Below are 57,671 nucleotides of genomic sequence, written 5' to 3' on the forward strand. Positions count from 1 at the left end.
CCAACTGGTTGATGGCGTGCTGAAAGCGCAGGTTGAAGAGTTCGGCCTTCAGGTCCTTGAGCTGCTTGTTCAGCTCGACATCGGTCATTTCGCGCAGTTCAGTGGCTTTCATTCAGCGTCACCCTCCTTTACAGTGTCAAGCTCTTCGCGCTTGACGAATTTGCAGCGAATCGGCAGCTTGTGGCTGGCCAGACGCAGAGCCTCGCGAGCGGTCTCCTCGTTGACATCAGCCAGCTCGAAGAGCACGCGGCCCGGCTTAACGACGGCTACCCAGTACTCCGGGCTGCCTTTACCGGAACCCATTCGGGTGCCGGCCGGCTTCTCGGTAACGGGCTTGTCGGGGAAGATCTTGATCCAGACCTTGCCGCCACGCTTGATATAACGGGTCATGGCAACACGAGCTGCCTCGATCTGGTTGGAGGTGATCCAAGCCGGCTCGAGAGCGACCAGGCCGTAATCGCCCTGGTTGACCTTGTTGCCGCGCATGGCCTTACCGGTCATGCGGCCGCGCTGGACGCGGCGGTACTTAACACGCTTCGGCAGTAACATTACTGTTTGCCTCCTTCCTTCTTGGCGGGGGCTTTGGCGCCCTTCAGGATCTCGCCCTTGTAGATCCAAACCTTGACGCCGACCTTACCGTAGGTGGTGTTGGCCTCAGCGAAGCCGTAGTCGATGTCAGCGCGCAGAGTCTGCAGGGGGATGGTACCCTCATGGTAGCTCTCAACGCGGGCGATGTCAGCGCCAGCCAGACGGCCGGAGCAGGTGACCTTGATACCCTTGGCAGGCGTGGCGCTGCGGTCACGGGGCTGCATGGCATTGCGGATGGCCTGCTTCATGGCGCGGCGGAAAGCGATGCGGCGCTCCAGCTGGGAAGCGACGTCCTCAGCAACCAGCTGAGCATTGGTGGTGGTGCCTTTGACCTCGATGATGTTGAGGTTGACAGCCTTGCCGGTCAGGGCAGCGAGCTGCTTCTCGATCTTGGCGCTCTCAGCACCGCCCTTACCGATAACGATGCCCGGCTTTGCGCAGAAGACATTGACCTTCACGCGGGGGGCACCGGTCTGGGAGTCGACGGTACGCTCGATCTCGATCTTGGGAACGCCGGCAGCGTACAGCTGCTTCTTCAGGGTCGTGCGGATCTTGTGATCCTCGACCAGGGTGTCGCCGAATGCCTGCTTAGAGGTGAACCAACGGCTGTCCCAATCTTTGATAACACCCACGCGCATGCCGTGGGGATTGACTTTCTGGCCCATTTGTTTACCTCCTTACTCTTTCTCTTTCAGCACAACAGTCATGTGGCTGGTGCGCTTCAGGATGCGGTATGCACGGCCCTGTGCGCGAGGCATGATGCGCTTGAGCGTGGGGCCGGGGCAGACGTAGCATTCTGCGACGTAGAGATTGTTGCGATCCATGTTGAAGTTGTTTTCCGCATTTGCGGCAGCAGAGTTCACCAGCTTGAGAAGGGGCTCGCAGGCGGCCTTCGGGGTGTACTGCAGGATAGCCAGCGCTTCGTCCAGGGGTTTGTTACGGATGAGGTCCATCACGATCGAAACCTTGCGGGGACTAATGCGGGCGTAACGGAGAATTGCCCGTGCTTCCATTCGATGTTCCTCCTCTCTTATTTGCCAGCGGTCTTAGCGCCGACGTGGCCGGTGAACTTGCGGGTAGGTGCAAACTCGCCCAGCTTGTGGCCAACCATGTCCTCGGTAACGTAGACAGGCACATGCTTACGGCCGTCATGAACGGCGAAGGTGTGACCGACGAACTCGGGGAAGATGGTGGAGGAACGGCTCCAGGTCTTCACGACGCTCTTCTTACCAGCCTCGTTCATAGCCTCGACCTTTTTGTACAGGGAAGGCAGAACGTAAGGGCCCTTCTTAGTGCTTCTAGACATTGTTCAAAAACCTCCCTTAGCCGTTGGCGCGCTTGACAATGAACTTGTCGCTGCGGGCCTTGTGTTTGCGGGTCTTCAGGCCCAGAGCGGGCTTGCCCCACGGAGTACGCGGGCTGGAATGACCGACGGGTGCGCGGCCCTCGCCACCACCGTGAGGATGGTCGCAGGGGTTCATGACGGAACCACGGCTGCCGGGGCGGACGCCCATGTGGCGCTTGCGGCCGGCCTTGCCCAGGTTGACGTTCTCGTGGTCGAGGTTGGAAACAACGCCGACGGTGGCGATGCAGTTCAGACGAACGTTGCGCATCTCACCGGAGGGCAGACGGACCAGAGCGTAACCATTCTCCTTAGCCATCAGCTGAGCCATAACGCCAGCGGAGCGGACCAGCTGGCCGCCCTTGCCGGGGTAGAGCTCGATGTTGTGGATCATGGTACCGACGGGGATGTTCTCGAAGGGCAGGGCGTTGCCGGGCTTGATGTCCGCGTTGGGACCAGCCATGATAACGTCACCGACCTTCAGGCCGTCAGGAGCCAGGATGTAGCTCTTGACGCCGTCCTCGTACTCGACGAGGGCGATGAAAGCGGAGCGGTTCGGATCGTACTCCAGCGTCTTGACGGTGGCGGGGACATCAAACTTGTTGCGCTTGAAGTCGATGACACGATACTTGACGCGGTTGCCGCCGCCGTGATGGCGGACGGTGATCTTGCCGGTGTTGTTGCGGCCGGCGTGCTTCTTCTTGGACTCGAGCAGGCTGCGCTCCGGATCAACCTTGGACAGGACGCTGTAATCAGTAACAGTCATGCCACGGCGACCGGGGGTAGTCGGCTTGTACTTCTTGATAGCCATGTTGATCTCCTTGTTGTTATCTTATGAATTATTCTCGGGGTCATATCCCCATAACCGGGCCCCTCGGCGGGGTCCTGAGTGACGGCCTTGCGGCCATCAGGTCATCAAACCATGGAGTTGAAGAACTCGATCTCCTTGGAGTCAGCAGTCAGGGTGACAATGGCCTTCTTGCTCTTGGCAGTGTAGCCGGCGTGCATACCCTGGCGGCGATAGCGACCACGGACGGAGATGGTGTTGACCTTGGCGACCTTCACGCCGAACAGCTCTTCAACAGCGTTGGCAATGTCGATCTTGGTGGCGTCGGTAGCGACCTTGAAGGTGTACTTCTTGTCAGCGATGCCAGCCATGGAGTTCTCGGTGATGACGGGGGCGAGAACGATGTCCTGTGCGAATTTCATCACGCATATACCTCCTCAAGTTTCTTGGCAGCGTCAACGCTCAGGATCAGCTTGTCAGCGTTGACAACATCGTAGGTGTTGATGCCGGTAGAGGCAGTCTGGACACCGGGGATGTTGGCGGCGCTCTTGACGAACTTAGCGTCCAGAGTGTCATTGACGATCAGGTTCTTCTTGCCTGCGCCGACAGCGGCCAGGAAAGCAACGACGGTCTTGGTCTTGTACTCGTCGGCGGCGATCTTGTCGACGACGATCAGGTTGCCGTTGGCAGCCTTGTCAGACAGGGCGCTGAGCAGAGCCAGGCGCTTGACCTTCTTGTTGATGGTGTAGTAGTAGCTGCGGGGCTTGGGGCCGAGAGCAACACCACCGTGGGTCCACTGCGGAGCGCGGATAGAGCCCTGACGAGCGTGGCCGGTGCCCTTCTGGCGCCAAGGCTTCTTGCCGCCGCCGCGGACTTCCTTGCGGATCTTGGTGTTCTGGGTGCCCTGGCGCTGGTTGGCCAGGAAGTTGACGACTGCCTCGTGGACAGCCTTCTCGTTCGGGGTGATCCCGAACACGGCGTCGGAAAGCTCAACGGTGGAAACCTTCTTGCCGTTCATATCGACGACATCAAACTGTGCCATTGTGTTTTCCTCCTTTACGCTTTCACGCTGTCGTGGATGGTCACGACCGAGCCCTTCGGGCCGGGGATCGCACCCTTGATCGCGATCAGATTGTTCTCAGCATCGACTTTAACGATGCTCAGGTTCTGAACGGTCACGCGGACCGCACCCATGTGGCCGGGCAGACGCTTGCCCTTGAACACGCGGGACGGGCTGGAAGTGGAACCGTTAGAACCGGCATGACGTGCAACAGGGCCGGTGCCGTGGCTCTCACGCAGGCGGTGCTGGCCAAAGCGCTTGATAACGCCCTGATAGCCCTTGCCCTTGCTGGTGCCGACAACGTCAACCTTGTCGCCCTCTGCGAAGACATCAGCCTTGAGGATGTCGCCGACGTTGACGGCAGCGATGTCATCAAAGCGGAACTCGCGCAGGGTGCGCTTGGGAGCGACGTCAGCCTTGTCGAAGTGACCCTTGGCGGCCTTGTTGACCTTCTTGGCGCTCACTTCGCCGTAGCCCATCTGAACAGCCTGGTAGCCGTCAGACTCAACGGTCTTCTTCTGCACGACAGTGCAGGGGCCGGCCTCAATGATGGTGACCGGGACGACCTTGCCGTTGGCGTCGAACAGCTGGGTCATGCCCAGCTTCTTGCCGATGATACCTTTTTGCATTGTGTTTGTCCTCCTGTAAAGGTTATTGGTTGGTGGTTTCCCATCAACATGACCTCTCCGCTGTTTGCATTGCAGCGAGATGGTGCTTTACCGTGTTTTCATTACACGCCGACCGTTCACGGATCACGGCCGCGCGTATCGGCCATTATAATGTAGAAACTCGATTACAGCTTGATCTCGATGTCAACGCCGGCGGGGAGCTGCAGGCTCATGAGAGCCTCGACCGTCTTGTTGGACGGCTTCAGAATGTCGATCAGACGCTTGTGCGTGCGGGTCTCGAACTGCTCACGGCTGTCCTTGTACTTGTGGACAGCGCGCAGGATCGTGACGACCTCCTTGTCGGTGGGCAGAGGGATCGGGCCGGAAACGCGAGCGCCAGTGCGCTTAGCGGTCTCCACGATCTTCTGTGCCGCAGCATCGATCAGGGATGCATCGTAGCTCTTCAGACGGATTCTGATTTTTTCTTTGACTGCCATTGCATTCGCCTCCTATAAAATTTTGCGCCTTAGGCGAGCCGATAAATTACACACGTTTCCGGGTGTTCAACCTTTTCGCATGACAAAATCCGGTGAACCGTTTTACACAGTTCTCCCGGAAAGAATCATTACAAAGTAAGGTGAACATTGGTCCGCACCGCAGAATGCAGTGGCGTACATATCCCTTTGTTTCCGTAATTCTTTCGCCCGGTTCTAAGATCGGACATACTCCGCGGAAAAACCCGCCAACCTCTCGGCTATATGGCGGCAACCTCCCGCATCAACGCATATCGCGGCTTGCGCAGCTTGCTTTATCTGCACAAGCCTTCCGCAGCCAAGAAAGATTATAGCACACGTTTCCCGGCGTTGCAAGTGTTTTTTGGCATTTTTATAAAATTTTTTTGAGAAATTTTTACGTTATGCCGAAAGTAGCGTTTGTTGAGAGGGTTTTCAACAGAGTGCATGGTTTTTGGGGAAAGAAGTCCTGTTTTTCAGGCAAATTGCAGCGTGAAAAGTTATTGCTCTGTAGGGGCCGCACATGTGCGGCCCGCAGCTGTAAGGTAAACGGTCATTTGCGGGAAGGCCGCGGGCCGGGCATGCCCGGCCCCTACAACTCAGTTGGGCAGCTCCAGCGCGTCCACCCGCCAGCCATTCTCCGTCGGCACCAGGCGCACCGTCGTTACAGTGGCGGTATCGGGCACAATCGTCTCCTCCCCCGCCCAGCCCGCGAAGTCCTCGCTCTCACAAGTCAGCACGACTTGATAAAACGTAAGGCTTCCGTCAGGCTGTAATTCCGGCTCGGTAAAGACATGCCCGCAGTAAGCAATATTACTGCCGCGGTCACCATCGATCGTCAGGATTGTGTCACTCTCCCCTTCCGCAAAAGGCGCGGGATCCATGTTCAGCATATCATCGATCCAAGCATCGGAATAGACTGTGTGCAGAAAGCTGCTGAACTCCGAGAACTTTGTGTAGAACGCACCGTCCGTCGCATAGCCCTGAAGCCATCCCGGCAAACCCTCCACAGACTCGAAGGGCATAAAGCCCGCATGCATCCCAAACCAATGGTACTGGAAGTAATACGCCGAGGCCAGCGCAGCCCGGGCCTGCTTATCCAGCGAAGCAGGAACATCGCTGACTTCTGTGCGGTCGTAGTGGCCTTCTACCCACGGCGCATTGACTGTGACGGTGACGACATTGTTCTCAGGCACTGTGTAGGGCTCAGCTTGCACTTTCAAGTCCCAGTAGCGTCCGCCGTTGCGGCTATAGTTATCCTGCCAATCCGGGTTCAGTTCTTTTATGTTTTCCACCGTTGTGTGGAAAATCTCCGCCACTTCTTCCAGCGAATCCGCCGAGTAACGGAGCGTCACGCCCTCGGTGGGCCAGACAACTTTTTCGCCCTGCTGCAGCAGTGGTTTATGCGGCGCACTGAATGTGTAGTCCGGCATCCGGCAGCCCGCATCGCCCCGCCAGTCATCGAAAGAGACTTCCTCGTACACCGCCATCGTCGGGGACGGAGTGGCTGTCGGCGCCTCGGTAGGCGCCGGGGTTATGACAGGTGTTGCGGTCGGGTCAGGCGTTGGGGTGATGCTGCCCGCCGGGGCAGAAGCGCACGCAGTAAGAAAAATAAGAGATGCAAGAATTACAGCGCATTTTTTCATAACGTACCTCATCGAAAGATGCCCTGTAGGGGCCGCACATGTGCGGCCCGCAGCTGTATGGCAGACGACTGCTTACGGGAAAGCCGAAGGCCGGGCCTGCCCGGCCCCTACCGTGCGCTGATGGAATATTCACTTCCGTTTCAGCTGCTCCTCCAGCCCGGCACGCGGGGTGATGTAGACGGTGGTGTAGACCTCGTACAGGACCATGCCGGGCTTGGCGCCGTTGGCTTTCCAGATGTTCTTGACCTCGGTGGTATCCACTGCCACCTTCGCGCCGCCATTCTGGCTGGAATGGAGCACCGCCAACTCGGCGGCCTCCTGCCTGGTCGTGTCGGGGATATCCTCTCCCCTGCTCATGACAACGCAGTGGCTGCCGGGGGCTTTCTGCACATGGAACCACAAATCTTTGCCGCGGGCGGTGTGCAGGGTCAGCTTGTCGTTCTGCAAATTGTTCCGGCCCACAAGGATCTCAAACCCATCGCTGGACGTGTAGCGCAGAAAATCCGCGGGCTTCTGCTTGCGGTCGCGCTGCTTGTAGTATTTCAGGTAGCCCTGGCTCTTGAGCTCGGCCCGGATCTCATTCAGTGCCATCTCGCCCGGGGCGCTCTCTACCTCGTACAGGACCGTGCGCAGGTACTCGATCTCGGCCTCGCCCTCCACCAGCAGCTTTTGCAGCATGGCGTGGGCAGTCTGCTTCTTTTTGTAATCGCGGAAATACTTCTGCGCGTTCTCGTTGCCGCCCAGGCGCGGGTCAAGTTTGATGGTCACATCCTCGCCGGTGTAGTAGTTCTGCACCGTGACCTGGCGGTCGCCTTTGTGGATGGCCCAGAGGTTGGCCTGCAAAAGCTCACCATACAGCCGCAGCGTGTCGGCCTTAGCGGATTGGCTCAGTTCCTCTTTGCGGGCCGCCTGTTTGCGGACGGAACGATCGTACATATTATGGACGGCCTTGTACAGCTCGCGGCTCTTCTGGCGCAGGCGCTCGGCGCGGTCCTTGGTGGCGTAGTAATCCTCGAGCATTTCGCTGTAACTCGGGTACTGGGTCAGAATCGCCTCGCTGCCGTACTGCTGCGGGACAAAGAAGCTGAACTCCACCGGCTTGGGCGCACCGTCCGCCTGGGGCAGCCGCACCGCCGTCGGCGTGCCGCCGTGGGCGTGCTCGTCCTTCAGTGCATCGATGGCCGCCGCCAGGTGGGCTTTCTCGTCGGCAGTTAGGTCGCAGGCCAGCGCCGGTGTTTCGCCCAGTGCGCGGCAGACAGCCTCCCGCACGACGACCGGGCCAACGCCCGCCACCGTTTTGCCCAACGCCTGGGCCACCGGCAGATCCTTCTCGCAGGCGGCCGCCACAATAGACGCAGCGCTTGTCTCGAGGAAGTCCGGTCGCGCGGGCTTGGGCGGCAGCGTGTAGGCCAGGCCGGGCAGCAGCTGGCGGACCTCGCTGTCGTCAAAGTCCACACGTTTCAGCGCGTCGATGATACGGCCATCCTGTACGAGCACGAGGTTGGAGTAACGGCCCATCAGCTCCACGGCCAGCGTGTTGGTGACCAGGTCGCCCATCTCGTTGGTGCAGCGGAAGTCAAAATACACGATGCGGTCGCCCGGCTCGCGGCGCAGCTCGATGAGCCGCCCGCCGGTCAGGTGCTTGCGCAGCAGCATACAGAAACCCGGCGGCGTGAGTGGATTTTCGAAGCTTTCCTTCGTCAGGCAAACGCGGGCCGAACCGCTGCGGGCCGACAGCAGCAGGCGGTGAGTCTCGGTGCGGGTGCGCAGCGTCATCAGCACCTCGTCGCGGGTCGGCTCAAAAATTTTGTCGATCTTCGCGTCGAGCAGGGTCGTTTTCAGTTCACCGGCGACCAGCGCCAGCGTTGCGGCATCTAGTGACATAGGGAGAATCCTCCGAGATACTATAAGGTAAGCGAGAAGAGTGAAAAGAGAAGAGATCCTGACGCGATGGAAAAGCTGTATGCCGGGCTTTTGCCTCGTCCCGTCTTCCTCCCTCTTCTTTCTTCTCTTTTTTCTACTATAATAAGTAAGAATACGGGTCTTTGTCGGCCTCGGCGTGGGCGACGGCCAGCTGGGGGAACTGCTTGGCAATGTGGGCGGCCAGCACGTCGGCGACGGCGTGCTCGGTGCCCCAGTGGCCCGCCACGACCAGGCCGACGCCCTTTTCCTTTGCCAGCAGGGCGATATGGTGCGCAGCCTCGCCGGTGACAAGGCAGTCCGCACCCAGGTCGATGGCCTCCTGCAAGTAGCTGCCGCCCCCGCCGCTGACCTCAGCCAGGCAGGTAACGGGCTTCTGGCCGTTCACATACTTGACGCCGCTGTGCAGCGTGTCGGCGCAGAACTTTGCCAGCGCTTCCACAGTGGTTGGCATCGTGGTCCCGATGCGGCCGCAGCCCTCGGCAAAGCTTTCACGCCCTTCGGCGGCAATGCCGAGGATATCACAAAGGGTATCGTTGACGCCGCCCGGTGCGGCATCCAGATTCGTGTGCATACAGATGGCAGAGATGCCATTTTTCATCAGCAGCGCGGGTACATCGTCGGCGTGCAGACTTTTGATGGGGTGGAAGATGACCGGGTGATGGCTGACGATGAGCTGGCAGTCGTTTTCCACAGCCTCCCGCACGACGGCGGGGGTAATGTCCAGCGTGGTCAGCACCCCGTCCACCGGCGTGCCTGCATCGACGAGCAGTCCGACGTTATCCCAATCCAGCGCCAGTGCGGGCGGCGCGACCGCCTGCAGCAGGCCCAAAATCTGCTGTACCGTTACTGACATGATAATTCCTCCAAAAAGTTTGTATGCGGGGCAACACCCTGCGGGCGCATATGGAATGCGCCCCTACAAGTGGAGCCCGTAGGGGCGGATTCCATATCCGCCCGTGAATGTTCACCCTGCCGCCAGCCTGTCCAATTCCGCGATAAGCGCCCCCACCGCGTCCTTTTCTGCGCCGTCCGGCAGGCCGAGGCGGTACTTTTTCAGCTTCGCGTTCTGCACGGCGTAATAGTCCGCGCAGCCGGGCTGCCCCTGTGTCAGACCGGTCAGGCAGTACAGCCCATCCGGTTCGCGGGCATCGCCCGTGTACTGCGCGTTCATCACGGCGTACCACCGCCCCGCCGCCTGACAGAGCGTTTCGCCCCGCAGGGCAAAACCGCGCCGGGCCAGCCACCGCCGCAAGATGCTGTGCTTGGTGGCTGGCACCAGCACCAGATTGTACCGTGCATCAAACACCCAGGGAGCGGCCTCCAATATTTCTATGATCGTCTCCGCGCCCATGCCTGCGATGATGATGTCCTCGGCCTCGCCGGGGGCCAGCACTGCCAGCCCGCTGCCCAGGCGGAACTGCACCTTGTCCCCATAGGGGGCACAGGTCACGCGGGCTTTTTCCAGCGGGCCGGGGCGCAGGTCACAAGCCAAAACAAGCGGGCAGCGACCGCTGCCCGCCAGTGCGGCGCTTAATTTGCCGTGGTCACAGCCGATATCCGCTGCCACGCGCCCCGCCCGTACAAAGGCATAGGCGGCGGCCAAGCGGGCATCCAGCTGGGGTACCTTACAGGTGTGCAAAGTAGTCGTTCAGCTCGGCGACGAGCTCGTCGGGATCAACACCGTGGACAGCGCAGGCTTCCTCAACGGTCTCACCGTGGGAGGCCATGCAGCCCAGGCAGTGCATACCGGTGGCCAGGAAGATGGGCACGCAGCCCTGGGTGGGGTCGTTGTTCAGGATCTCGGCGATGATGGTATTCTTGGTAATGGTCATGAGAGTGTTCTCCTTTTAGAATGGTTTGATTTATGAAACCGGCTGCCAGCTGGCGTACAGGCCAAAGCCTTGCAGCAGGGTCAACAGAGTGCAGGCGGTAACGGCCAGCGCCGCCCCGCGGGAAGTATCGTGCCGCAGCGTAATGTTGCGGCCGCATTTGCAGAGCACCAGCACCAACGGCAGGATGGGCAGCCAGTAGCGGCCCTGCAAGCCAAAAAGCGTTTGGTAGTTGATGGGCGTCCAGTTCAGCGCCACGACGAGCGACGACGCCACGACGCAGAGGATGATGCCCACCACGCCGATCTTGGTGCGGCGGCCCAAGGGGGCGTCCGTCCCCTGCACCGGCAGCGCCGCTGCCAGCAGCGCCAGCACCAGGCCGACGCCCAGCAGCCAGCTGACATCGATGCGGTAGACGATCGGCTCACCCAGCGTCGTGCCCAGGATACCCTGCAGCCAGAGTGCCCCCTGCTCAGGGATCGTGCGCAGCAAGAGCTTCGTCGTGGCGGGCAGGTTGCGGCAGATATAGCCCAGCGAGAAGGTCCAGATGGAATCGCCGTTGGGGTTGGTCATCAGCAGCTGGTCAGGTTCCAGCCCGCCGCCCATGCGGGAAAGGGCAAGCACCCCACCGACGACAGCCAGCACCACCGCGCAGCCCAGGCCGCAGCGGAAGAGGCACAGCTTTTTCGGGTCGGTGTGTACTTTGTCATACAGCCAAAGCACCAGCCCGACCGCAGCGGCCAGCGCCGCGACGCCGACGACGAGCATCGCAAGGCTTATATCGCGGGCAGCGTAGACCAGTTCGCCCAAGTTGGCGGAGATCCACAGGCAACCCGCCAGTATGAGGGCGGCCTCCTGGATCAGCCGCCCGGAGCGCACCCTCGCCCCGAACGGCCCTTTGACAAATTCCGTCGAACCCACGAGATTTTCCACCGGGATAAGGAAGCAGAGCAGCACGACCGGCAGATAAATTGCCTTGGCCGGGCCGACCGCCCCGCCGAGCGCAATGAGCAGGATTTTTTCCCACCACACAGCCCGCTTCCGGCGCAGCCGCAGGCAGAGCGCCATGTAGCAGAACACCATGCCCAGCACCGACGCATCGGGCGAAAGGCTGGCCGCTAATTGCAGCGGCATCGGCAGCAGCGTCACGCAGGCCAGCAGCCCGCGCACCCCCGCCGGGGCCAGCGCCACGGCCAGTACAGCCAGCGTCAGATAGAAAACAAGGTTGAAGATACGGGCCTGGCGCAGCATGACGTAGAAGCTCGCCCCGCTGCTGCGGGCCAGCCGCAGGCCCAGCGCCTGGGGCAGGTAGTTACCACTCCCTTGCCCGGCCTTGGCCGTGCTGGCGGCGGTCAGTTCATCGGGGCCGCCCGGCTCCTGTTCGATGGCCAGCGCCTCGGCCTTGTAGGCGAGAATGCCGATCTCGCCGGTGCGGGTGCCAAAGTAGGGCGCGTCACACTCGCGGACCAGCAGATTGCCGTCGGCATCGGCGGGCTGTTCACCACCCAGGCGGCTGGCAAGCTCATAGGCGGCGGCCAGGTGGGTGTATTCATCGGGGGCGACCAGCGCGGGCGTGACCCGCACAAACGCCAGCCCGCAAAGCAGGCCCGCCACCGCGACCGTGACAGCCAGCGGCAGCTGCAAGCCCGCCAACAGCACGGCGGCAAAGGCGCCCCCCGCCAGCAGCGGGGCCAGCTCGTTGGCCAACTGCGTCGGCCAGCTGCCGGAGTAATCGGTCATATATTGCAGCGCCAGCGTGGCGTTCTGGCTTTTGCCGTCGGCGGTCAGCGGCAGGTCCTTCACCGCCGTCTCGCTGGCCCAGAGGCCCAGCGGGCCTTCCCACTCCACGGCGTTATAAATGTGCAGATAGACCGTCTCGGCCTGCTCCGCCGTGTAGGGGGCACCGAAGGAAAACCCGGTAAAGTTATCGTCAAACACGTTGGCATAATTGCCCGCAGCCTGGCGCAGCTCATTCCCGGCGGCATCGCACAGATCGACCATGACCATGCCCGCGCGGTAGAGCTGCCCGTGGGTGCTGAACCGCAGCCGCACGCCGTAGAGCGGCTCCCCGGCTTGCAGGGGAATGGCTTGGTCAAATCCTTCCTCGGGCAGGTCGATGACCTGGGTGTAGTCATCGTTGACGATCTCATAGACCGGCTGGTTGCCGACCCGCAGCTGCAGGTCGTACCCGACCCAGCGGCAGAGCAGCCAGACCGCAGCCGCCGCCAGCACTGCAGCCGCGATACTGCCGACGACGCGGCGCAGGGAGAGTTGTTTTTTCATAAGCACAATGCCTTTCTGGCAGGATGTACAGGAATCAGTGTTATTATACAGCATATAGGCAAAAAACGCAAATCACCGCTGCAGCTGATAGAGATACCAAGTCACTTCACCCTCGCCGCCGTTGTAGCTGCACTGGTCGATGACCTTGTACTGCGGGAAATCGCCGCCCAAATCACCGGTCAGCGCGGCGACATAGCCAACTGCGCTGTTCACCAGCACGGCCTGCTGGTCACTCCACTGGTCGTCCAGCGGCATATTCGTCACGCAGAAATACTTGCAGGGCGGAAGCACCCCCGCCGTCGCGTAAAAGCCACCGTCCAGCGTGCCGTAGTTGAGCAGCGATGCACCGTTGATTTTCGCAGCAAAGCGAGTCTGGGGCATCGTATCGGCATCACGGAACCGCAAGGCGCGGTTGGGGCTGAAGGCAAAGCACCAGGCCGCCCCCGCTGCCAGCCACAGAAGGCCACAATTTCTGCGCGTGCCCCAAAGCGCCGCCAGCGGCACGATACCCAACGGCGCGAACACGGCCAGCACAAGGCCGTAGTAGACGAGGTAGCCGCCCATCAGGCTTGTAAGCGCCAGCCCCGCAGCCAGGGCGGCCATAGCCGCCACCGCGCTGGGCTTGCGCGCCGCTGCGGCCCAGATCAAAAACATTGCCAGCAGCACCGCCGCAGGCAGGGCGTCCCGCACAGCCCACCAAAGGTGCTGGGCCAAAGCCAGTGCACCGCCGCTCTCTCCTTTATAAAGGAAGAGGTTATCATAAAAGTAGCAGGTGAACCAGTCCCCCAGCGCACTGTTTACGCCGAAGTAGATGACCCACGGCAGGGTCGCCAGCGCCATGCCGCCGAGGTAGGCGGCCACGCTTTTGCCCAGCTGTGCCGCCCGCCCGCGCCACAGGTAGACGACGGCCAGCACCACCACCCAGGCGAGGTAGAACCCCAGCACCGTATACTTGAGCCAGAGGGCACATCCGGCCAGAAAACCGTGCAGCGCCACGGTGCGCAGCGGCATCGGGTGGGTGTCCTGCAGCGTTTTCACCGCACCGTACAGCGCAAACGCCAGAAACGGCAGCAGCAGTTCCTCGGCGCTGCCGCCGTGGGCAAAGGCCCGGCTGGCGGCAATGCCCGCCGCGGGCAGCATGGTCCAGGCCGGGTGCAGTGCCCGCCCGGCCAGCAGTTCCGCTGTGCGCAGACCGCAGTGCAAAAAAAACGCAAAAGCGATGATTTCCACCACCAGCACCCCGGTGAAGCCGGTATAGTCTATCAGCGATGCAAGACCGTACAAGAAGTACAGCACCGGGCCTTTGTGGTCGAACACATCCCGATAAAGCACCTTGCCGCGGAACATCGACTTGCCCATCGTGAAAAAGATGTTCGCGTCCATCCAGTCGTTGAGGACGTAGAGCGGCGAGGATTTGCTGCACAGCACCAGGGCAATGGCTGCGATACCCACCAGCCACGCCGCGCGCCGTGCGTTTTGTTTTGTAAGCATAATCAGACCCTTAACAACAAACCACGCCCCGGCGGTAAGGCCGGGGCGCGGAATGGAACAATTCAACTATTTACACAAGCGCGTAAATCAGCCGTTCTCCTTCATCTTAGCGAAGCACTCGCTGCAGTAGACCGGGCGGTCCTCACGAGGCTGGAAGGGAACCTTGCAGGCCTTGCCACAGCTGGCGCAGGTTGCGTCGAACATCTGGCGCTCACCGCGGGTTGCGTTCTTGCGGGCATCGCGGCAGGGCTTGCAGCGCTGGGGCTGGTTCTCAAAACCACGGCTGGCGTAGAACTCCTGCTCGCCGGCGGTCCAAACGAACTCCTTGCCGCAATCCTTGCATACCAAAGTCTTGTCTTCGAACATAGTGGGTATCTCCTCTGTGTTTATTTTGCCCGCGGAAGAATCTAAAACAACGCATATGGAATGGACCAACTGAACTGATTTTAGGCGCTACTGGGGGCAGATTGATATATGATGCAGGCAAATCACCTGAATCCAAAGTTAGGGGCCGCCGCGCAGCTTGCGGCGGGCGCGGGCCAGGGCATTGGCCACATTTTTGGCGGGCAGGCCCAATTCCTGCGCGGTCTGCGCGGGGGTCTTGCCCTCCAGCCCGGCCATGATAACGCGGCGTTCCAGCACGGAAAGTTCCGTCTGCATCCGGCGCATCGTGTCGGCATATTGTTCGCCGGAAATCGCGATCTCTTCAGGACCCGGGCGGGTGTCGGTGCTTTCCTCGGCGTCGGGCAGGGGCACGCTGTAATTCAGCGGCGCGTGCTTTTTGCGCAGCGCGGCTTTGCGGGCGTCCTGCTGGGCGTGGCGGATGCTGGCCGCCGCATAGGCGGTGAAAGTCTCGCCGCTGGCAGCATCGAACCCGCGCACTGCGTGGAACAGGCCGATCAGCCCTTCCTGTACAGCATCCTCAAAGTCAAGCCCCGGGGCGGTGCAGGCCGCCGCGCCGCTGCGGATGGCCGGCATCATGCGGGCAATCAGCGCAGCAAGCGCATTTTCGTCCCCCTGCTGTGCGCGCACAGGCAGGTCTTGCTCGATCGTGGTCTTGGGCAGCGGCATGGACTTTTCCTCCGGGAAGATGCGAACAATTTAATAATAGCGGGAAACTGCGCATTTGTCAATGTTTTTTTCGTCGGTTCGGCAGGAAAAAGGAAAGGCTTCCCCCCTTAGGGGGAAGCTGGCCGCGAAGCGGACTGATGAGGGGCAGGTTTGCCATTATTGCGCTATAACGGCAACACCGCCCCTCATCCGGCCCGCGGGCCACCTTCTTCCCAGGGGAGAAGGCTGGAGATTTTACAGATAGCTCATCTCTTCTTTCCGTCGCCCGGCCAGGTCGGGGTTATCCAGCACGGCACCGGCGCCCAGGGCCACACAGTCCAGTGGGCTTTCGGCAATGTGGACATCGATGCCGGTCTCGTTCTGGATCAGCGTATCCAGCCCGCGCAGCAGCGCACCGCCGCCCGAGAGCATGATGCCCCGGTCGATGATATCACTGGACAGTTCCGGCGGCGTGCATTCCAGTGTGTCCTTGATGGCCTCGACAATGCGCAGCAGACATTCACTCATGGCGTCGCGGACTTCCTCGGACCGGATCAGGATATCCTTCGGCAGGCCGTCCACGAGGTTGCGGCCTTTGATCTCCATGCTGGTTTCCGGGTCCTGCGGGCAGGCAGAGCCGATCTCGATTTTGATCTGCTCGGCCGTGCGCTCGCCCACCAGGAGGTTATACTTGCGCTTGATGAAGGCAATGATGCTCTGATCCAGCGCGTCGCCCGCGCAGCGCACGCTGCGGCTGGCCACGATGCCCGACAGGCTGATGACCGCCACTTCCGCCGTGCCGCCGCCGATATCCACGATCATGCTGCCAACAGCGTCAGTGGTGGGCAGCCCGCTGCCGATGGCAGCGGCCATGGGTTCCTCAATGACTGTGACCTGGCGTGCGCCCGCCTTGGCTGCTGCCTGGCGCACGGCGCGGCGCTCGACCTCGGTGACGCCGGACGGCACGCAGATGACCACCCGGGGATGGGCAAAAATGCTGTTGCCGCAGGCCTGGCGGATGAAGCTTTGCAGCATGGCTGCGGTGATGTCGAAATCGGCAATGACGCCGTCCTTCAGCGGACGCACGGCCACGATGGACCCGGGTGCGCGGCCGATGACAGCCTTTGCCTCATGCCCGACGCTGCGCACCCGCAGTTCGTCGCTGCGCGGGTCGACGGCGACGACGCTTGGCTCCCGCATGATGATGCCCCGGCCCTTCATGTAGACCAGCGTGTTGGCGGTGCCCAGATCAATGCCGATATCCTTGGTAAACATAGCGTGTATTCTCCCGAAAAAGCGTGTAAAAATGTTGCAGAACTTACCCATACAGTCTCCCCCATTCCGGGGCTGTGCGGGTTTACTGAAATTCGCGCAGCAGTTGTGCCGTGCGGTGGACCGGCAGCCCCATGATGTTGTAGTAGCACCCTTCGATGCCCGCGCACCACAGCGCCGCGTGCCCCTGGATGGCATAGGCCCCGGCCTTATCGTAGGGTTCCGGCGTGCGGACATAAATCCGCAGGTCGTCCTCCTCGATGGACGAAAAATGGACGGATGTTGTCTCCACCGTAGCGGCAGCGCGGCGGCCCCGGCAGATGCAGACGCCAGTATGTACGCGGTGCGCACGACCTGACAGGGCGCGCAGCATCCGCACGGCGTCGGCCTCGTCTTTCGGCTTGCCGAACACTTCGCCCTCGCACTCGACCACCGTGTCAAAACCGCAGACGATATCGTCGGGGTGTTCCTCGGCCACAGCGCGGGCCTTGGCGGTAGCCAGGGCCTTGGCCAGGTGTGCCGGGGAGTCCGCGGCAATTTTCGTCTCGTCGACGTCGCTGGTGATAACGGTATAGTCCGGCGTGATAAGGCTCATCAGTTCCCGCCGACGCGGGCTGCCGGATGCAAGGATCAAAGCCATGGGGTGCTTCCTTTCTGGTTTATTATAGTAGGAGTTGGATGTCGAAGTGTGGCAAAGTGGGGGTGGAAAATTATTATTTTCCGGTCGACCCAAAGCCGCCGGCACCGCGCCGGGTGTCGGTCAGCTCGTCGGCAGAGGTGAAGGCTGCCTGCCAGACCGGGGCAATGCAGAGCTGGGCCACGCGCTCGCCGGGCTGGATGGTGTAGGGTTCGTTGGACAGATTCACCATCGGCACGCGGAGTTCGCCGCGGTAGTCGCTGTCAATGACGCCGACGCCGTTTGCCATGCACAGGCCGTGCTTGATGGACAGGCCGCTGCGGGCATAGACGAGGGCGACGCACTCGGGGCCGGGCAGCTCGATGGCAAGGCCGGTGGGTACGAGGGTACGCTGCATGGGCGCCAGCGTCAGCGGTTCATCCAGCACCGCGCACAGATCGGCCGCCGCCGCACCAGGGGTGGCGTAGGTTGGCACGACCGCGCGGGGATCGAGTTTTTTATATTTTACAATAGGGGTCATGGGAACCTCCAAAAAAGATAATAGATAAAAGATAAGAGATAAAAAAGCAGGTGGATCGCGGCACTGTGCGACGCTCAAAATTTTGTTTTTGCCCCGCAGGCAAAAACTCCACATCATTTATTATCTAGTATCTAGTATCTTTTATCTATTTAATTATTCGTATAGTATAGCCCTCTCGTAAACTCATTGTCAAACGGGCGAGCGTCCAAAAGCATTGCCAAAATCTGGGAAACGCGTGCCGGGGTCTCGATGGTAAAGGCGGCAACCGCCACATCCACCGGCATTTCGGACAGGCGCTCACCCATATAAAGCGGCACAGGGTTGTACACCGTGCGCACACCCGCCCCGCCGGGGGCCGAGCAGGTCACGGTGAAGTCGCGGCCCTTGCGGTCGCGCAGCGTGCCGCCGCCCTGGCATTTGCCGCAGTCCCGCACGTTGCGCAGCGGACACGCCCGGGTCAGCATCAGCGGCAGGTGGCCGTAGCACAGCGCCGCCGTGGGCACGCCCGGAGCCACAGCCTGCATGGCCGTCAGTGCGGTCTCGGGCTGCAACAGCATCCCCTCGATGCCCAGGCTCTTATACCGCGCGGCGCTCATCGGGTTCGTCACGTTCAGACCCAGGCCTCCGTACAGCGTCCAGCCGTCGGTGTAGCGCAGCTGTGCGGGGTTATTGACCACCGCGCCCGCAAAACCTGCATCCTGCAAGGCGTCCAGCCGGGCGGCGGTTTTTTGTTCCAGCTTGCCGAACATGACGCGGGGCAGTTCCAGCAGCGTTTTCTCCCGCCATGCCTCGGGGATGCTCTCGGCCTCGGCAATCGGGAAAATCAGGTATTTCAGCTTTTCCACAGCATCCGCCGGGCACTGGGCCGCATTGGCAAACCGCGCGGCCAGTGCCGGGGCCTGCCCGACCGTGTGCGCCGGGTAGGCGGGCAGCGTGATATTCTGCGTGGCGTGGGGCCGGACTTCGCTGCGCTTTTCCAGCAGCTTGTCCAGCGCTTCGCGGCGCAGCTCGTTCCAGGCAGAACCGGGCAGAAAGCCTAAGCCCCCCTCCCCTGCTTCGGTGCGCAGGTCGGCCATGACAAAGGGCGTGCCGCCGGTCTTGCCCAGCGCACGCTCAATGCCGGGCAGCGGGTCCTTCTGGGCAGGCTGCGGCTCATCGGCGCTGTACACGACCGCCTTATGGCCGTCGTCGTCCCAGGCCGTCAGCTTGATGCCGCCGTCCTCGACGCCGCCGCTGACCTCGTAATGCACCGGCACGCGCTGCAATTCACGGCGGAACAGCTCGCGGGCCTTGGGCGTCGCTGCGCGGGTCGCCGCGGCGTCCGCCTCGGTGCGCACGCCGAACATTTTGCCGTCGTTGCGGTTCGTCAGGTAGCCGTCCGTGAAACCAGAGCGGGAGAAGATATCCCGCACGAGCTTTTCATCGTAAGGCTGGCCCGCGCAGACCGCACGGCAGGCCGTGACGACCGCCGCCGCATACTCCGGCGTGCGCAGGCGGCCCTCAATTTTCACACTGGCGACACCCGCGTCCATCAGCTCCCGCAAGTGCGGGATGTAGTCCATATCTTTCAGGCTCAAATGGCAGGCCTTGCCGGGCTGGCCGGGTTTCAGGCCTGCGCTGGCGTCAAAGGGCAGGCGGCAGGGCCCGGCGCAGGCGCCCCGGTTGCCGCTGCGGCCGCCCAAAAAGGCGCTCATCATGCACTGGCCGGACACACTCATGCAGAGTGCGCCGTGGACGAACACCTCCACCTCAATGGGGCTGGCTTCGCAGACGGCGCGGATTTCATCGATGGACAGCTCCCGCGCGAGAATGACGCGGTCATACCCCAGGGCGGCCAACTCTTTGGCCCCTTCCGGCGTGTGGACGCTCATCTGGGTCGAGCCGTGCAGGTGCAGCGTCGGTGCAATGCTCTTGACCAGCTGCGCCGTGGCAAGGTCATCGGCAATTACGGCATCCGCGCCCGCTTCGGCCACAGCCCGCACCGCGTCGGCCAGGCCCGCCAGTTCGCGGTCATAGACCAGCGTGTTCAGCGTGACATGGACCTTGACGCCGCGCGCATGGCAGAAGGCCACAGCCGCCCGCAGTTCATCGGGGGTAAAGTTGCCCGCCGTGCGGCGTGCATTAAAGCCCGTCAGCCCCAGATAAACAGCATCAGCGCCGCTGAAAACAGCGGCGCCAAGCATTTCGCGGTTGCCTGCCGGGGCCAGGATCTCCGGGCGGCTCATTCGTCCTCCACCGGGAACTGGCTGCGGCGCAGGCGGCGTTCCAGCTCATCGATGCGGCGCTTCAGTGAGGCATTCTCACGGCGGGCTTCCTCGGCAGCCATCTTGGCGCTGGCCGCGTCCTCGAGATAATCCTTGATCTGACGGCGCATATTGTCCGCGCTGCCGCTGGCCTTTTCCAGCTCGTCGCGGTAGTTCAGCGCCGTCATGACCGCCGCCGTGGTGATAGACACAGAGTTCGAGGACGCCATCAGCTCGTTCATGTCCAGGTTCAGCCTATCGGCGAGGTTCTGCATATAGTCCTCGCTCTCGCTCGTGTTGACTACATAGCTGGACCCGCAGATGTTCAGCCGCACTTTTGAGGTAGCCATACCCATAATCATACTCCTTCCGATCCTGCCTGTGCCCGGCTTTGGAGGCCCGAGCGCATAAATCCACAATTATTATAATACAAATCGGCGGTTTACAAAAGCCCTTTTTGAGGAAAATGTATAAAAAAGATGCAAACGGGCAATTTTCCCTTGCGCAATGAGCCAAATATCGTTATAATCAATAGTGTGGTTTATTGACCCCACCCAAAAACAGTCGCAAGAATCTGTTATCCCAGTGATTTTATCACAGCGAAGAAGGAGAGAACGATTTTGAAATACACAAAGCGTGAATTTGAGAAGCTGCTCAAAGATAAGCTGATGAGCGAGTGCAACGTCACTTTGGACACTGCCTCTGCTGACCAGATTTATCGCTGCCTGGCTATGATCACCCGCCAGATCATGTCCGACCACCAGAAGCAGTTCCAGTCCAAGGTCCTGGGCGAGGGCAAAAAGCAGGTCTACTACCTCTGCATGGAGTTCCTGATGGGCCGCAGCCTGCGCACCAGCCTGTTCAACCTTGGTCTGAACGAGGTTGCCGAGAGCGTGCTGGCTGACGCCGACATCAAGATCGACACCATCTACGACCAGGAGCCGGACGCAGGCCTGGGCAACGGCGGTCTGGGCCGCCTGGCCGCCTGCTATCTGGACGGCATGGCTACCGACTGCATCCCCGGCACCGGCTATTCCATCCTGTACGAGTACGGCATCTTCAAGCAGAAGATCGTCGATGGCTGGCAGCAGGAGACCGCTGACAACTGGCTGCCCGGCGGCCAGGTCTGGATCAAGAGCCACCCCGACCAGGCGCAGGAGATCCGCTTTGACGGCCAGGCCATCGAGACCTGGGAGGGCGGCTTCCATCACGTCAAGTACGAGAACTACAATTCCGTCATCGCCGTGCCCAACGATATGTACGTAGCCGGTTACGGTTCCAACGGCGTTTCCAAGCTGCGTCTGTGGCAGGCAAAGGCCCCCAGCTTTGATATGAGCAGCTTCAACGCCGGCAACTACAACACGGCCATCAGCCGGTCTGCCTCTGCCGAGCTGATCTCCAAGATCCTCTACCCCAACGACAACCACACCGAGGGTAAGATCCTGCGTCTGCGCCAGCAGTATTTCTTCTCTGCTGCGTCCATCGCGGATATCCTGCAGAACCACCTGAACCAGTACGGCACGCTGGACAACCTGGCCGACAAGGTCAGCATCCAGCTGAACGATACCCACCCGACCGTTGCCATCCCCGAGATGATGCGCATTCTGCTGGACGAGTGCAGCTATGAGTGGGACGCCGCCTTTGACATCTGCCGCAAGGTGTTCGCCTACACGAACCACACCGTCATGAGCGAGGCTCTCGAGAAGTGGAACGCCGATATCTTCCGCTCTACGCTGCCCCGTATCTGGCAGATCGTCTGTGAGATGGACCGCCGCTGCCGCGCCGACCTGGCAAAGGCCTTCCCCGGCGACCAGGGCAAGATCGACTATATGGCCATCATCGGCGACAACCAGGTCCGCACCGCCAACATCTGCGCCTACACCTGCCACGCCATCAACGGCGTTTCCAAGCTGCACAGCGAGATCATCAAGGACAGCGTGTTCCATGATTACTTTCTGTACAAGCCGCAGGCGTTCAAGAACGTCACCAACGGCATCGCTTACCGCCGCTGGCTGCTCTGCTCCAACCCCGGCCTGACCAAGCTGCTGGAGGAGACCATCGGCGACGGCTTCAAGACCGATGCCTCCGAGCTGAAGAAGCTGGAGAAATTTGTGGACGACAAGACCGTGCAGGCTGCCGCCGCCAAGGTCAAGCGCGAGAACAAGGTCATCTTTGCGAACTACCTGCAGAAGGCTACCGGCCAGGTCATCGACCCCGATTCCATCTTTGACTGCCAGGTCAAGCGTATGCACGAGTACAAGCGTCAGCACCTGAACGCCCTGAACATCGCCGCTGAGTACCTGTACCTGAAGAACAACCCCAACGCCGAGTTCACCCCCAAAACCTACATCTTCGGCGCAAAGGCTGCCCCCGGCTACTACATGGCCAAGCAGATGATCCGCATGATCTGCAAGCTGGGCAAGATGATCGACGAAGATCCCGCTGTCCGCGGCAAGCTGCGCATCGTCTACCTCGAAGATTACTGCGTCAGCCTGTCCGAGCGCCTGATGCCCGCCTCCGAAGTGTCCGAGCAGATTTCCTTGGCCGGCACCGAGGCTTCCGGCACCGGCAACATGAAGTTCATGCTGAACGGTGCGATCACGCTGGGCACGCTGGACGGCGCGAACGTCGAGATCGCCGATGCCGCCGGCCACGAGAACGAGATCATCTTCGGTATGCTGACCCCCGAGGTCAACGCGCTGAAGGGCATGGGCTACCACCCGAACGCCTTTATCAACGGCGACAACACCGCGATGGCTGTGCTGGACTTCCTGGAGAAGGGCTGGAACGGCGAGAACTTCAGCGAGGTCACGAGCAACCTGCGCAACTCCGACCCGTACATGGTCATGGCGGACTTCAAGGATTACCGCCGTGCCCAGCACGATCTGCAGGAACTGTACCGCGACAAGCAGAAGTGGAACCACATGAGCCTGATGAATATTTCCAACGCGGGCATCTTCAGCGCCGACCGTTCCATCATGGACTATGCGCGTGACATCTGGGGCGCCACTCCTGTCAAATAATTTCGTTACTTGATTTTTGGCCGTGCCCTTCACAGGGCACGGCCTTTTGCATAGGCTTCCCCCATTGGGGGGAAGCTGTCTGCGAAGCAGACTGATGAGGGGCGGCCTTGCCGCTGCTGCCCACTACCGGGTTCCCACGCCAAACGCGCCCCTCATCCGGCCCTCCGGGCCACCTTCTCCCCCAGGGGAGAAGGCTTTACGCTAACGTAAAGGGGGAGACTTTTATGTCTCACACTTTTTATAACAGTTTAGATACTGCCTGCAAATCCCCGTTCGGGGCAATTCCCGCCGGGCAGGCTGTGACTTTCAACCTGACAGTGCCCGAGGATCTTGGCTATGTGGACCCGCATCTGGTTCTGACGAAGGATCGTGAAAACCCGGTACACTACCGCATGGAGTTCACCGGTCAGACGCCCCGGGTCAACCACTTCACGCTGACCGTCACACCCACCACATCGGGGCTGTACTTCTACCATTTTGACCTGTACACTGATTTCCGCCGTATCTACCGCACGCCGGGCGGCGAAGGGGTGCTCAGCTGGACCGAAGGGCAGGAATGGCAGCTGACCGTGTATGAGCCGGACTTCAAAACGCCGGACTGGCTAAAAAACGGCACGATGTATCAAATTTTCCCCGACCGTTTCTGCGAAGGAAAGCCCAACAAGGAGATGCCCTTTGCCGACCGCATCTACCGCGCCGACAAGACCGGCGAGCCGTATTTCTGGCCCACCGAGCAGGACGAGGGCTACCTGAATATGGACTACTACGGCGGTGACTTTGCGGGCATCCAGCAAAAGCTGCCGTATCTGCGTGATTTAGGCGTCACCTGCATCTACTTGAACCCGATTTTTGAGGCCCATGCCAACCACCGCTACAACACGGCCGACTACCTGAAAGCCGACCCGCTGCTGGGCACGAACGAGGAGTTCAGCGCCCTCTGCCTGGCTGCTGCCCGGGAGGGCATCCGCATTATTTTGGACGGCGTGTTCAGCCACACGGGGTCAGACTCCCGCTACTTCAACCGCGAGGGCCGCTACGGCCCGGGCGGCGCGTACCGCGACCGCAACTCGCCTTACCGTAGCTGGTACGACTTTGACTCGGGCTATCCCTGCGGCTACCGCAGCTGGTGGGGCTTTGAGACACTGCCCGAGGTGCAGGAGGATTCGCCCTCCTATGTAGATTTTATCTGCGGCAAGGGCGGCGTCATCGATACTTGGCTGAACCTGGGCGCTTCGGGCTTCCGGCTGGATGTAGCCGACGAGCTGCCCGATGATTTCATTGAAAAAATCCGCACTGCCGTCAAATCCCACGGCGACGACAAGCTGCTTCTGGGCGAAGTGTGGGAGGACGCGACCACGAAGGAAGCCTTCGGCCAGCGCCGTACCTACCTGCGCGGGCGCGGACTGGACGCCGTGATGAACTATCCCTTCCGCAATGCGGCGCTGGACTACCTGCACGGCGGCGACGTGGCCGCTGTGGCCGATGCCCTGATGCAAATTTGCGAGAACTATCCTGCCCCGGCGCTGGACTGTGCCATGAATTTCCTGTCCACCCACGACACTGAGCGCGCCATCACCGCCATTGCGGGCGAGCCCTGCAACGGCCGCGACCGCTGCTGGCAGAGCAAGCGCTGCATCCCCGCCGACAAAATGGACGATGCTGTGCGCAAACTGCTGTTGGGGTATGCGATGATCTTCACGCTGCCCGGCGTACCCTGCGTCTACTACGGCGACGAGATCGCCATGCAGGGCTACCGCGACCCCTTCAACCGCGCATTCTTTGACTGGAACTCCACCGAGCAGCGGCTGCGCGGCCCCATCAAGACGCTGGCCGCTCTGCGCCGCAGCTGTGACGCCTTCGACGGCGGGCGGCTGGAAATTGTCCGCGCCGAGGGGGATGTACTGCACTACCGCCGCGTCGGCAAGACCCAGACGGCAGAGATCATCCTGAACCGCGGACCGCACCTCCTCGCCGAGGAGGCCTTCGGCAAGAACACCGAGGTCAACCCCGGCGGCTTCACGGTGCTGGTCGAGGACAATGAGCCCGAGCATGTGGGGTATTTTTCGGTATATTGAGCAAATTCCCCTTGCATTTTCCGCGCCCCTATGCTATAATCCACTCAAGGTAAAAGGGAGTAAGGGACGCGCCGCCGCGCGTTGTATCGCTTCGTCACCACGGACTTTGGCCCCGGGGCATACTGAAACACTGAGACTTTTGCCGCAGACTTTTTCTGCGGCAGGGGTCTCTTTTTTTGCTCCCTGCCGCCCACGATTCGGGAGGGTCCTGTATGCAATTTCTCCAAACCTTTGCCGGGCTGTTCGCCAACCTCGGCAACCTCACCTGGCAGATGGTGGTCATGTGGGTCATCGGCGGCCTGCTGATCTACCTTGCCATCGCCAAAAAGATGGAGCCGAGCCTGCTGCTGCCCATGGGCTTCGGTGCCATCCTCGTCAACTTGCCGCTGTCCGGTGCCATCACACAGGGCGAAACCGTTGGCCCTGTCAACGCGCTTTTTGACGCCGGTATGTCCAACGAGCTGTTCCCGTTGCTGCTCTTTATCGGCATCGGCGCGATGATCGATTTTGGCCCGCTGCTGGAAAAGCCGTGGCTCATGCTGTTCGGTGCGGCGGCGCAGTTCGGCATTTTTGTCACACTTGTGCTGGCGGGGCTGTTCTTTGACCTGCCCGACGCGGCGTCCATCGCGGTCATCGGCGCGGCGGACGGCCCGACGGCTATCTTCGTGGCGAACACACTGGGCAGCAAATACCTGGGTGCTATCATGGTGGCGGCCTACAGCTATATGGCGCTGGTCCCCATCGTGCAGCCGCCGGTCATCCGCCTGTGCACAACGAAAAAAGAGCGGCTGATCCGGATGCCGTACCAGAAGGGCAATGTCAGCAAAATCACCAAAATTTTGTTCCCGATTGTGGTCACTATGCTGGCCGGATTGGTAGCCCCCGCCAGCGTGGCGCTGGTCGGCTTCCTCATGTTCGGCAACCTGCTGCGCGAGTGCGGTGTGCTGAACGCCCTGTCTGAGACGGCACAAAACGTGCTGGCAAATCTTATCACGATCGTGCTGGGCCTGACCGTAGCCGGGCAGATGACCGCAGACAAGTTTGTGCAGCCCGACACGCTGCTGATCCTGGCGCTGGGTCTGGTCGCATTTATTTTTGACACCGCCGGCGGCGTTTTCTTCGCCAAGCTGTTGAATTTGTTCCTGCCCGAGGGCAAGAAGCTGAACCCGATGATCGGCGCGGCGGGCATCTCCGCCTTCCCGATGAGCGGCCGTGTTGTCAACCAGATGGGCTTGGCCGAGGACAACCAGAATTTCCTGCTGATGTACTCGATCAGTGTCAACGTCTCGGGCCAGATCGCGTCGGTCATTGCCGGCGGGCTGATTTTGACCCTGATGAACGGTTATGTATAAGGAGGCTTGCGCCATGTCAACTGCTCTGCTGCCCGTCACCCTCTCGATGCTCTGCGCCGGTATGGCGGGGATTTTCCTCGTCCTCGGTGTCCTCGTGCTGGGGGTGTATGCACTGAATAAGTTTTTCAGCGGAAAATAAAAAAGCTTCTCCGAATGGAGAAGCTCAACTTACAGGGGCGGGCATGGCTCGCCCCTGCATTTTATTTTATTACTCCTTCGCTACAAACACCACACCGACCACGCCGGGACCGACATGGGTGCCGATGGTGGGGCCAAGCTGGGCCACACGGCCGCCGGTCAGTTGGAGATTCTGGTGCATGTAATGGTGTACCGGTGCAATAAGCTGCTTGTTATCGCTGTAGAGCAGCGTATAGCCGTAGCGCGGGTCAACACCGCCGAGCGCGTCCAGCTGCTTGAACATGGCGACCAGCGCACCGGGGCGGCCGCGGCCCTTGTCCACCAACTTGATGGCACCGTCCTGCAGGGCCAGCACCGGCTTGATGCCGAGTGCGCCGCCCACCAGCGCCACCGCTGCCGGCAGCCGGCCGCCCTTCTGCAGATGCTTGAGGCTGTCCACCACGGCAACGATGCGCACCCGCTTCTTGAACTGTTCCAGCACAGCGGCGATCTCCTCCGCCGTCAGGCCCTCCTCATCACGCAGGCGCACCGCCTCACGGACGAGCAGCGCCTCAGCCTGCGAAGCCGCTTCGGAGTCTACGATATGCGCCTGCAGGCCGACATCGGCGGCGGCCAGATGCGCGCACTGGTAGGTGCCGGACAGCTTCTGGCCGATGGTGATCACAAGAACCTCATCCCCCGCCGCGGCGGCGTCCTCATACACCTGCATAAAGCTGGCCGGACTGGGCTGGCTTGTGCGGGGCAGCTTGCTGTCCTCTGCCAGACGGACGAAAAATTCATCCTTCGTCATCGTGCCGTCATCAAGCTGGGTGGTGCCGTCTGCAAAGGTGACAGACAGCGGCACGACAAAGATGCCGGGGAGGGACAGCTCCGCCGCGGTCAAATCGGCGGCGGAATCAGTAACAATACGGATCATGGCAGTAACTCCTTTATGGGCGTGCGGCAGCGCCGCATGTTGTTGACTGTTCAATAACTTATTCAGTATACCACAGCGCACCCGCCGTGTAAAGTGGGCAGCGGCATAGAAAAAGCCCCCTTGCGGGGGCGGATTCTGGCAAAAATGACGACGTGGAATGGATTTGTAGGAGCCAGACATATCCGGCTCTCATCTTGAAGGCAGACGGTCGTTTGCGGGGAAGTTGCGGGCCGCATATATGCGGCCCCTACCGGACGCCGTTTGTTTGAACCGAGCAATAACGGCACTCAGTCCCATAGGGATACTCCTCCCCTACTCCTCGATGCCCAATAGCGCTGTGGCCGTATCCGGGTCAAGCTGCTGCACCGACTCCAGCTTGCGGGTGATGGCGCGGCTGCGGGGGCCGATGAGTTCTTCCAGGTCAGAGCCAGTCTGGTTCAGGTGGCGCTGCATCTGCTGCAGGCCCGCGCCGAACTTTTCAAACTCGGTCTTGACCGCACCCAAGATCGTCCAGACCTCGCCGGAGCGCTTCTGGATGGCCAGCGTGCGGAAGCCCATCTGCAGGGCGTTGAGCAGCGCCGCCATGGTGGAGGGACCTGCAACCGTGATCTGATACTCGCGCTGCAGCAGTTCAGTCACACCGCTGGAGACGACCTCGGCATACAGCCCCTCAAACGGCAGGAACAGGATGCCGAAGCTGGTGGTGTAGGGTACCTCAATGTACTTGTCATGGATATCCTTTGCCTCGGCGCGCAGGACGTTATTCAGTGCCTTGCGCATAGCGGCCACGGCGGCCGCATCGCCCCGCTCCTGCGCTGCCTGCAAATGGGCGTAGGTATCGCCGGGGAATTTCGCGTCGATGGGCAGCCAGACCGTGCCGCTCTGGCCCGGCAGCTTGACGGCATACTCCACGCGGTTGGCACTGCCCGGCACGGTCGCCACATTGCAGGCATACTGGCCGGGGGCCAGAATCTGCTCCAAAATCGCGCCGAGCTGCACTTCGCCCAGGATGCCGCGGGTCTTGACGCCGGAGAGCACCTGCTTCAGGCTGCCCACATCGGCGGCCAAATTCTGCATCTCGCCCAGGCCCTTGTAGACCTGTTCCAGCTGGGCGCTGACCGTCTTGAACGAATCGTTGATGCGCTGCTGCAAGGTGTCCTGCAGCTTTTCTTCGACGGTACCGCGAATTTCGTCCAGCTTTTTGTTGTTGTCGGCGCGGATGGTGTTCAAGCCCTGCACCACCGCGCCGCGCACGCTGTCCATCCGCACGGCGTTGGAATCTTCCAGGTTTTTCAACCGCGTTTCCATCATTGTCAGCTGGGCCAGCAGGGCGTCGTTGGCAGCCTTCTGGCGGGCAGCCCCGGCGCGGTCGATAGCCTCCAGCCGTGCGGTATTGGTGGCCGCACTCTGGCGCTGGTTCTCGGCCAGCACGGCGGAGAAATCCCGCAGTGTGGCGCTGGTGGTGCGGGCGCTCTCCCCCTGCATGGCGCGCAGCTGCTCGGCCAGTAGGTCCGTCTCGCTTTGCAGCACCGGGGTCATGGCGCGGACAAAGTCGTCCGCCGTGTCAATTTTCTGCTGTGTTTCGTTGTTTTTTTGCAGTACCTTTGCCAGAATGACCGCCAGCAGGATATCCCCCGCCACGGCCAGCGCCAACAGCACATACAGTATCCATTCCATGCTCCGCCCTCACCGTATCAGCAGCAGCGCCGCACCGATGACGGCCAGCACCGCCGAGAAGATCTCCGTCTCCCAGCTTTTGCGCTCGACACAGCGGGCGTTGGGGTTGTACCAGACCTGGATTGCCTTGCCCACGGTCTTGTCATGCTTGAACCAGAAGGAGTCGTTCGTTTCCAGCTCCAACCGCTGGCCGTTGGCGTGCAGTTCCACTAAGTAGCGGTAGCCGCCCGCGCTGCGGTTGGGGCTGGTGGAGGCTGCCTTGCGGCATTCCAGCACGCGGGCAGGCAGCAGCGCCGCCCCGCGCACGGTGCGGTATTTTTCCACAATCGCGGCGGCCGCCAGTGCAAAAAGCGCAGCGCCAAGGATGCGGTAGATGATAAGCAATGTTGTTGGCATAGTTTTCTCCCTCTGTTTTGGTATTTCTATGATACAACATTTTGGTGTTAAATGCAAGCTATTCTTTTTATATTTTATGACGCTTTCACGCTTTAGCGTATTGACTTGATTGGTCAAATTTGCTAGAATGTAGAGAGATAGACCCCGAAACGAATGCAAATTTTACAAAGAAAGAGGTCGGCGCATCCCCTGCGCCACTACGCTATGCAACAAAATGAACGTAATACCGCCCTGTATGAGGCGATCCTGCGGCTGAACACGCTGGATGAGTGCATCCGCTTTTTTGACGACCTGTGCGCCGTGACCGAGCTGCGCACGATGGAGCAGCGCTACGCTGTGGCCGGCTGCCTGTTGCAGGGCAAGGTGTACAGCGAAATCCGCCGCGAGACCGGCGCATCCAGCGCCACCGTCAGCCGCGTGAACCGCATGCTGAACTACGGCACCGGCAGCGTGGCCGAGAGCGTGCGCGAGGACCTGGCCGCCCAGGGTATTGCCACCGAAAAGTAAGGAGGTTCCCGTATGTCTGTTTCGATCCGTGATTTCGGCAAGTCCACCACCGGCGAGACCGTCAAGCTGGCCGTGCTGAAAAATGACTTTATCGAGGTGCAGCTGCTGAGTTATGCCGCCATTATTCATCGTATCATCGTGCCGGACCGCAAGGGCAATCCGGTGGATGTGGTGCTGGGCTACGGCACTGCCGCCGACTACGAGCTGAATACCGACAGCATGGGGGCCGCCGTGGGCCGCTTTGCCAACCGTATTGCGGGGGCGCAGTTCCCCCTGTATGAGGAGATCGTCCATGTGACGGCAAATCAGCACGGGAACTGCCTACACAGCGGCCTGCACGGGTTCAGCCACTCGATGTTTGATGTGGAGCTGACCCCTGGCGAGACCGACAGCGTGACGATGACCGCCGTCAGCCCCGCGGGCACCGACGGCTTTCCCGGCAACATGACGTTGACCATCCAGTACAGCCTGGCAAAGAGCGGGCTGGTCATCCGCTATGGGGCCACCACTGATGCGCCCACCGTCTGCAATATGACGAATCACAGTTATTTTAACCTGAACGGCCACGCCAGCGGCAGCGCCCTGGGCCACCGCCTGACCATTGACGCCGACTATTATCTTGAGGCCGACCCGTACAGCATCCCCACCGGGCGCAAGCTGCCGGTGGAGGGCACGCCGATGGATTTTACCGAGGAAAAGACCCTGGGTCTGGACATTGGCGCTGACTTTGCCCCGCTGAAGGAATGCAGCGGCTACGACCAGTGCTACATCATCCGGGACAGCGGCCTGCGCCACGCGGCCTGGGCCGTCGGCCCCGAGACCGGCATCCGCATGGAGGTACTGACCACCCTGCCCGGTATGCACTTGTATTCGGCCAACTTCCTGGCACCGGTCACGGATGGCAAGGACGGCGCACACTACGCCGCCCGGGACGCCGTCTGCTTTGAGACGGAGGACTTTCCCGACGCACCGAACCACCCGAACTTCCCGGACACGACGCTGCTGCCGGACCAGCCGTACAGCTCCACGACGATTTATCGGTTTGATATTGCGCCGATGTAAGAACACAAAAGGCTTTTCCCTCGGGGGAAGCCTTTTGCGTAGAAATACCGCCCTGCGCGAGAATTTCGTGCAGGGCGGTATTTTTATGCCTCTTTACTCAACAAAATTCTGTCATTATCCAGCGCATGGCCGACGTTCTCGGCAAAGCGGTCCAGCAGACCGTCCACGGTGGTGTGGGCGCGCTCCTCGCCGCCGATGTCCAACACGATGTGGCCATGGTCCATCATCAATGTACGGTTGCCCAGGGTCAGCGCGTCGTGCATATTGTGGGTGATCATCAGGCAGGTCAGGTGGTTTTCGGCCACGATCTTTTTCGTCAGTTTCAGCACCTTGTCCGCCGTGGCGGGATCCAGGGCGGCGGTGTGCTCGTCCAGCAGCAGCAGTTTCGGCGTGACCAGCGTGGCCATCAGCAGGGTCAATGCCTGGCGCTGGCCGCCGGACAGCAGGCCCACCGGCTGCTTCATCCGGTCCTCCAGGCCAAGGCCCAGCTCGGAGAGTTTTTCCGCAAAGAGGTCGCGGTCCTTCTTCGTGATGCGGGAGAAGGGCGACGTGTGCCCCGATGCCCGCAGGAAGGCCAGCGCAAGGTTTTCCTCAATGGTCATATGCGGGGCCGTGCCGCGCAACGGGTCCTGGAACATCCGACCGATGGCCTTGGAGCGCTTGTAGTCTGGCAAAAAGGTGATATCTTTGCCCGCCAGCGTGATGGTGCCAGTGTCGGCGATGAACTCGCCCGCAATGGCGTTGAACAGCGTGGATTTGCCCGCGCCGTTGGAGCCGACGATGGTGGCAAAGTCACCGTCGTCGAGGTGAAGGTTCACGCCTTCCAGCGCGATCTTCTCATTGACGGTGCCGGGGTTGAACGTTTTGCCGATGTTTTTCAGTTCAAGCATGGCGGGCACCTTCTTTCTCGGCGTTGGCACGGCGGCGGCGGAAAGCCGCCTTGGACCGGATGGCGGGCGCAGCGATGGCCAGCGCCACGATGACGGCGGAAATCAGTTTCAGACACTCTGACGGGACGTTGGCACGCAGGGCCAGCGCAATGATGAAACGGTAGATAACGCTGCCGATAACGGCAGCCACAGCCTTGACCCACATACCGCTGCGGCCAAACAGCGTCTCGCCGATGATGAGGGACGCCAGGCCGATGACGACCATGCCGGTACCGAGGTTGATATCCGCCGAGCGCTGATACTGGGCCAGCACCGCGCCAGACAGGGCGGTCATGGCGTTGGAGATGCAGAGACCTACCGTGATGGTGAACGCCGTGTTGATGGAGGATGCGCGGACCATGTCCGGGTTGTCGCCGGTGGCCCGGATGGACAGGCCCATCCGAGTGCCGAGGAACAGGATGAGCAGCACGCAGACCACAACTGTGACAAGGGCCGCCACCAGCAACTTATAGGGTGCATTCTCGCCGAGGATGCTCTGCGCCACGGTGAAGATCGTGGTTGTTTTCAACATAGGTACGTTGGAAGAAAACCCCATAACCGCCAGGTTGACGGTGTACAGCCCTGTGTTGGTGATGATGCCCGCCAGAATGGACGGCACCGCCAGCCGCGTTTGCAGAAACGCCGTGACGAACCCGGCCGCCGCACCGGCCAGCAGCGCCAGCGGCAGACCCAGGAACGGATGGCCCGCCACCGCGGCGGTAGCCGAAACAGCGCAGCCCAGGGTGAATGCGCCGTCGGTGGTCATATCGGCGATGTTCAGCACGCGGAAGCTGAGGAACAGCGCCAGGGCAACCAGCGCGTAGATAAAGCCCAGCTCCAGTGCATTCAGCACGGTGGCAACGGTAAACATAGGGTAGCTTCCTCTCTAAAAGTAATGGTACAGTCTATTATACAACAATGTAGGGGCGGATTCCATATCCGCCCGCGGGACGCTGCGGCTGCGCAGGCATCCCGGGCGCATATAGAATGCGCCCCTACGGTCTCTTCCCGGAGGGTTTATTCCGCCGTGGTGACCTCAACGACCTGACCGGCCAGATCGTTGAAGGCGCTGTAATCGATGCCCAGGGCGTCGGCGGTCTCGGTGTTGACGGTGATGATGCCGCCGTCCATGACGTGGTACTCAGGCACGGTGCCGGTCTCGAGGATATCGAGGGCCATGTCGGCGGTGTAGGTGCCAAGCTCGGTGTAGTTGACGCCGCAGGTGGCGAACGCGCCGGCCGTGACGAAGCTGTCCGCACCGGTATAGAATGGGATGCCGCCCTTGGTCAGTGTCTCGGAGACAGCGGCGGCAGCGGCCATGACGACGTTATCGGTCGGGGTAAAGACGGCGTCGACCTGGCCCACCATGCTGGACGCGGCGGTCATGATCTCATCGTTGGTGTTGCCTGTCTTTTCGACGTAGGCAATGCCCTTGGCATCGAGGTAAGCCTTGGCTTCGGCAATGGGGGTCGTGGAGTTGGCTTCAGAGTTGGAGTAGAGCAGGCCGACGGTCTGGATGTCAGGCTGGACGGCAAACATCATATCCATGATGGACTGGGTGTTCAGCGCGTCGGAAGTGCCGGTGACGTAGTCGATATCGGTCAGATCCGCGGCGGCGGGGTCAGAGATGGCGGCGTAGATGACCGGGGTCTTGGTGCTCTCAGCAGCGGTGGCCATGCACTGGGCAGCCAGCGTTGCAATGGGGATGATGGCGTCGTAGCCGTCAGAGACGACCTGGGTGCCGATCTGGTTCAGCGTCGTGGCGTCGTTCTGGCCGTTGAAGTCCTTGTACTCAATGGTGATGCCCTTCTCGGCGGCCTTGGCGTCCAGCTCGGCCTCGACGGCGGTGCGGATCTCGTCCAGGCTGGCGTGGTCGAGCTGCTGCACCACGGCGATCTTGTAGCTCTTGGCGTCGGTAGTGGCTTCAGCGGCGGTGCTCTCGGTGGAGACGGCGGCGGAGGAGGAAGCGGCGGTGGAGGTGGTATCAGCGGTGGAACCACAGGCGGCCAGGCTGGTCATCATAGCGGCAGCGGACAGAACAGCAACGAACTTTTTCATGGTAAACTCTCCTTTATTTGTAAAACAGGTAATGTTGTAGTTGCAGGGGCGGTCATTGACCGCCTGCGGGCGAATAGGTCTGCGGACTTATTTTACAAATTCAGGCTTGCCATCGCTCTTTCATCAGGTCTATCTTCATGTTTCCCTCTCCTCTCAAAGTTGAAAAACAAAACTGCCCTTGCACAGAATTTCTCCTGTGCAAGGGCAGATAAAACAAATCTGTGGTGCCACCTTGCTTGCCGTGCATAGTATAAAAACACGGCCACTCCGTAGGGAACCAACATTCCCCTGCTCTATAACGGGAGCACCCGGCGCTGGATACTGGGAGCGAGGCTCCTTTCCCCATGCCCTCCGCGAACCATTATGCTTACCCGCTCTGTATCCCCTTCCCAGCGTCGGGGACTCTCTGTGACTGCGCTGTGAGCTTTACTTTCGCTTCATTGGTTTAAAGCATTTATACCACAAGCCGGTGCGTTTGTCAACACCCTTTTGCAAATTTTCTTGCGGTGTTTATTCTGCCTGCGCTGTTTCCGGCGAAGCCATGTTGTTTTTATCGAGTACAAACAGTTTCTGCACCAACTCCCCCACTGGGGCACCGGCGTCCTTTAACAGGCATTGGCGGTTCAGGTAGGGGCTGTCCTCGCCGTCCAGCGCCAGCACCATATCCTTGCCGCGCAGCGCATCGCTGCCCAGGTATTTGGTCAGGCTGTCGGCGTCCCAGGCAGTCTCGGCGTCGTCGGGGGTAAAGTTCCCAGCGTTGCTCCACGTGCCGTAGACCGTGGCGATGGCGCAGACCTTGTCGTGGTCCTCGCCCTCGTCATACTTCTGCTTGTCCAGCTGGGCCTGCAGTTCAGCGGCCAGGCCGCCCTCGGTCTGCACAGCGCTGGCTTCGTCAGTGAAGATTAAAATCGCATCATTCTTATAGGTTTTCAGCAGCTGTTTGGCGTCGTAGAGCGGCAGTTCGCTGTCGTCAGCCACGTTCAGTGTGCCCTGCATGGCGTAGTACAGGCGGGCCGCGGCGGCGTAACGGTCGCCGAAGAACCGCTCCATCTGGCGCGGGTAGCTGGCCATGGCGGACTTGAACCAATACACGGCGTCGGCGGTCGTGCCGCTGCGCAGAGCTTTTACCGCCTCGGCGATCTCGGTTTCGGGGTAGTTGTAGCTTGCGTTCGCCAGCACAGACAGCGCTTTGCCCACGGTGGCGCTGCGGGCGTCAGCCCCCAGGCCCGCCGCGTGGAACACGCCGGGGTAGCTGCGGTAGATGCCCTCCCACAGGGTGCGGGCACTGTCACGGTCGGCGGCGGGCAGCACAGCCAGGTAGCCGTCCAGGCTCTCGGTATTGCCGGTCTGCAGGTAGTTGTCCAACAACACGCCGGCAGCCTCGCCATCGGGCACGGCCACGACCCGCACACCGGAAGTGTACAGCCGCTCGATCAGTGCGCCGCGCAGCTCGCTCCCGCGCAGGTTGTCGGTGTCGGCCACGTAGACGCGGTAGTCGTCCTTCCCGAAGTCCGACGCATCCAACGGGTAGGTCATGTCGAAGCGATGCAAGTTTTTGGCATTGTACTCCTCTACCGGGTCGGTCACGTCGGCAGTCTCCCGGGTGGCAATGACCAGCTCGCCCGCAGCCTCGGCGGCGGCGGTCTCCGGCGTGGCGGCAACGACTTCCTCGGCGGTCTTATCGTTGTACAAAAAGTCCTGCAAGGCCTTGATGTTCACGACCCAGTCAGGGTCGTACATCAGGCGGTTGTCCATGCCGGTGCGGATGCCGTAGGTGCCTTGCAAAGGCATCGACATCTGCTGCACATCGCAGCCCAAAAAGCCCGGAAGCTGCACAAGCAGGGCGGCGATCTCGGACTTGGTAAAGTTCGTCTGGATCAGCGGCAGCACGGTGTTCAGCAGGCTGTCCAGCTCCACGACGCTGGCGTTTTTCACCTGGTCCAGCACAGCCTGGATGACGGTGCGCTGACGCTCGACGCGCTTCCAGTCGTTGTCGATCTTGCGCAGACGTGCGTATTGCAGCGCCGTGTAGCCGTCAAAGTGGTTGAGGCCCGGGTCGACGTGGTTGACAATAAGCATCGAGTTGGAGGGGACCTCCCAGTTCAGCGCCTTGGCCTCCTGTTCGGTGATGTCGATATCGACGCCGCCGACGGCATTCACGATCTGGACAAAGGAGTTGAAATTGACGCGAACATAGTGGTCGACCTGAACGTTGAAGCAGTCCTCGACGGTTTTCATCGTCAGCTTGGGGCCACCGTAGCGGAAGGTGTGGGTGATCCAGTCGTATTGGTCCTCGTAGCCATCCAGCAAAATCGGTACGCCGGTGCCGCGTTCGATGGAGACAAGGCGGATGATATGATCCTTGATGTCCAGCGAAACCAAAATCATGCTGTCGGCGCGGGCATCATCGCTGAACTCGGTCGTATCCTCGGTGCCGTCCAGCTGGTTCAGGTGGGTGAAGGCATCGGCATCGTTGACGGCCTCGGTGCGTTCGTCGGTACCAATGAGCAGGATGTTCAGCACGTTGTCGTCAGAGAAAGGGCTGCCCTCGGGCATCGTCATCTCTTTTTCGGTGTGGGCCAGGCCGGTGCCGTCCAGGTCCTGGTCCTCGCCCGCGTCAATATCGCCCATTTCCTCCACGCTGCCGTCGTTGTAGCGCAGCAGGTCGAGCTTGCCGTTGATGTACAGCCCGGCCACGGCCGCCAGCACCGCCACGACCGCTGCCGCAATTATGGCGATGCGCCCGGCCCTCGGCAAGCGGCGCCAGAAGTTGGGCTTTGACTGTTCGGTGGTTTGTTCTTCTTTTTTGGTTTCTACTTCGTTCATAGTTGTTTACTTTCCCCTATGCAAAATACGCCGCCCTGCGGCACGAATATCACAACAATAATACAAAAATGCCGCCCCGGCAAATATGGTCAGGCCCAGCGCACGCCAGGTGAACCAACCGTGCTGGATGCTGTGGGTGCGCAGCACGATGAACCACGCCGGGGTCATCAGTGTGCAGAGCAGCAGCGGCAGCGCCCGGACAAGCTGCTGCTTATCCCGGATGCTTGCCACAAACAGCGCCGCCAGCAGCACCGCCACAAGGACCAGCGGCCAGAACAGGTGCTTTTTCGCCAGCGTTTCGTATACAAAACGTATTATATTACCCCATGTCAATTTCATGCCATGCCAGCTGTCGGCGGCGGTGCGCACGCCCACCTGGTGCAGCGCGTCGGCAATGACGTTCTGCCCGGTCACAAGCCCGGCCAGCACCCATTTGGACGCCCAGCACAGCAGATACCCAACGCCCCATGAAAGGCTTCCGCCCACCACAATGCCGCACTGGGGCACACCTGCCCGCAGCCGCTGCTGGGGCTGCAGCAGCCAGCAGACCAGCGGCAGGCCGAGCGTCAGAATCGGCGTGACGAGCAGGTCGCAGAAGGCCGTCACAACGCCCAAAACCAGCAAGGCCAGGCAGACGCTGTCACTGCGGCGGGGCTTGGCCAGCACCCAGACGCAGCCAGCATAGGCGGCGGCAAAGCAGGTGAAATACTGCACCTGATGCGGCACCCAGAACACCGTGACCAGCAGCTGGCTGACGACGAACCAGAAGGCCGCCCGCAGCCCGCAGCGGCGGCGCAGCAGCCACACCACCGCCGCAAACAGCGCCGCCAGCACCACATACTGCACGACCCGCACGCCGGTAATGGTCGTGACCAGCAGCAGCGGTCGCAGCCAAATGAGATACCCGTGCCAGTACCGCGCGTAGGAGAAGGGCTCCAGCTCCGGTGCGTCGGTGCGCTGCGCCCCGGCGGCCCAATCCTTTTCTATGTACCATTGCAGGTCGTCGGCCAGCGTCTCAAAGTTATCGACGTTGTAGGCCGTGTTCGTCATCATGGCTCTCAGCGGCGGAGCCTCGTCGGCGGCAGCGGCCTCGGTCAGCATGATGGTGTCGGTATAATTGTCCATCTGGAACAGCTTGAAGCCGAAATATTCAGGGTACAGCCCCTCACCTGCGATGGTCTGCGCGGATTCGTAGACGTGGTCCCGCACCCGATCCCCCGGCAGGGCGTAGGCCGCCAGCAACAGCACAAACAGCGCCGCCAGCGTAACGGCAAATGCCGCCAGTGCCCGCAGGGGAAAAGGTGGTTTTTGTTGTTTCGTGTCCGCCATGGGGCACCTCTTTCCGATAAAAAATCTATTCTATTATAAAACAAAAGTCCCCCGGTTTCAACCGTGGGACTGTGAAAAAACTATGACACCATATCCGTCTGCCGGGATACGGACAGTACAATGCCCATTTCTCCCAGCAGCATCAGCAAGCTGGTACCGCCGGAGGAAAAAAACGGCAGGCTGATACCCGTATTCGGTATCGTGTTCGTTACGACCGCAATGTTCAAAATGGCCTGCAAAATGACCTGCACCACAAAGCCCACCGTCAGCAGCGCGCCAAACTTATCCCGCGCCCGCACCGCAATGGACATACCGCGCAGCAACAGCAGCAAAAACAGCGCTACCGCCAGTGCCGCGCCGAAAAAGCCCAGCTCCTCGCACAGGATCGAGAAGATGAAATCGTTCTGCGGCTCGGGTACGTACAAATATTTCTGGCGGCTGTTGCCCAGCCCCAGCCCGGCCAGCCCGCCGGACGCGATGGCGTACAGGCTTTGGATCGTCTGGTGTCCCTCCCCCAGCGGGTCGGCGAAGGGATCCCGCCAGCTGGCCAGGCGGTCGGTGGCGTAGGGGACCAACTCCGGCAGGGCCGCCACCGCCGCCGCGATGGCCGCCACGCCCAGGCCCCCTGCCAGGCCGAACCACTGCAGCCCGGTCCCACCCACAAACATGAGCACCGCGCCGATGGACAAAATCAGCAGCGTGCCGGACAGGTGCGGCTCCAACAGCATCAGCACCGTGACCGTGCCCAGAATCAGCGCGAAGGGCAGCACGCCGGTGGAGAAGGTTTTCATCCTGTCATGATTCAGCGATATGATGTGGGAAAACACCAGCACCACCGAGAATTTTGCGATCTCGCTGGGCTGCAAGGTACCCAGCCCCGGCAGCACGATCCACCGCTTGCAGCCGTTGTACTCCGGCATAAACAGCACTACCGTGAGCAAAACCAGCGACAGACCCAGCATCGGCCAGGCCAGCTTGTGCCAAATGTGGTAGTCCACCAGGCTGGCCGCGTACATGGCCGCCACGCCCAGCGCCGCAAACAACAGCTGCGGCCGGATGTAGGTGTAGGCGTCGCCGCGGCGGTACAGCGCCACCGCATATCCGGCCGAAAACAGCATGATCAGCCCATAACTGAGCAGTGCCAGCAATATAATCAGGAACGGCACATCGAACGTGGGCAGCGCCGCCGCCCGGGCCTTGAATTTTTGCACCAACACAGCCATACAAAACGCCCCCTGCGCAGAGTGTACGCAGGGGACGGTGAGTTTATTCCTTATTTATGCAGGTCCAGGCTCAGCATCGTGTAGGCGTTCTCGCCCTGCTGAACGCTCTGGGAGCCGGCCTCGTAGCAGGCTTTCAACACTTCCATGTTTGGCTGAGGTGCATCGGGGTCGGCGATCGTGCCGGTAGCCTGCGCTTCGGTATAGTTGTCAATGACTTGGGCACAGATGCGCCTGCGGTCCCGCAGCGGGGTCATCAGATTGGCCATCCACTGCTGGTACATACCGTGGTAATCACTGCCGTGATCCGCAAACAGGAAGTAATATTCCTGCTCGACTTCCAGGGGCGAGGCCTGGTGTTTGTAAAAGTCGGCCAGGGCGCCGCGCTTTTTGTCCGTGGCAAATCCACGGACGTCCGCCAATCCGTTGGGGAAAAGCTCCGGGTGGCGTATCCATTTTGAGTACGGCTCCACCTGGACTTTTAGTGCCTCGAAAATTTCGAGGAAATCCTCTAAGGCGATCTTCATTTCGCCCTTTTCCCACTTTTGGATCGTTCGCTTGTCACGGCCAAGGCGGTCTGCCAATTCACGCTGAGAGACATCTACGCTCTCTCGTGCTGCAACGATCGCTTCGGCCACGCGTAATCGATATTCGGACATAAGTTTCTATCTCCCCCATCATTACCCACTTTTGCCGGAAGAAGTAAAAGCAGCCGTACATTTTACGCCGCCAAAATTTCTAGCATTGGTTGTGTACTTTGCACATGGGGCTGTGATATATTGGTAGAAGCACCACGAGAAAAGCCACATAAACCATATATGTATTTTACAGCAATTTCCATTTATTGTCAATGCGTTTTGTGATGTAACATAATAAAATTGGGTGAGAATCGTGTATATCTATCGTGTCGTTCGTCAACAACTTTCCATACCGGGAACAGGCTGCTATACGACCTTTGGCATTGCCGCGCTGCAGCTTTTGGCCGGGCAGTGGCAAAAAGTGCGCTTTATCGCAGATGTATCGCTCAACCAGCAGCTTGTGGAGACGCTGGCCGCCGCCTGCACCACCTGCCAGCTGGATCCCCGCCAGCTGGCGGATGTGGTAGAGGATGCGATTGTATAATTTAGAGAAAAGTGTGCAAATTTTGAAATAGCACTAAAATTACCCGAATACACCAACGGCGCACCACCCTGATCAGGTGATGCGCCGTTATTTTTCTATATAGAAGATGCAGATTCAGGTCAAGCCACCTGTCATCGCACCGCAAACCCTTCGTGTTGCAGGTATTATCCCGTACTTCACAAAAAATGTAAATCGTTCCAAAGTATGATGCCGCAGAGCAAAAGCCACGTTTGAAATTCGTCAATTTTTAGCAAATTTTATTGCCTTCATTAGATAATTGTAGACAAAGCGCACAAGCAATGCTACAATATAGCTATTCTGGGTTTTATTGTCCCCCAAAAGTAAGGAGAATCGCCGTGAAGCTGAACAACCGCCGCACTATTCTGGTGGGTCTTGCATTTTTGTCGATCTGCACATTCTGGCAGATGTACGACAGCGTAATGACCCTGATTTTGACCGATACCTTTAAATTGAACGAGACGTTCGCCGGGGCCATCATGGCCGCAGACAACGTGTTGGCGCTGTTTTTGCTGCCGTTCTTCGGGGCGCTGTCCGATAGAACACACACCCGCATCGGGCGGCGCATGCCCTTTATCGTGGGCGGCACGGCGGCGGCGGTCATTTTGATGAACCTCATCCCGCTGCTGGACGACCGCTATGCCGCCCACCCCAGCACCGGAACGTTAGTGCTGTTTATCGTGGTGCTGGGCCTGCTGCTGGTGGCCATGGGCACCTACCGCTCCCCCGCTGTGGCCCTGATGCCCGACGTCACCCCCAAGCCGCTGCGCAGCCGCGCAAACGCCATCATCAACCTGATGGGCGCGGTCGGCGGCATCCTGTACCTGGGGCTGGCCGCCGTGCTGTACCCGGCGTCCAAAACGAAGGGCGTGGAGCACGTCAGCTACCGCCCGTTGTTCTTCATCGTCTCGATGATCATGGTCGTGGCTGTTGTCGTTTTGTACCTGACCATCAAGGAGCCGAAGCTTGAGGAAGCAAACCAGAAGCTGGAGGCCGCCCACCCCGAGTGGAACCTTGCCACCGACGACGGCGCAGGTCACGAGGTTTTGCCGACCCCGGTCAAGCGCAGCCTGGCGTTTTTGCTGGTCTCAATCTCGCTGTGGTTTATCGGCTATAACGGCGTTACAACGTGGTTTACCAAGTATGTAGAGGCTGTCATGGGCGAGGGCCTGGGCGGTGCGTCCACCTGCCTGCTGGTCGCCACGGCGGGCGCAATCGTCTCGTACATTCCCATCGGTACGCTGGCCGCCAAAATTGGCCGCAAGCGCACGATCCAGTGCGGTATCGTGCTGCTAGCCACCTGCTTTATGCTGGGTTACCTGCTGACCACGATGTACACCTCGATCCAGCCCATCATGTACGTGGTGTTTGCGCTGGTGGGCCTGGCGTGGGCCGCCATCAACGTGAACTCGCTGCCCATGGTGGTGGAAATGTGCCGCGGCAGCGACATCGGCAAGTTCACCGGATATTACTACACCTTCTCGATGGCTGCGCAGGTCGTCACGCCCATCGTGGCCGGCTCCCTGATGCGAGCCATCGACTACCGCGTACTGTTCCCCTACGCCGCCCTGTTTGTAGCCCTGAGCTTTGTGACCATGTGCTTCGTCAGGCACGGCGACACCAAAGCCGAGGCAAAGAAGGGGCTGGATGCGTTTGAGGATATGGATACGTAAACAGCCTTTTCATTATTAAACTTTTAGGGGCCGTTGCACTAACAGCCCCTATTTTGTATGAAAATGCGTAAGACCATTGGCCTTATGCCAGAGCCTTGCAAAAATCACTTGTGGGGGTTCTTGATGGCGGCCTGTCGGCCAAAAGCCCCCGCAAGTGCCCTAAAATATCGCTTATTACCGCTATTTTTGTGCCATTTCATTCCATCCCCGCGTTCATTATTCTGGGGGTTCCTGCACAATTTTGCCTACACGAATTTGCGCATCAGCCCCCGCACCTTCCCTCTCACACTGAACGGTACAATGGTTCTGCATCAGTTGCAACTCCCATATAAATCGTTCTCCGTCAATGGAAATAATGCGCGGGACAAATGCGTCCAGAAATTCCCGGCTGACTTTTTCATCCGGGAAGAGGTCATTCCAGGTGAACACATCCCCCATCTCCGGCACTTGCCATCGCTCCTGAAGTCTCGCCAGCAGTGCCTTCTCCTGACTGATTTTTGTGTCATAGCTTCTGCGCAAGGCTTTGTAGGCTCGTTCTACTACAAGGCCTTCTTCTTTTGCGCTCTCCAGCTCGGCCACGTCCTTCAAGATCTTCGCCATCCGTTTTTTGCATTGACGTATCTTGTCCTGCGACTCCCTGCTGTAAGTTTGTTGGCGGCATAGTTCGCGGCAACCCTCACGTATTTCTTCCCGGTACTCTGACCATGCTGCCGCAAAGACTTTTTCTGCCATTTTCTCCAACACCCAGCTATGTACTGTGTTGGTTCTGCACTTCATCCCCGTCTCAGCACCTGTCTGCGGGTTTGCGCGCCGGCACCCATAGCGTATGCTGTTGGGTGTCTTAAATTGTCGATACATTCCGGCTCCGCAGCTGCAGAACAGGCGGCAAGCCCATTTATCTCCCGACGCTGCTCCTGCATTCCAGTATGTCTGCGCTGCCGGTCCTTGTTTTCGCGGTCCGCAGCTTGCTCTGCGCCTTCTGCATTTTTCCCACAGCTCTTCCGATACAATGGGCGGGAAATTTCCCTTGACATACTCCCGCTCCTCTTCCGGAATGCTGACTGATTTGTGGGTAAGATAGTCCGTGCAGCTGACTACCCTGCGGTACATATAGCCCTTGTAAATCGGATTTTTTATAATCCCGCGAACTTGCATAGTTGTCCAGCTATCGGAGTCATCTTTATTCCGGATCCCCTGCATATTCAGCTCATCCGCTATGATCGAACAGCTTATACCATCCGCGTACATTTCAAATATCTTCCGTACAGCTTCGACCTTGTCCGCCTCAATAGCAAGGGTCTTATGCTGCCTATCGTAAACATAGCCAAACGACGCATTGTGTGCTGACGGTTCACCTCGTTCTCTTTTCACCTGCTGCCCCGCTCTGGACCGCTCGCTGATTTTCCGGCTCTCTTCCTGTGCCAAGCAAGCCAGGATCGACAGACGAAGTTCTCCGTCACTTTCCATCGTCCAGATATCTTCCATGACGAAATACACTTCGACGCCGCACTGCCGCAGCTCTCGCACCGTTTCCACCGTATCTACGGTATTGCGGGCAAACCGCGAGACCTCCCGCGTCACGATCAGATCAAACTTGCCCTCTTTGGCATCGCACAGCATCTTCATGAAAGCCCGACGCACTTCTTTCACGGTTCCGGTCACGCCATCGTCCGCATACTGATTCACAACTGACCAGTTCGGGTACTGCGCTGCCAGCTTATGATACCATTCCATCTGGCTTTTAAGCGCTGCCGTCTGTGCTTCCAGCTCCGTGGAAACGCGCCCGTAGAAGGCCACCTTGCGTGGACGCCTGAGTGTTTCATCCGAATAACTCACTGATTATCCCTCCTAGCGCCTTCAGTATACCGCATTGTTTACGATTCCAAAAATGTACAAGTAGATGTTTTACTGAACTGCTTAGACGAGATATATCTCTACGCTTATATCCCGCCACCGAGCCGGATGCAGCTTGACGCCGGCCTTCCTCTGCCAATCGCTTGCCTCTTCAAAATCGATGATCTCCCTTGCAAGCGGAATGGGTTCTGCCAGAAAGCTCATATGCAATGACTGGCAGTCCTCATAGCGGTAATCCAGATGACGGCGTCTCTTGGCATCGCCCTCCTGCAGCAGAAAGCCGTGAGTCCTCATAGGCGGGACCACATAAGGTTTTTCCCCTTTCTTCTGTTCCACAATGTCCGGTGTGGTCTCAGGGTTGACCAATTCACCAGCCTTGTAGGTCCTGATCTGCTGGATGCGGGGTTTTTCCTTGGTCTCTGGCGGTTTTGGTTTGATTTTTTCCGTGAGTGAGAGCAGCCATATGTACCGTTCTCCGCTTTTGATGATCCGCCGCACATACACATCCAGAAAGTACTCGTTGATCTCTCCGCCTGAAAAGTCTGCAGAATCGCAGAGGGATGCTTCCAGCTTTTCCAGATCCAACTGTTCTTCTGCGCTGTTTTGCTGTTCAGCCTCCTGCAGTGCTTTCTCCGTTGCCATGACTTTTTCGTTCACCTGCGTGCTCATTTTCATGAACTCCGCGAGAGATATCCTGCTCTGTGCACGTCCCTGCACCAGTTTGTCCATCTCACCGTTCAGATCCTCCAGTTGCTTTTTCAGTGAGATTACCTCTGGTGACTCTGTATTGTTCTGCAGGTACTCATTCAATTCCTCGCCCAGCTTACGCAGATCATCGTTGTGTGTTACCCAAATGGTCTGATACATCTTCTTTGCGATCATTTCCATTTTCCAGTCCCAGGTATATGGCAGTGGGCACGGCACGCCAAAGCCCTTTTCGTCCCGGACCCTTTTGCTGAGTTTTTTGGTAGCAGAGCACATAAGACGGACATCACTTCTGCCATTGCGCCTCTTGTCATGCCCTTCACACTGGTATCTGGCACCGCATTCACAGTAGAGCACCTTCGCCCACTTGTTTTGCGGAAAACCTGTACCAAACCCGTATGTCCTTCCCTCTTTGTCCACATTGTGAGCAGCACGGTTCTTTCGGATCGCAAAGCAGGTGTCCCACAGCTTCTCCGAGACGATCGGCGGGAAGTCTCCCTTGACAAGGGAATAATCGCGTTCACTGTGGTAAATGCGCTCCTGGCTCAGGTAATCCTTCACATGTGACTGGTTATAGGCCTTATAGCCCTTGTAAACGGGCTTTCGCAGTACACGCGACACTTTACTCGCCGTCCATGTGCAGCCGCCTCCGCCGTCTTTCCGGCCCTCTGCCATCAACATGTTGGCCACTGCGGTTTCACCATAGCCGTTCGCGTACAGCTCATAGACCCGACGAACGGTATCGGCCTGTTCCTCGTTGATGGTGTAGGTTTTATTGACCTTGTCCAGGTCATAGCCGAGAACATTGCCGTTACCGTACAGTACGCCATTTTCACGGCTGATTTTTTGCCCCGCCTTGACACGCTCGCTGGTCTTGCGGCTCTCGTCCTGCGCGATACTGGCCATGATCGTAAGGCGAACTTCACCATCCCCGTCCATTGTCCAGATGCCGTCATTCACAAAGTAAACTTCAACGCCATACTGCTTCAGTTCGCGCGTAGCCTTCAGTGCATCCACCGTGTTGCGGGCAAATCTCGACAGCTCACGGGTCACGATCAAATCAAATTGACGCTGCCGGGCGTGGTCCATCATCTGCATAAACGAGGGGCGTTTCTTCATCTGTGTACCGGTGATGCCCTCGTCAATATACTGCGCCACCACGGTCCAGTTCGGGTTGCGTTCTGCAAGGTTTGCATACCATTCCATCTGGTTTCCCAGTGCAGAGATCTGTTGCTCATGTTCGGTTGAAACGCGGCCATAGAACACCACGGTGCGCGGCCGGTTCTTATAGGTCCCAAGATAGTCTTCCATTTCTCTTTTCCCGCTTACAACAACATTACGCGGCGAAGCATGTCTGCCGTATGCGATACATTCTCTAGCGCAAGGCTCATTTGGGCCCGTTCACGTTTTTCCGGGTCTTCTTGCAGGAGGCACTCCAGCGTGTCCTGCAGCTCCTCCACACGCCGTATAATCAGTCTGTAATCCACCGGAGGATATTCGATCGGCGGTTTCTCCGCAATCAGACAGCGAATATATTTTTCTCTAGTCATTCGACTATGCGCGACTTTTGCATTCAACACTTCGAGTTCCTGCATGGGCAAACGCACCTTGATTTCCTTGTAGCCTTCCTTGAGTGCCATAACAATCATCCCTTCTGCTGCATTTCCGTGTAGCTTGGATCTCTTCTGGTTTCATTGTACTCGTTCTCGAACTCAGTGTGAAATGTACACTTTAAACATCTCCGCATAATTCCAAAAGCTGCAGGGAGGAATTGTACGGGGTCGCCTTTCTATAACGGCACAAAAATGCCGTGGAAGATGATTCCTCCACGGCACGATCTGTCGTTATAGCTGTTGCGTTTCTCTCCCTCTGCCATTCCAGACAGGCAACCCTTCCCGGCGCTGTGCCCTGCATCCCGTTGCCGGGGTACAGTATGTTTCCTCGCTTCTTGGCACGCTCCCTATCCGATCCTGGCGCTGCTTCCCCAAAGCGGTACTGCAGAGGACGCTATTCTCTTGTTAGAAGGTTTTTGGCCTTCTATACTATAAGAGATGTAAATTTCGGACAAAAGCACACCTCGAATTCGTTAAATTTACAAAAAGTTCACAATTGAAGCTATCCCCCAATGAAGAAAGGCACTGATGCCCTTTAGCCCATCGTAAAGGCTCAAAAGAAGCAGATGATGTAATGCATTTCTCACAAAATGTAGCTGAGTTCTTTATTGGTCGCATCCATCAAATAAGTTATATGCTCAATTCTTATTCGTTGCCTGTTCTGCAATTTAGTTGTGGGGGGTCTTGATGGCGGTAGGTTTGACTATGTGTTGTAAAAAGTACCCTGAATTACACCCACTATCGCTTTATCGCTATTTACTTGCCATTTCGGGTCTGCTCACGCCGTTATTTACGTAGGATTGTACAATTTTTACAGTGCAAGTTTGCACATCAGTTCCTGCACCATCATTTCACACTGAATTGTATAATATTTCTGCATCAGTCACGGTCGTTCACTACCGATAGTAATATTGTTCGAAACAAACGCCTTCAAAAATTCCCGGCCGACTTTTTTCATTCGAGAAGAAGTCTCCCAAGTTGAACACTCTCCTTGTCCGGCACTCACCATTGCTTCTGAGATCTCGTCAGCAGAACCTTTTCGCGATTGATTTAGGGCAATACCGCATAATTCTAAGTGCCGATACGGCGAGCGAGGTGCGGTAGATGCTAAGCCAAAAGCGCAGATAATACTGGATGTCTTATCGAGCATTTTGGCAACGCAGATGCCGTACCGCAGCCGCCAGAGCGGCGCTTAAGCCGTCAGGCGGGAATTGTGCGGTGTTGCCTTAGCTTCAATGAGCCTTTATTCAAAAGAAAAGAGCCATCTCAGTTCATTGCATCTCTGCATGACACCTGAAATGGCTCTATAGTCACTGTGCTATATACAAATCTTTTAGTTCATCCAAAATCCGATCTTTCGTTCTCCCTACCAGCCCCAATTGCTTAATGTCCACGCTTTCGTTTTGCATCCGCTGCACGAACTCTTGAACATCTGTATAAACGCCTTGGGGAGCCGTAATCTTGACCGTGGGATCAATCAATTCCGTCAGGCGGAAAACATCGTTCTTATGCTTCTTGATATTTTTGCTGTCAACGTGTTCTCCAGCAGCTTTTCGATCCGTCAAATCCATCCACGCTTTTGCCTTAAATGGAATCAGATATGCCGCATCCAAGACAGTCACTCCATCGACAGCAACTTTCCCTTGTTTCAAAAATTCGTAGTAATCATCGTCCAATAGGATAGCGGACAAACTCGAAATATCTTCGTCCATCGGCAGCGGCGTTAATACTGCATTTTCTGGAAGCTGAATAGCATCTAACTTTCGGGTGAAAAGTTCAATCATCGCAGGATACTGATTCGAGATTGGGTGGCTAAAACGATAAAATTGCGGCACACCCGAACTTTTATTGCAATGTTCATATCCAGCTTGTTTTACATATTCCCAGAATTTCTTTCCGAAATTCGCGTCAACTGCTTCTATAATGAGAACAAGGTCAATGTCCTTTGTTGCTCGGAAGTCCAATCCTTCTTCCGTCATCAGAATATCACACGCCGTTCCTCCAATGATGGCGTATTGTTCTTCACTGCCCTTGAACCATTTCTTAAGGCAATACCGCACAATTCTAAGCACAGCAGCCGCCGGAGCAGTGCTTAAGCCGAAAGGCGGGGCACTGCTCCGGGCGGGCGTTGTTGTACTTCAAAATGGTTTCTGTCGACTTTACTTCGGCAGGGCCACGGTGAGGGCGCTGCGGGGGAAAGAACAGCAGGGGTGGAACACGCTGTTTTCGGGGGGCTTGGCCCGGCCGGGGTCAGTCCAGACCTGACCCTCAAGCAGAAGGGAACGGCAGAAGCCGCAGGAGCCGCTGCGGCAGTAGGCACGGGGTGACAGCCCTGCACGTTCCAGCGCTACCAGTACGCTTTCATTGGCGTTGGCTGTCACGGTGATGCTGCCGCTGTCGGTTTGGATGGTCAGGGGATACTGCTCTGCGGGAGCTGTGGCATAATCCGGACTGTGCAGCTCACCGGGAATCTCCTGATGATAGCGCTCCGAGGTGACGCCCCCTGCAATCAACCCGTCATGCAGGCTGTGATACATTTCCTGAGGGCCGCAAAGATAGTAAGCTGCCGCATGGGCATCCGTTTCCCGCAGAATATCCTGCGAGGTAAAATACCCCTGCTTGTCTCCCGGCTGGGGGTCCTGTACCAAGGAAAACTGAACATGAACGCGGCTGCATTCCCGAGCAAGCTGCATGAACTCCTCGCGGAACAGTACCTCCCGGCTGGTATCCCAGCCGCAGAAAAGGGTGATTTCCCGATCGGTCGATTCGTCCACAATACTGCGAACCATGGAGCGCAGAGGGGTAACGCTCATACCGCCGCTGATGCCCACGATTTTCTGTGGCGTTTGGGGGCAAATACAAAATTCTCCCAGCGGGTGGGAAGCCATGACAGTATCCCCCACGGTAATATGCCTGCCAAGCCAACGGGAGGTAAAGCTGCCACCCACATGGATAAACAGGTCATAGTACCCCCCTTGTGCAGCCTCCTTGGGGGAGGAGGCGATGGAATAGGGGCGGACGGCCGTGGCCCCATCGATCTCATAGTACAGGCAGAGAAACTGACCGGGCAGGAAAGGCGCCGGTGCCCCTTGGGCAGCGGTAAAGCGGTAGCGGTTGACATACGGGGCAACGGTTTCAATCTCCGCTACGCGCAGAAGCTGTTTAGTGTGCTCCATACTGCTCCTCCCACCGCACAAAGGCCTCCAACGCCGTGAGAATCTCGTTGCTCTCCCCCTGCATGGCAAGGCGGTCGCCGTCCACATAGTCGGCAACACTTTCGGCTACATCGCTTTCGTAGGGGGCTATATTGTTCAGGATAGAGGCTGTGGCGATTCCACGCAGACGGCCAATGGTATACAAGGCGGCTGTTTCCATATCTGCCCCCAGAATCCCCCTGTCAGACCATGTGCGGCAAATTTCCGATTCTCTATCCGTATAAAAGCTGTCGTGGCTGCGTACAAGGCCGCAACAATGGCCAAAGCCCTGCTCCTGCGCCGCCTGACAGCAGCACGCCAGCAGCCGATGGTCTGCCACGGCCGGGTAGCTTAGGGGTAGATAAGCTGCCGATGCGCCGTCATCCCGCACAGCGCCTTCAGCCAAAACTAGTTGGCCGGGGGCAATATCATGCTGCAATGCGCCACAGCTGCCAATGCGGATGGCACATTGGACACCGCAGCCATGCAACTCCTCCAAGGCGATGCCCATGGAAGCTCCGCCGATGCCGGTGGAGACTGCCAGCACCTGTACTCCTTTATAGGTGCCGCTGATGCTGCGGAACTCACGGTTATATGCCAGTTCCGTCACGTTTTCCAGATGCCGGGCAATATGGTCGATACGAGCCGGATCTCCGGGCAGCAGGGCATAGGGGATATTCAAAGATACATCCAAACGGATATGGGCTTGCAAAGTTCCCATTTGAAATTCCTCGCTTTGCGTATGTTACGGTCAGTCCTGGTTCAGGAACTGCATCAGTTCAATGTGGACACCATCGGGATCCAGGGCATGAACCCAGGTGATGTTCAACTCAGGAACCACCATCACCTCGCTGGCCATCTTATAGCCGGCCTCCTCCAGATAGGCCACCATGGCCTGCAGGTCGTAGACCTCAAAGGAGATGTGCCCCACGCCAATGTGGTTGGGTTCCAGCGGGGCATCGGTACCGGGCTGGTCCAGGAACTGGATCAGCTCCACCTCGGCACCGTAACCCACCAGCTGCGCCAGCTCCAGCTTGCAGCCGGGCACACACATGCCCACATCACACTGCTCGGCAGTTTCAATCCAGCGCATTTTCAGATCCATTTTCAGGGTGTCCTGATAAAAACGCAGAGAACGATCCAGATCCTTTACGACGAAACCGGAGTGATGCATCTTTTTAATGCAGTTGGTTACTTCAAAGCTCATAATGATATACTCCTTCCATTGTGTAGAACCGTTTTATTTATCAGCCTGCAATTTGCGGGCCTTGGCCTGCTTGCGGGCCGAAACGATGACCAGCCCGATGACGGTAACAAGATAAGGTATCATGGCCACCAAGTCGGCCTTGAGGTTCATGGTGGCCAGGGTGATGGAGGCGGCGTTGGCTGTGCCGAAGCCCAGAGAGGCCAGCAGGGTAGAAAGGCAATGGCCGTCTGCCAGCGTGGCGGCGGCAATGCCAATGTAGCCGCGCCCCGCCATCATATCGCGGGCAAAATAAGACAGGTAGCCCATGGACATGAATGCGCCGCCCAGGGAGGCAAACAAGCCGGAAAGCAGCAGAGCCTCAAACTTGACGCGGCGAACGCTGATGCCTACCGAGGCGGCAGCATTGGGGTTGAAACCCACGGCGCGAATCCGCAACCCCAGACGGCTGCGGAACACCAGTACCCAGCACAGAAACACCGCAACAAGAGCCAGATAGGTGAGGATATTGTGTCCGGACAGCACGGGCCCTAGTACAGGGATATGCCGAATCAGAGGCAGCTCCACGTTGGGCAGGTTGATGCTTGGCAGCAGGCGGCTTGTGCCCTTATCGCCGCATGCCAGATACAGCAGGTACACCGTGCCGCCGGAAGCCATGGTGTTCAGGGCCAGCCCGGTGATGATGAGGTCGGAATCCTTATAAAGGTGCAGCCAGGCAAAGAGCAAAGACATGAGAAGCCCGCCCAGAACAGCCCCCAGAAGTCCGGCCCAGCAGTTTTGCAGCCAGGCGCTAAACATAACCGCCAGCAGCGAAGCGGTCAGCATAATGCCCTCCAGGGCCATATTGATGGCCCCTGCATGGCTGGCGATAAGCGCCCCCAGTGCACAGAAGATGATGGGGGTGGACATACGAATTACCGAAAACAGAAAAGCTATGAGATAATCGGAAGTCAGAAATTGTGACATGGGTTATACCTCCTTGTTCTGCTGTGCCAGCCGCACTACGGCACGCTTGCGGAAGGAATCTAAGAACAGCGTGGCAGCAACCAGCAGGATAATGATGGCCTGAATGACCATAACGAACTCGGAGGGAACATCGGTGGTAGTACCCACGATGTTGGCACCGATCTGGAGATAGGCAAACAGCAGTGCCACAAAGGGAATGGCCACAGGGTTGTTGCGGGCCAGTACGGTAATCATCAGTCCGCTGAATCCATAACCGGTCTGGGCTGTCCACAGAAAGCGGTCGTATTTGCCCAAAATTTCTACGGCACCGCCAATGCCGCCCATGGCACCGCCCATAACCTGCGCCAGCAGCATAGCACTGGTTACGTTAATGCCGATGTACCGTGCAAAGCTGTGGTTCTGACCTGTTACCTTGATTTCAAAGCCCTTGGTGGTACGGTTGAGGAACCACCAGGTAAAGATTGTGGCCAGAATCACGATAAAGATGCCGGCATGAAGACTTGTTCCCTTTAGCAGCACAGGCAGCTTGGCGTTTTCTGCCAGGCGCTTAGAACCCAGATAGGTCACGGTGGTGTCGCGCATCCAGTAGCGCAGCACATAGGTTGAGGCATAGGTTAGTACATAGTTGAGCATAATGGTGACAACCACCACGTTGGCGTGCCACTTGATGTTCAGCAGTGCCGGAATGGCACCGCAGACACCGCCTACCACCGCACCGGCCAGAATGCAGACCAGCGGGAAAAGCACAGGAGGAAAATCGGCAGGGAGGGCCGTGGAGGCAAGCCATGCCGTTACAGCACCGGAAAGCATGAAACCGCCTTCTACAATGAGGTTGAACTCTCCCGCACGGAGCATAAAGCACATGCCCAGCGAGGTAAACAGCAACGGTATGGCCAGTTCAATGATGTTGAAGAAACGGCGCGGGCTCTGGAACGGCCCCAGAATAAAGGTGCTGATAGCATCGAGGGGATCCTTGCTGACAAAGAGCAGAAACACCAGCGCCAGCGCAAAGCCAATGAGCACGGCAGCTGCGATGCGGATCAGTTCAAAGTGCTTGATGACAAATTGAGAAGACTTTTTCATTGCAGCGCCTCCTGTATTTCCTCGGCGGTCATTTTACGGACACCCAGCATATACTCGCCCAGCATCAGGTCGTTTACCTCACGGGAGTCGGGAAAGTATGCGGTGATTTCGCCGCCAAACATAACGATCAGACTATCGCTCAGCTGCAAAAGCTCGGTAAGGTCTGCAGAAACAAGCAGCACGGCTGCATCCTGCTCTCGGGCAAGGCGCACCAGCTGTTGGTGGATAAACTCTGAGGAGCCAACGTCAATACCTCGGGTGGGCTGGTTCGCTACAATGACCCGTGCCCCGCTGGTAAACTCTCGGGCGGCGATCATTTTCTGGATATTGCCGCCGGAAAGCATACCGGACATACTTGCGGTGCCGGGGCATACCACATCAAAGGTCTTGACCAGCTCCTCCACATCATGGCGAATGGCCTTGACATCCAGCCGGATGCCATGGGAATACTTTCCGCTGTAATAGCGGTCGGCAATGATATTGTCGGTGACACTCATGGTGGGGGCACAACCGTAGGTCATGCGGTCCTCGGAGATGTTGCTGATGCCCATCTGCCGAATCTGACGCACGCTTTTACCTTTGACACTTTCGCCCTCCAGGGTGATTTCACCTCGTGTAAAGCTGCGCAGACCGGTAAGAATTTCGCTTAGCTCTTTTTGACCATTGCCCTCCACACCGGCAACGCCCAGAATACGGCCCCGATAAAGGGAAAAGGATACGCTTTGCAGAAGTTGCTTTCCGCTGACGCTGTTGTAATACAGGTTCTCGACCCGCAGGGCCTCTCGCTTTTCTCCGGCAGGAGCACCTTTTTCCACTTCCAGCGAAACATCGCGGCCTACCATCATGTTGGAAAGTTCCTGCTCGGTGTAATCGTTGACGTTGCCCACTGCCACTGTGCGGCCTCGGCGCAAAATGGTAAAGCTGTCGCACAACTCCTTGACTTCATTGAGTTTGTGGGAGATAAAGACGATGGTATGTCCCATATCCCGCAGCTTTTTCAATTCCACAAAGAGTTCGGTAACCTCTTGGGGAGTCAGCACGGCAGTAGGCTCGTCTAAAATCAGGATCTCGGCACCCCGAAGCAGCGCTTTCATGATTTCAATCTTCTGCTTCACCCCCACAGAGCACTCTGCCACGGTAGCCCTGGGATCTACCTCAAAGTTGTATTTTTTCGCGATGTCCTGTGTAATGCGGACGGCCTCCTCCATGTCAAAAAGCCTGCGGCGCAGCGGCTCCATGCCCAGCACCAGGTTTTCGGCAACGGTCAGTTCATCCACCAGCATAAAATGCTGGTGAACCATGCCCACACCGTGACGAATCGCATCCAAGGAGTCCTTAAAGCGGATGGGCTGACCCTTCAGCACAATTTGCCCCTCGGTTGGTTCCAAAAAGCCGAAAAGCACTTTCATCAGGGTGGTTTTTCCGGCGCCGTTTTCTCCAAGCAGCGCATGAATGGAGCCACGCTCGCAGGCAAGCCGTACATCGCGGTTGGCGGCAAAGCCGTTGGGATAGATGACGGTGATGTTGTCCATCAGTAAAATCTGTTCTGCCATATTGACCTCCGGTGGTACGGGATAAAGGAAAGCCGGAGGGGAAGGGTTCTTCCCGCCCCGGCGTTTCCGTTAAGTATGCGTGGTTATTTTACGGTTACAGAGTTCTTCAGTTCCAGATACTGCTCCTCGGTCATATCAAAGTAGGAGGGGCAGGTGACCTCGCCGTTGGTTACGGCTTCTACCAGGGCGTCCATGTCGGCACGAATCTCTGCAGGAACCTGTTTCTCGTAGATAGAGTTCTCGATGATCTTGCATCCGCCATCGGCAACGCCATAGATCTCTACACCGCCCCAGTTGATGTCGTCGGCACCTTCCAGAACGCGCTTGACCCAGCTGTAAGAGATGTTGCCCCAATCCTTGTAGGCAGAAGTGATGATGCAGTCAGCCTGAGCGTCGTCCACACCAATGAACTGAGCAGCCAGGTCGGTATCGCAGCCGATGCCCCATACGCCGGATTCCTTGCAGGCTTCCAGAGTGCCAAAGGAGGAGGCAGCGCCTACGGCATAGATGACATCGCAGCCCTGACGAATCTGGGCCAGAGCGGTCTCCTTGGCGGCAGCCTGGTCAACGAAGTCGCCGGAGGCAGAAACCGCTACCTGAGCATTGGGGTTGGCGTACTGAGCGCCGCTGATGTAGCCGGTGATAAAGTCGCTGAGGGTGGGGTATTCAACGCCAACCACAATGCCGACCTTGCCGGTCTTGCTCATCCGCATAGCCAGATAGCCGGTGAGGAAGGAAACTTCGTTCTGGGCGCAGAGAACGCCCACAAAGTTGTCCAGCTTGTCAATGCCATCTTGAGACAGGGCGGTATCCAGAACCATGAACTTGATGTCGGGATAGTTGGGGGCGGCGGAAACCACTTCATCGATCATGCCGTTGTTGGCAGAGGTGAAAATCATAGCGGGTTCCTGGTCGCAGGCGTCCAGAAGAGTGGCTGCGTAAGCAGAGGGATCGGTCGGCAACTCTATGTACTGGCCGTCCACGGGCAGTTCGTCAACAATGCGCCGGAACCCCTCATAGGTGGAATCGGCGATACCGGCATCACCCAGAGTGCCGCCGATATAAATCACCTTGGTAAGCTCGGTGTCCTGCTTGCCCTGCGTATTCTGGCTGCCGGAAGTCTGGGCGCTGCCGCCGCAGGCTGCCAGAGAGAAGGCCATTATCAGAGCCAGTGCTACGGAAATAAGATTTTTCATTTGTCATTCTCCTTTTTATTGAATGTTCTTTTTATTGCAAGCGTTCACGCTGCATAACCATAAATAATGCGTGGAAGGAGCCATTCTTTTACTTGTCAGCCCCTGAACAAGATGCTATACTGAAAATAAACGTTTTGCGACTGTTTGGTCCGAAGGAGGGTGTTATGGCCGTTGACATTTTGGAGCTGGCGCAGACAGCTCCGCCGGAGATCCGGCAAAAATTCCAGCAGCGGGAGTATTCGGAAGGGGACTGCATCATCTCCCCTGCTGCCATGCCGACCTGCTGCCTTTATATTGTGCTGTCCGGCCTGCTTGAGGTGCAAAAGGAATCCGGCGGCGGCAACGCTATTGTGGTAAACACCTTTTCCGCAGGAGATGTGTTTGGCGAGGTAGAGATATTCTCCCCGGAATACAAGCCCTATGCGGTGCGGGTCAAAACAGCCTGCCGTATTCTGGTTCTGGACAAGGAGACCGTGTTCCAATGGATGCGGGAGGTGTTTGACTTTGACCTGTTCCTCTGCGAAATGCTCACCCGCCGAATGTACCTGACCTCGGATTCCATGTCCCGCATTGCCCTTTTGCCCATTCGCGAACGGGTACTGGGGTGCATCTGGAGCTATTACAGCAGGGGACAGCTTTCCCGCCTGACAAAAGAGGAACTGGTTTCCCAGGTGCGGGCGCCCTTGCGAAGCGTCAATCGTGTGGTTCGGAGCTGCATACAACAGGGCATCATCGACTACCGAAAAAAGTGCTTTGTGGTTAAGAATGCTCATGCATTGGAGCTGTTTGCCAGCAATTACGACTTGTAACGTTTTCTTCTGATTGAAAAATAACACAGTCTCCGGCAAAAGAAAAGGTCATATGACCAATCTCGCCAATTTATCTCTAAAGTATAAATTACCATGTTATATTTTGTGCAAATTTGCCATATATTTTGAAGTTTTTCCACGGACGCCATAACCAGTGTCTGCCTGAATTTTTTGAAATACAGGCAGATTTAAGATCTCTTTATGCAAACCGCCGCAATCTGATCACCATTTTTGCCATTGCGCTGACAACGCTGCTGTTTACGTCCATGTTCACCATTGTCTTGTCGTTGAACGCCAGTTATGAAACCTACCAGTTTCGGCAGGTAGGCGGCTATGCACATGGCACCTTTAAGGCAACCTCTCGCCCTGCTATTGCTGCCACACGTGATAACATGGACGAGTATGATACTATTTTCGTCGGATTCCCTATCTGGTGGTATGTTGCTCCCACCATTATTAATACATTTCTGGAAAGCTACAACTTAAAAGGTAAGACCATCATCCCCTTTGCCACCTCCGGCGGCAGCGGCATGGGTAAGACCAATGAAAAACTTGCGCCGAGCTGCCCCGGTGCAAAGTTATTACATGGTAAGGTGTTCAACTCCTACTCCAGCAAAGCCGATTTTTCTGCATGGGTAGAAACGCTGAGCCTATAACTTTCACATTCCTGCGGAATGAAACACCCGCCTGATTGAGAAGATGATCAGCCCCTTGTCAAGTAGACAAGCGAAATAACTAAAGTAAGTCCATAAATATCCGTCATATCCAGAGAATGTGGCGGATATTTGCTTTTGTGAATTTGTGACGTTGAAATTCGGTTCACGAGACAGCTGTTAATATCGGGAAGGGAAAGCAGCCTTGCTGGACAGGCTCTTATTCAAGCGGTTCATCCATTCGAATTCTCTCCTGAATATGGGGCGGAATCTCAACTGAATGTCTACGCACAAAATCACAGGTTTTGGCTATCTGGCTCCACATAAATGTGTTTGCAGCCGAACGCCTACGGCTTATCGGGAGTTGCTTCGCAACTATAAAACGCAGGAGGATCAAGCTATGGCTCGACCCAAAAAGGACGTCATTTATTATGCGCTTACCCTATTACCCATGCCTGGAGCACATACAGCAACAGCCTGCCTGCAACTTGCTATATGTCAAGCAACAGGAAGGCTGTTATATTATTTTAGTCTACAAGATTTCACTAATAATTGAATCACTTTTTCTTTACCATGCAGCGTTTCTTAAAGAACGAAAGCATTGATTATTCTAAAGTAAAATACCGCCAAGCAGTTTTTCCCAACTGCTTGGCGGTATTTTCTTAGATGATATTTGTTTTTATGTAAGCGCTCAAACGGATGGTTACAGAGAGCCTTTGCTCTCCGGAT

55 protein-coding genes (1 of these 55 running past the window's edge) are annotated in these 57,671 nt (G+C 58.3%); 10 read left to right on the forward strand and 45 right to left on the reverse strand.

The window, feature by feature from the left end:
- The 24 genes from rpmC to ACZO0A_RS03045 form a co-directional block, all read right to left on the reverse strand.
- Window positions 1-112 carry the 5' portion of a 50S ribosomal protein L29 gene (rpmC, locus tag ACZO0A_RS02930; protein ID WP_078783564.1) on the reverse strand. Its footprint begins 86 nt before the window's first position, so 112 of the gene's 198 nt are visible here — the first part of the coding sequence; it begins with the start codon at window positions 110-112; its stop codon lies beyond the left edge, outside the window.
- Window positions 109-549 carry a 50S ribosomal protein L16 gene (gene rplP, locus ACZO0A_RS02935; RefSeq protein ID WP_078783563.1) on the reverse strand — a complete coding sequence of 147 codons (441 nt, stop codon included), beginning with the start codon at window positions 547-549 and terminating at the stop codon, window positions 109-111. Before rplP ends, rpmC begins: the two co-directional genes overlap by 4 nt.
- Entirely contained in the window at window positions 549-1,253 is a 705-nt protein-coding gene (rpsC, locus tag ACZO0A_RS02940; RefSeq protein WP_291231308.1) for a 30S ribosomal protein S3, read from the reverse strand. The genes rplP and rpsC overlap by 1 nt, the downstream gene beginning before the upstream one ends.
- Window positions 1,254-1,265: 12 nt before the next feature.
- Window positions 1,266-1,601 carry a 50S ribosomal protein L22 gene (gene rplV, locus ACZO0A_RS02945; protein ID WP_007047291.1) on the reverse strand — a complete coding sequence of 112 codons (336 nt, stop codon included), beginning with the start codon at window positions 1,599-1,601 and terminating at the stop codon, window positions 1,266-1,268.
- A gap of 17 nt (window positions 1,602-1,618) precedes the next feature.
- Complete coding sequence (gene rpsS, locus ACZO0A_RS02950; RefSeq protein WP_256271464.1) at window positions 1,619-1,894, reverse strand: 30S ribosomal protein S19; 276 nt, start codon at window positions 1,892-1,894, stop codon at window positions 1,619-1,621.
- Between the two features lie 16 nt (window positions 1,895-1,910).
- Entirely contained in the window at window positions 1,911-2,741 is an 831-nt protein-coding gene (gene rplB, locus ACZO0A_RS02955; protein ID WP_291231307.1) for a 50S ribosomal protein L2, read from the reverse strand.
- A 104-nt stretch (window positions 2,742-2,845) separates the two neighbouring features.
- A complete protein-coding gene (gene rplW / locus ACZO0A_RS02960) occupies window positions 2,846-3,139 on the reverse strand; it encodes a 50S ribosomal protein L23 (RefSeq protein ID WP_078783558.1) in 294 nt (97 codons plus the stop codon).
- Complete coding sequence (rplD, locus tag ACZO0A_RS02965) at window positions 3,139-3,759, reverse strand: 50S ribosomal protein L4 (protein ID WP_291210209.1); 621 nt, start codon at window positions 3,757-3,759, stop codon at window positions 3,139-3,141. Before rplD ends, rplW begins: the two co-directional genes overlap by 1 nt.
- 14 nt (window positions 3,760-3,773) lie before the next feature.
- Window positions 3,774-4,406 (reverse strand): 50S ribosomal protein L3, encoded by a 633-nt coding sequence (gene rplC / locus ACZO0A_RS02970; RefSeq protein ID WP_078783556.1) that lies wholly within the window; start codon window positions 4,404-4,406, stop codon window positions 3,774-3,776.
- Between the two features lie 164 nt (window positions 4,407-4,570).
- Window positions 4,571-4,882, reverse strand: coding sequence for a 30S ribosomal protein S10 (rpsJ, locus tag ACZO0A_RS02975; protein ID WP_078783555.1), 312 nt, complete (start codon window positions 4,880-4,882; stop codon window positions 4,571-4,573).
- A 614-nt stretch (window positions 4,883-5,496) separates the two neighbouring features.
- On the reverse strand, window positions 5,497-6,330 hold the full coding sequence (locus ACZO0A_RS02980; RefSeq protein WP_291231305.1) for a hypothetical protein: 834 nt from the start codon (window positions 6,328-6,330) through the stop codon (window positions 5,497-5,499).
- 342 nt (window positions 6,331-6,672) lie between these two features.
- Window positions 6,673-8,427, reverse strand: a complete 1,755-nt coding sequence (locus ACZO0A_RS02985) for an Rqc2 family fibronectin-binding protein (protein ID WP_302150102.1) — start codon at window positions 8,425-8,427, stop codon at window positions 6,673-6,675.
- 136 nt (window positions 8,428-8,563) lie between these two features.
- A complete protein-coding gene (locus tag ACZO0A_RS02990) occupies window positions 8,564-9,319 on the reverse strand; it encodes a Nif3-like dinuclear metal center hexameric protein (protein WP_215691754.1) in 756 nt (251 codons plus the stop codon).
- 111 nt (window positions 9,320-9,430) lie between these two features.
- A complete protein-coding gene (locus tag ACZO0A_RS02995) occupies window positions 9,431-10,105 on the reverse strand; it encodes a class I SAM-dependent methyltransferase (protein WP_215691755.1) in 675 nt (224 codons plus the stop codon).
- Window positions 10,092-10,298, reverse strand: coding sequence for a DUF1858 domain-containing protein (locus ACZO0A_RS03000; protein ID WP_215691756.1), 207 nt, complete (start codon window positions 10,296-10,298; stop codon window positions 10,092-10,094). The genes ACZO0A_RS02995 and ACZO0A_RS03000 overlap by 14 nt, the downstream gene beginning before the upstream one ends.
- A gap of 30 nt (window positions 10,299-10,328) precedes the next feature.
- A complete protein-coding gene (locus tag ACZO0A_RS03005; RefSeq protein ID WP_302375223.1) occupies window positions 10,329-12,578 on the reverse strand; it encodes a DUF2142 domain-containing protein in 2,250 nt (749 codons plus the stop codon).
- Between the two features lie 72 nt (window positions 12,579-12,650).
- Window positions 12,651-14,069, reverse strand: coding sequence for a hypothetical protein (locus tag ACZO0A_RS03010; protein WP_302375222.1), 1,419 nt, complete (start codon window positions 14,067-14,069; stop codon window positions 12,651-12,653).
- Window positions 14,070-14,156: 87 nt separating this feature from the next.
- Entirely contained in the window at window positions 14,157-14,435 is a 279-nt protein-coding gene (locus ACZO0A_RS03015) for a zinc-ribbon domain containing protein (protein ID WP_215691759.1), read from the reverse strand.
- Window positions 14,436-14,573: 138 nt separating this feature from the next.
- Window positions 14,574-15,140: a sigma-70 family RNA polymerase sigma factor gene (locus ACZO0A_RS03020; protein ID WP_215691760.1), complete on the reverse strand. Its 567-nt coding sequence runs from the start codon at window positions 15,138-15,140 to the stop codon at window positions 14,574-14,576.
- Window positions 15,141-15,374: 234 nt separating this feature from the next.
- Window positions 15,375-16,394, reverse strand: coding sequence for a rod shape-determining protein (locus tag ACZO0A_RS03025; RefSeq protein ID WP_215691761.1), 1,020 nt, complete (start codon window positions 16,392-16,394; stop codon window positions 15,375-15,377).
- Between the two features lie 82 nt (window positions 16,395-16,476).
- Window positions 16,477-17,031 carry a Maf family protein gene (locus tag ACZO0A_RS03030; protein ID WP_215691762.1) on the reverse strand — a complete coding sequence of 185 codons (555 nt, stop codon included), beginning with the start codon at window positions 17,029-17,031 and terminating at the stop codon, window positions 16,477-16,479.
- Window positions 17,032-17,104: 73 nt separating this feature from the next.
- The gene (dut, locus tag ACZO0A_RS03035; protein WP_302375218.1) at window positions 17,105-17,548 is read right to left on the reverse strand and encodes a dUTP diphosphatase; all 444 of its coding nucleotides are present in this window, start codon (window positions 17,546-17,548) and stop codon (window positions 17,105-17,107) included.
- 149 nt (window positions 17,549-17,697) lie between these two features.
- Window positions 17,698-19,773: a U32 family peptidase gene (locus ACZO0A_RS03040; protein WP_302375217.1), complete on the reverse strand. Its 2,076-nt coding sequence runs from the start codon at window positions 19,771-19,773 to the stop codon at window positions 17,698-17,700.
- A complete protein-coding gene (locus ACZO0A_RS03045) occupies window positions 19,770-20,141 on the reverse strand; it encodes a cell division protein ZapA (RefSeq protein ID WP_252261468.1) in 372 nt (123 codons plus the stop codon). Before ACZO0A_RS03045 ends, ACZO0A_RS03040 begins: the two co-directional genes overlap by 4 nt.
- A gap of 270 nt (window positions 20,142-20,411) precedes the next feature.
- Between ACZO0A_RS03045 and ACZO0A_RS03050 the strand changes: the two genes are divergently transcribed.
- From ACZO0A_RS03050 to ACZO0A_RS03065, 4 genes are all read left to right on the forward strand, one after another.
- Window positions 20,412-22,814, forward strand: coding sequence for a glycogen/starch/alpha-glucan phosphorylase (locus ACZO0A_RS03050; RefSeq protein WP_486846017.1), 2,403 nt, complete (start codon window positions 20,412-20,414; stop codon window positions 22,812-22,814).
- 224 nt (window positions 22,815-23,038) lie between these two features.
- Window positions 23,039-24,889, forward strand: coding sequence for a glycoside hydrolase family 13 protein (locus ACZO0A_RS03055; protein WP_302375213.1), 1,851 nt, complete (start codon window positions 23,039-23,041; stop codon window positions 24,887-24,889).
- A gap of 212 nt (window positions 24,890-25,101) precedes the next feature.
- Window positions 25,102-26,241, forward strand: a complete 1,140-nt coding sequence (locus ACZO0A_RS03060; RefSeq protein ID WP_294718099.1) for a sodium ion-translocating decarboxylase subunit beta — start codon at window positions 25,102-25,104, stop codon at window positions 26,239-26,241.
- Window positions 26,242-26,254: 13 nt separating this feature from the next.
- Entirely contained in the window at window positions 26,255-26,380 is a 126-nt protein-coding gene (locus tag ACZO0A_RS03065; RefSeq protein WP_143402655.1) for an OadG-related small transporter subunit, read from the forward strand.
- 69 nt (window positions 26,381-26,449) lie between these two features.
- Here ACZO0A_RS03065 and ACZO0A_RS03070 read toward each other — a convergent pair whose 3' ends face one another.
- The 3 genes from ACZO0A_RS03070 to ACZO0A_RS03080 all read right to left on the reverse strand — a co-directional run bounded on the left by ACZO0A_RS03070 (window position 26,450) and on the right by ACZO0A_RS03080 (window position 29,368).
- Window positions 26,450-27,295, reverse strand: a complete 846-nt coding sequence (locus tag ACZO0A_RS03070; RefSeq protein ID WP_291231294.1) for a DegV family protein — start codon at window positions 27,293-27,295, stop codon at window positions 26,450-26,452.
- A gap of 312 nt (window positions 27,296-27,607) precedes the next feature.
- Window positions 27,608-28,972 (reverse strand): DNA recombination protein RmuC, encoded by a 1,365-nt coding sequence (locus ACZO0A_RS03075; protein ID WP_291231293.1) that lies wholly within the window; start codon window positions 28,970-28,972, stop codon window positions 27,608-27,610.
- Window positions 28,973-28,981: 9 nt separating this feature from the next.
- Complete coding sequence (locus tag ACZO0A_RS03080; RefSeq protein WP_215691771.1) at window positions 28,982-29,368, reverse strand: DUF3592 domain-containing protein; 387 nt, start codon at window positions 29,366-29,368, stop codon at window positions 28,982-28,984.
- A gap of 204 nt (window positions 29,369-29,572) precedes the next feature.
- Here ACZO0A_RS03080 and ACZO0A_RS03085 point away from each other — a divergent pair, with 204 nt between their 5' ends.
- Window positions 29,573-29,875: a YerC/YecD family TrpR-related protein gene (locus tag ACZO0A_RS03085; protein ID WP_215691772.1), complete on the forward strand. Its 303-nt coding sequence runs from the start codon at window positions 29,573-29,575 to the stop codon at window positions 29,873-29,875.
- A 12-nt stretch (window positions 29,876-29,887) separates the two neighbouring features.
- Window positions 29,888-30,937, forward strand: a complete 1,050-nt coding sequence (locus ACZO0A_RS03090) for an aldose epimerase family protein (protein WP_291210784.1) — start codon at window positions 29,888-29,890, stop codon at window positions 30,935-30,937.
- 83 nt (window positions 30,938-31,020) lie between these two features.
- On the opposite strand, the gene ACZO0A_RS03095 is transcribed toward ACZO0A_RS03090, so the two are convergent.
- The 7 genes from ACZO0A_RS03095 to ACZO0A_RS03125 all read right to left on the reverse strand — a co-directional run bounded on the left by ACZO0A_RS03095 (window position 31,021) and on the right by ACZO0A_RS03125 (window position 39,958).
- A complete protein-coding gene (locus ACZO0A_RS03095) occupies window positions 31,021-31,827 on the reverse strand; it encodes an ABC transporter ATP-binding protein (RefSeq protein WP_215691774.1) in 807 nt (268 codons plus the stop codon).
- A complete protein-coding gene (locus ACZO0A_RS03100; protein WP_302375211.1) occupies window positions 31,820-32,737 on the reverse strand; it encodes an ABC transporter permease in 918 nt (305 codons plus the stop codon). Before ACZO0A_RS03100 ends, ACZO0A_RS03095 begins: the two co-directional genes overlap by 8 nt.
- 146 nt (window positions 32,738-32,883) lie before the next feature.
- A complete protein-coding gene (locus tag ACZO0A_RS03105; protein WP_215691776.1) occupies window positions 32,884-33,924 on the reverse strand; it encodes an ABC transporter substrate-binding protein in 1,041 nt (346 codons plus the stop codon).
- A gap of 510 nt (window positions 33,925-34,434) precedes the next feature.
- Window positions 34,435-36,750 carry an LCP family protein gene (locus ACZO0A_RS03110; protein WP_302375209.1) on the reverse strand — a complete coding sequence of 772 codons (2,316 nt, stop codon included), beginning with the start codon at window positions 36,748-36,750 and terminating at the stop codon, window positions 34,435-34,437.
- Between the two features lie 6 nt (window positions 36,751-36,756).
- Window positions 36,757-38,079: a hypothetical protein gene (locus tag ACZO0A_RS03115; RefSeq protein ID WP_302375207.1), complete on the reverse strand. Its 1,323-nt coding sequence runs from the start codon at window positions 38,077-38,079 to the stop codon at window positions 36,757-36,759.
- Window positions 38,080-38,159: 80 nt separating this feature from the next.
- A complete protein-coding gene (locus ACZO0A_RS03120) occupies window positions 38,160-39,302 on the reverse strand; it encodes an FtsW/RodA/SpoVE family cell cycle protein (RefSeq protein ID WP_291210765.1) in 1,143 nt (380 codons plus the stop codon).
- 50 nt (window positions 39,303-39,352) lie between these two features.
- Window positions 39,353-39,958 carry a helix-turn-helix domain-containing protein gene (locus ACZO0A_RS03125; protein ID WP_294718092.1) on the reverse strand — a complete coding sequence of 202 codons (606 nt, stop codon included), beginning with the start codon at window positions 39,956-39,958 and terminating at the stop codon, window positions 39,353-39,355.
- Between the two features lie 232 nt (window positions 39,959-40,190).
- On the opposite strand from ACZO0A_RS03125, the gene ACZO0A_RS03130 reads away from it, so the two are divergent.
- Complete coding sequence (locus tag ACZO0A_RS03130) at window positions 40,191-40,421, forward strand: DUF6514 family protein (protein ID WP_215691781.1); 231 nt, start codon at window positions 40,191-40,193, stop codon at window positions 40,419-40,421.
- Between the two features lie 356 nt (window positions 40,422-40,777).
- Window positions 40,778-42,112, forward strand: a complete 1,335-nt coding sequence (locus ACZO0A_RS03135) for an MFS transporter (protein WP_302375203.1) — start codon at window positions 40,778-40,780, stop codon at window positions 42,110-42,112.
- A gap of 216 nt (window positions 42,113-42,328) precedes the next feature.
- On the opposite strand, the gene ACZO0A_RS03140 is transcribed toward ACZO0A_RS03135, so the two are convergent.
- From ACZO0A_RS03140 to ACZO0A_RS03190, 11 genes are all read right to left on the reverse strand, one after another.
- Window positions 42,329-43,948 carry a recombinase family protein gene (locus tag ACZO0A_RS03140; RefSeq protein ID WP_302375201.1) on the reverse strand — a complete coding sequence of 540 codons (1,620 nt, stop codon included), beginning with the start codon at window positions 43,946-43,948 and terminating at the stop codon, window positions 42,329-42,331.
- An 81-nt stretch (window positions 43,949-44,029) separates the two neighbouring features.
- A complete protein-coding gene (locus ACZO0A_RS03145) occupies window positions 44,030-45,982 on the reverse strand; it encodes a recombinase family protein (RefSeq protein WP_302371256.1) in 1,953 nt (650 codons plus the stop codon).
- Between the two features lie 14 nt (window positions 45,983-45,996).
- Window positions 45,997-46,311 (reverse strand): hypothetical protein, encoded by a 315-nt coding sequence (locus tag ACZO0A_RS03150; RefSeq protein ID WP_291231282.1) that lies wholly within the window; start codon window positions 46,309-46,311, stop codon window positions 45,997-45,999.
- A 1,283-nt stretch (window positions 46,312-47,594) separates the two neighbouring features.
- On the reverse strand, window positions 47,595-48,356 hold the full coding sequence (locus ACZO0A_RS03155; protein ID WP_302375199.1) for a hypothetical protein: 762 nt from the start codon (window positions 48,354-48,356) through the stop codon (window positions 47,595-47,597).
- 87 nt (window positions 48,357-48,443) lie between these two features.
- Window positions 48,444-49,460 (reverse strand): iron-sulfur cluster-binding domain-containing protein, encoded by a 1,017-nt coding sequence (locus ACZO0A_RS03160; RefSeq protein ID WP_302375197.1) that lies wholly within the window; start codon window positions 49,458-49,460, stop codon window positions 48,444-48,446.
- On the reverse strand, window positions 49,447-50,199 hold the full coding sequence (locus tag ACZO0A_RS03165; protein WP_302375196.1) for a nucleoside phosphorylase: 753 nt from the start codon (window positions 50,197-50,199) through the stop codon (window positions 49,447-49,449). The genes ACZO0A_RS03160 and ACZO0A_RS03165 overlap by 14 nt, the downstream gene beginning before the upstream one ends.
- 30 nt (window positions 50,200-50,229) lie before the next feature.
- On the reverse strand, window positions 50,230-50,685 hold the full coding sequence (locus ACZO0A_RS03170; RefSeq protein WP_302375195.1) for a VOC family protein: 456 nt from the start codon (window positions 50,683-50,685) through the stop codon (window positions 50,230-50,232).
- A gap of 33 nt (window positions 50,686-50,718) precedes the next feature.
- Window positions 50,719-51,648 carry an ABC transporter permease gene (locus ACZO0A_RS03175; protein WP_302375194.1) on the reverse strand — a complete coding sequence of 310 codons (930 nt, stop codon included), beginning with the start codon at window positions 51,646-51,648 and terminating at the stop codon, window positions 50,719-50,721.
- A 3-nt stretch (window positions 51,649-51,651) separates the two neighbouring features.
- A complete protein-coding gene (locus ACZO0A_RS03180; RefSeq protein ID WP_291231273.1) occupies window positions 51,652-52,731 on the reverse strand; it encodes an ABC transporter permease in 1,080 nt (359 codons plus the stop codon).
- Window positions 52,728-54,284, reverse strand: coding sequence for an ABC transporter ATP-binding protein (locus ACZO0A_RS03185; protein WP_302375192.1), 1,557 nt, complete (start codon window positions 54,282-54,284; stop codon window positions 52,728-52,730). Before ACZO0A_RS03185 ends, ACZO0A_RS03180 begins: the two co-directional genes overlap by 4 nt.
- Window positions 54,285-54,367: 83 nt before the next feature.
- On the reverse strand, window positions 54,368-55,480 hold the full coding sequence (locus tag ACZO0A_RS03190) for a BMP family ABC transporter substrate-binding protein (protein ID WP_291231271.1): 1,113 nt from the start codon (window positions 55,478-55,480) through the stop codon (window positions 54,368-54,370).
- A 164-nt stretch (window positions 55,481-55,644) separates the two neighbouring features.
- On the opposite strand from ACZO0A_RS03190, the gene ACZO0A_RS03195 reads away from it, so the two are divergent.
- Window positions 55,645-56,289, forward strand: a complete 645-nt coding sequence (locus ACZO0A_RS03195) for a Crp/Fnr family transcriptional regulator (RefSeq protein WP_291231270.1) — start codon at window positions 55,645-55,647, stop codon at window positions 56,287-56,289.
- A gap of 125 nt (window positions 56,290-56,414) precedes the next feature.
- Entirely contained in the window at window positions 56,415-56,945 is a 531-nt protein-coding gene (locus ACZO0A_RS03200) for a flavodoxin (protein ID WP_302375190.1), read from the forward strand.
- Window positions 56,946-57,671 lie beyond the last annotated feature (726 nt).

The sequence above is a fragment of the Gemmiger sp. genome (assembly GCF_057431175.1).

Coding starts and splice junctions, on each gene's coding strand:
- ACZO0A_RS03115 (WP_302375207.1), bottom strand. CDS start 38,079: ATGGCGGACACGAAACAACAAAAACCACCTTTTCCCCTGCGGGCACTG.
- ACZO0A_RS03020 (WP_215691760.1), bottom strand. CDS start 15,140: ATGCCGCTGCCCAAGACCACGATCGAGCAAGACCTGCCTGTGCGCGCA.
- rplC (WP_078783556.1), bottom strand. CDS start 4,406: ATGCAAAAAGGTATCATCGGCAAGAAGCTGGGCATGACCCAGCTGTTC.
- ACZO0A_RS03090 (WP_291210784.1), top strand. CDS start 29,888: ATGTCTGTTTCGATCCGTGATTTCGGCAAGTCCACCACCGGCGAGACC.
- ACZO0A_RS03185 (WP_302375192.1), bottom strand. CDS start 54,284: ATGGCAGAACAGATTTTACTGATGGACAACATCACCGTCATCTATCCC.
- ACZO0A_RS03015 (WP_215691759.1), bottom strand. CDS start 14,435: ATGTTCGAAGACAAGACTTTGGTATGCAAGGATTGCGGCAAGGAGTTC.
- ACZO0A_RS03045 (WP_252261468.1), bottom strand. CDS start 20,141: ATGGCTACCTCAAAAGTGCGGCTGAACATCTGCGGGTCCAGCTATGTA.
- ACZO0A_RS03180 (WP_291231273.1), bottom strand. CDS start 52,731: ATGAAAAAGTCTTCTCAATTTGTCATCAAGCACTTTGAACTGATCCGC.
- rplD (WP_291210209.1), bottom strand. CDS start 3,759: ATGGCACAGTTTGATGTCGTCGATATGAACGGCAAGAAGGTTTCCACC.
- ACZO0A_RS03110 (WP_302375209.1), bottom strand. CDS start 36,750: ATGAACGAAGTAGAAACCAAAAAAGAAGAACAAACCACCGAACAGTCA.
- ACZO0A_RS03095 (WP_215691774.1), bottom strand. CDS start 31,827: ATGCTTGAACTGAAAAACATCGGCAAAACGTTCAACCCCGGCACCGTC.
- ACZO0A_RS03175 (WP_302375194.1), bottom strand. CDS start 51,648: ATGTCACAATTTCTGACTTCCGATTATCTCATAGCTTTTCTGTTTTCG.
- ACZO0A_RS03170 (WP_302375195.1), bottom strand. CDS start 50,685: ATGAGCTTTGAAGTAACCAACTGCATTAAAAAGATGCATCACTCCGGT.
- ACZO0A_RS03145 (WP_302371256.1), bottom strand. CDS start 45,982: ATGGAAGACTATCTTGGGACCTATAAGAACCGGCCGCGCACCGTGGTG.
- ACZO0A_RS02990 (WP_215691754.1), bottom strand. CDS start 9,319: ATGTCAGTAACGGTACAGCAGATTTTGGGCCTGCTGCAGGCGGTCGCG.
- rplP (WP_078783563.1), bottom strand. CDS start 549: ATGTTACTGCCGAAGCGTGTTAAGTACCGCCGCGTCCAGCGCGGCCGC.
- ACZO0A_RS03085 (WP_215691772.1), top strand. CDS start 29,573: ATGCAACAAAATGAACGTAATACCGCCCTGTATGAGGCGATCCTGCGG.
- ACZO0A_RS03080 (WP_215691771.1), bottom strand. CDS start 29,368: ATGCCAACAACATTGCTTATCATCTACCGCATCCTTGGCGCTGCGCTT.
- ACZO0A_RS03000 (WP_215691756.1), bottom strand. CDS start 10,298: ATGACCATTACCAAGAATACCATCATCGCCGAGATCCTGAACAACGAC.
- ACZO0A_RS02985 (WP_302150102.1), bottom strand. CDS start 8,427: ATGTCACTAGATGCCGCAACGCTGGCGCTGGTCGCCGGTGAACTGAAA.
- ACZO0A_RS03195 (WP_291231270.1), top strand. CDS start 55,645: ATGGCCGTTGACATTTTGGAGCTGGCGCAGACAGCTCCGCCGGAGATC.
- ACZO0A_RS03165 (WP_302375196.1), bottom strand. CDS start 50,199: ATGGGAACTTTGCAAGCCCATATCCGTTTGGATGTATCTTTGAATATC.
- ACZO0A_RS03025 (WP_215691761.1), bottom strand. CDS start 16,394: ATGTTTACCAAGGATATCGGCATTGATCTGGGCACCGCCAACACGCTG.
- ACZO0A_RS03010 (WP_302375222.1), bottom strand. CDS start 14,069: ATGCTTACAAAACAAAACGCACGGCGCGCGGCGTGGCTGGTGGGTATC.
- dut (WP_302375218.1), bottom strand. CDS start 17,548: ATGACCCCTATTGTAAAATATAAAAAACTCGATCCCCGCGCGGTCGTG.
- rplW (WP_078783558.1), bottom strand. CDS start 3,139: ATGAAATTCGCACAGGACATCGTTCTCGCCCCCGTCATCACCGAGAAC.
- ACZO0A_RS03190 (WP_291231271.1), bottom strand. CDS start 55,480: ATGAAAAATCTTATTTCCGTAGCACTGGCTCTGATAATGGCCTTCTCT.
- rplV (WP_007047291.1), bottom strand. CDS start 1,601: ATGGAAGCACGGGCAATTCTCCGTTACGCCCGCATTAGTCCCCGCAAG.
- ACZO0A_RS03120 (WP_291210765.1), bottom strand. CDS start 39,302: ATGGCTGTGTTGGTGCAAAAATTCAAGGCCCGGGCGGCGGCGCTGCCC.
- ACZO0A_RS03055 (WP_302375213.1), top strand. CDS start 23,039: ATGTCTCACACTTTTTATAACAGTTTAGATACTGCCTGCAAATCCCCG.
- ACZO0A_RS03125 (WP_294718092.1), bottom strand. CDS start 39,958: ATGTCCGAATATCGATTACGCGTGGCCGAAGCGATCGTTGCAGCACGA.
- ACZO0A_RS03070 (WP_291231294.1), bottom strand. CDS start 27,295: ATGATCCGTATTGTTACTGATTCCGCCGCCGATTTGACCGCGGCGGAG.
- ACZO0A_RS03100 (WP_302375211.1), bottom strand. CDS start 32,737: ATGTTTACCGTTGCCACCGTGCTGAATGCACTGGAGCTGGGCTTTATC.
- ACZO0A_RS03150 (WP_291231282.1), bottom strand. CDS start 46,311: ATGGCACTCAAGGAAGGCTACAAGGAAATCAAGGTGCGTTTGCCCATG.
- ACZO0A_RS03040 (WP_302375217.1), bottom strand. CDS start 19,773: ATGAGCCGCCCGGAGATCCTGGCCCCGGCAGGCAACCGCGAAATGCTT.
- ACZO0A_RS03030 (WP_215691762.1), bottom strand. CDS start 17,031: ATGGCTTTGATCCTTGCATCCGGCAGCCCGCGTCGGCGGGAACTGATG.
- ACZO0A_RS03060 (WP_294718099.1), top strand. CDS start 25,102: ATGCAATTTCTCCAAACCTTTGCCGGGCTGTTCGCCAACCTCGGCAAC.
- ACZO0A_RS03105 (WP_215691776.1), bottom strand. CDS start 33,924: ATGAAAAAGTTCGTTGCTGTTCTGTCCGCTGCCGCTATGATGACCAGC.
- rplB (WP_291231307.1), bottom strand. CDS start 2,741: ATGGCTATCAAGAAGTACAAGCCGACTACCCCCGGTCGCCGTGGCATG.
- ACZO0A_RS02980 (WP_291231305.1), bottom strand. CDS start 6,330: ATGCCGGACTACACATTCAGTGCGCCGCATAAACCACTGCTGCAGCAG.
- rpsJ (WP_078783555.1), bottom strand. CDS start 4,882: ATGGCAGTCAAAGAAAAAATCAGAATCCGTCTGAAGAGCTACGATGCA.
- rpsC (WP_291231308.1), bottom strand. CDS start 1,253: ATGGGCCAGAAAGTCAATCCCCACGGCATGCGCGTGGGTGTTATCAAA.
- ACZO0A_RS03075 (WP_291231293.1), bottom strand. CDS start 28,972: ATGGAATGGATACTGTATGTGCTGTTGGCGCTGGCCGTGGCGGGGGAT.
- ACZO0A_RS03065 (WP_143402655.1), top strand. CDS start 26,255: ATGTCAACTGCTCTGCTGCCCGTCACCCTCTCGATGCTCTGCGCCGGT.
- ACZO0A_RS03160 (WP_302375197.1), bottom strand. CDS start 49,460: ATGGAGCACACTAAACAGCTTCTGCGCGTAGCGGAGATTGAAACCGTT.
- ACZO0A_RS03005 (WP_302375223.1), bottom strand. CDS start 12,578: ATGAAAAAACAACTCTCCCTGCGCCGCGTCGTCGGCAGTATCGCGGCT.
- rpsS (WP_256271464.1), bottom strand. CDS start 1,894: ATGTCTAGAAGCACTAAGAAGGGCCCTTACGTTCTGCCTTCCCTGTAC.